This window comes from Mycobacterium hackensackense, from assembly GCF_025822555.1.
In the GTDB taxonomy this organism is placed as follows: Bacteria; Actinomycetota; Actinomycetes; order Mycobacteriales; family Mycobacteriaceae; genus Mycobacterium; species Mycobacterium fluoranthenivorans.
In genome coordinates, this window is sequence record NZ_JACKUC010000022.1 from 1 (window position 1) to 51,138 (window position 51,138).

Annotated in this window: 49 protein-coding genes and 3 pseudogenes; 21 read left to right on the forward strand and 31 right to left on the reverse strand. The window is 67.8% G+C overall.

Going from position 1 to position 51,138, the window contains the following annotated elements; translation table 11 throughout:
• The 12 genes and pseudogenes from H7J86_RS01140 to H7J86_RS01195 form a co-directional block, all read right to left on the reverse strand.
• Positions 1-341, reverse strand: a pseudogene (locus H7J86_RS01140) (mannosyltransferase); the annotation flags it as partial.
• Between the two features lie 69 nt (positions 342-410).
• Positions 411-995: a pyridoxal 5'-phosphate synthase glutaminase subunit PdxT gene (gene pdxT / locus H7J86_RS01145; protein ID WP_167159064.1), complete on the reverse strand. Its 585-nt coding sequence runs from the start codon at positions 993-995 to the stop codon at positions 411-413.
• Positions 992-1,837, reverse strand: coding sequence for an acyl-CoA thioesterase II (gene tesB, locus H7J86_RS01150; RefSeq protein WP_090364575.1), 846 nt, complete (start codon positions 1,835-1,837; stop codon positions 992-994). The genes pdxT and tesB overlap by 4 nt, the downstream gene beginning before the upstream one ends.
• A gap of 9 nt (positions 1,838-1,846) precedes the next feature.
• Positions 1,847-2,749 (reverse strand): pyridoxal 5'-phosphate synthase lyase subunit PdxS, encoded by a 903-nt coding sequence (pdxS, locus tag H7J86_RS01155; protein WP_090364573.1) that lies wholly within the window; start codon positions 2,747-2,749, stop codon positions 1,847-1,849.
• A gap of 67 nt (positions 2,750-2,816) precedes the next feature.
• The gene (locus H7J86_RS01160) at positions 2,817-3,851 is read right to left on the reverse strand and encodes an NUDIX hydrolase (RefSeq protein WP_090364571.1); all 1,035 of its coding nucleotides are present in this window, start codon (positions 3,849-3,851) and stop codon (positions 2,817-2,819) included.
• On the reverse strand, positions 3,851-4,975 hold the full coding sequence (locus H7J86_RS01165; RefSeq protein ID WP_267288904.1) for a glycosyltransferase family 4 protein: 1,125 nt from the start codon (positions 4,973-4,975) through the stop codon (positions 3,851-3,853). Before H7J86_RS01165 ends, H7J86_RS01160 begins: the two co-directional genes overlap by 1 nt.
• Entirely contained in the window at positions 4,975-5,886 is a 912-nt protein-coding gene (locus tag H7J86_RS01170; RefSeq protein ID WP_372517203.1) for a phosphatidylinositol mannoside acyltransferase, read from the reverse strand. Before H7J86_RS01170 ends, H7J86_RS01165 begins: the two co-directional genes overlap by 1 nt.
• A gap of 104 nt (positions 5,887-5,990) precedes the next feature.
• Positions 5,991-6,653 (reverse strand): phosphatidylinositol phosphate synthase, encoded by a 663-nt coding sequence (gene pgsA / locus H7J86_RS01175; protein ID WP_267288838.1) that lies wholly within the window; start codon positions 6,651-6,653, stop codon positions 5,991-5,993.
• Positions 6,650-7,258, reverse strand: a complete 609-nt coding sequence (locus H7J86_RS01180; RefSeq protein ID WP_267288840.1) for an ATP adenylyltransferase — start codon at positions 7,256-7,258, stop codon at positions 6,650-6,652. Before H7J86_RS01180 ends, pgsA begins: the two co-directional genes overlap by 4 nt.
• On the reverse strand, positions 7,255-9,303 hold the full coding sequence (gene thrS / locus H7J86_RS01185; RefSeq protein WP_267288842.1) for a threonine--tRNA ligase: 2,049 nt from the start codon (positions 9,301-9,303) through the stop codon (positions 7,255-7,257). Before thrS ends, H7J86_RS01180 begins: the two co-directional genes overlap by 4 nt.
• Positions 9,304-9,358: 55 nt before the next feature.
• Positions 9,359-9,778 carry a TIGR02611 family protein gene (locus H7J86_RS01190; RefSeq protein WP_187095286.1) on the reverse strand — a complete coding sequence of 140 codons (420 nt, stop codon included), beginning with the start codon at positions 9,776-9,778 and terminating at the stop codon, positions 9,359-9,361.
• Complete coding sequence (locus H7J86_RS01195) at positions 9,775-10,395, reverse strand: PaaI family thioesterase (RefSeq protein ID WP_372517201.1); 621 nt, start codon at positions 10,393-10,395, stop codon at positions 9,775-9,777. The genes H7J86_RS01190 and H7J86_RS01195 overlap by 4 nt, the downstream gene beginning before the upstream one ends.
• A gap of 265 nt (positions 10,396-10,660) precedes the next feature.
• On the opposite strand from H7J86_RS01195, the gene H7J86_RS01200 reads away from it, so the two are divergent.
• From H7J86_RS01200 to H7J86_RS01215, 4 genes are read left to right on the forward strand one after another with little or no spacing between them, the layout of a single operon-like run.
• Positions 10,661-11,395, forward strand: coding sequence for a (Fe-S)-binding protein (locus H7J86_RS01200; protein ID WP_267288846.1), 735 nt, complete (start codon positions 10,661-10,663; stop codon positions 11,393-11,395).
• Positions 11,392-12,852 carry a LutB/LldF family L-lactate oxidation iron-sulfur protein gene (locus H7J86_RS01205; RefSeq protein ID WP_267288848.1) on the forward strand — a complete coding sequence of 487 codons (1,461 nt, stop codon included), beginning with the start codon at positions 11,392-11,394 and terminating at the stop codon, positions 12,850-12,852. The genes H7J86_RS01200 and H7J86_RS01205 overlap by 4 nt, the downstream gene beginning before the upstream one ends.
• Positions 12,849-13,463 carry a LutC/YkgG family protein gene (locus H7J86_RS01210; protein ID WP_267288850.1) on the forward strand — a complete coding sequence of 205 codons (615 nt, stop codon included), beginning with the start codon at positions 12,849-12,851 and terminating at the stop codon, positions 13,461-13,463. Before H7J86_RS01205 ends, H7J86_RS01210 begins: the two co-directional genes overlap by 4 nt.
• A 42-nt stretch (positions 13,464-13,505) precedes the next feature.
• Positions 13,506-13,895 carry a hypothetical protein gene (locus H7J86_RS01215; RefSeq protein ID WP_090364554.1) on the forward strand — a complete coding sequence of 130 codons (390 nt, stop codon included), beginning with the start codon at positions 13,506-13,508 and terminating at the stop codon, positions 13,893-13,895.
• A 4-nt stretch (positions 13,896-13,899) separates the two neighbouring features.
• Here the strand turns inward: H7J86_RS01215 and H7J86_RS01220 are convergent, their stop codons facing one another.
• The 7 genes and pseudogenes from H7J86_RS01220 to H7J86_RS01250 all read right to left on the reverse strand — a co-directional run bounded on the left by H7J86_RS01220 (position 13,900) and on the right by H7J86_RS01250 (position 21,933).
• The gene (locus H7J86_RS01220) at positions 13,900-14,892 is read right to left on the reverse strand and encodes a LacI family DNA-binding transcriptional regulator (protein WP_267288852.1); all 993 of its coding nucleotides are present in this window, start codon (positions 14,890-14,892) and stop codon (positions 13,900-13,902) included.
• Between the two features lie 16 nt (positions 14,893-14,908).
• A complete protein-coding gene (locus H7J86_RS01225; protein WP_267288854.1) occupies positions 14,909-16,324 on the reverse strand; it encodes a rhamnulokinase in 1,416 nt (471 codons plus the stop codon).
• Positions 16,321-18,357: a bifunctional aldolase/short-chain dehydrogenase gene (locus tag H7J86_RS01230; protein WP_267288856.1), complete on the reverse strand. Its 2,037-nt coding sequence runs from the start codon at positions 18,355-18,357 to the stop codon at positions 16,321-16,323. Before H7J86_RS01230 ends, H7J86_RS01225 begins: the two co-directional genes overlap by 4 nt.
• A 3-nt stretch (positions 18,358-18,360) precedes the next feature.
• Positions 18,361-19,539 carry an L-rhamnose isomerase gene (gene rhaI, locus H7J86_RS01235; protein ID WP_267288908.1) on the reverse strand — a complete coding sequence of 393 codons (1,179 nt, stop codon included), beginning with the start codon at positions 19,537-19,539 and terminating at the stop codon, positions 18,361-18,363.
• 2 nt (positions 19,540-19,541) lie between these two features.
• Positions 19,542-20,858: an MFS transporter gene (locus H7J86_RS01240; protein WP_090364544.1), complete on the reverse strand. Its 1,317-nt coding sequence runs from the start codon at positions 20,856-20,858 to the stop codon at positions 19,542-19,544.
• Between the two features lie 14 nt (positions 20,859-20,872).
• Positions 20,873-21,209, reverse strand: a pseudogene (locus H7J86_RS01245) (L-rhamnose mutarotase).
• A 76-nt stretch (positions 21,210-21,285) separates the two neighbouring features.
• On the reverse strand, positions 21,286-21,933 hold the full coding sequence (locus H7J86_RS01250; protein ID WP_090364540.1) for an HD domain-containing protein: 648 nt from the start codon (positions 21,931-21,933) through the stop codon (positions 21,286-21,288).
• A gap of 101 nt (positions 21,934-22,034) precedes the next feature.
• Here H7J86_RS01250 and H7J86_RS01255 point away from each other — a divergent pair, with 101 nt between their 5' ends.
• Together H7J86_RS01255 and H7J86_RS01260 are read left to right on the forward strand one after the other, a co-directional pair.
• On the forward strand, positions 22,035-23,027 hold the full coding sequence (locus H7J86_RS01255; protein WP_267288858.1) for a GlxA family transcriptional regulator: 993 nt from the start codon (positions 22,035-22,037) through the stop codon (positions 23,025-23,027).
• Between the two features lie 16 nt (positions 23,028-23,043).
• Positions 23,044-23,517: a DUF1990 domain-containing protein gene (locus H7J86_RS01260; RefSeq protein ID WP_267288860.1), complete on the forward strand. Its 474-nt coding sequence runs from the start codon at positions 23,044-23,046 to the stop codon at positions 23,515-23,517.
• Between the two features lie 3 nt (positions 23,518-23,520).
• Here the strand turns inward: H7J86_RS01260 and H7J86_RS01265 are convergent, their stop codons facing one another.
• The 5 genes from H7J86_RS01265 to H7J86_RS01285 form a co-directional block, all read right to left on the reverse strand.
• Complete coding sequence (locus H7J86_RS01265) at positions 23,521-23,844, reverse strand: hypothetical protein (RefSeq protein ID WP_167159036.1); 324 nt, start codon at positions 23,842-23,844, stop codon at positions 23,521-23,523.
• A gap of 35 nt (positions 23,845-23,879) precedes the next feature.
• Positions 23,880-24,644: an enoyl-CoA hydratase/isomerase family protein gene (locus H7J86_RS01270; RefSeq protein ID WP_267288862.1), complete on the reverse strand. Its 765-nt coding sequence runs from the start codon at positions 24,642-24,644 to the stop codon at positions 23,880-23,882.
• A 1-nt stretch (position 24,645) separates the two neighbouring features.
• Positions 24,646-25,728, reverse strand: coding sequence for an acyl-CoA dehydrogenase family protein (locus tag H7J86_RS01275; RefSeq protein ID WP_267288864.1), 1,083 nt, complete (start codon positions 25,726-25,728; stop codon positions 24,646-24,648).
• Positions 25,715-26,599, reverse strand: a complete 885-nt coding sequence (locus H7J86_RS01280; RefSeq protein WP_267288866.1) for an acyl-CoA dehydrogenase family protein — start codon at positions 26,597-26,599, stop codon at positions 25,715-25,717. The genes H7J86_RS01275 and H7J86_RS01280 overlap by 14 nt, the downstream gene beginning before the upstream one ends.
• A gap of 71 nt (positions 26,600-26,670) precedes the next feature.
• On the reverse strand, positions 26,671-27,723 hold the full coding sequence (locus H7J86_RS01285; RefSeq protein WP_267288868.1) for a phosphotransferase family protein: 1,053 nt from the start codon (positions 27,721-27,723) through the stop codon (positions 26,671-26,673).
• An 81-nt stretch (positions 27,724-27,804) separates the two neighbouring features.
• On the opposite strand from H7J86_RS01285, the gene H7J86_RS01290 reads away from it, so the two are divergent.
• The 4 genes from H7J86_RS01290 (at position 27,805) to H7J86_RS01305 (ending at position 33,416) form a co-directional block, all read left to right on the forward strand.
• Positions 27,805-30,291: a glycogen/starch/alpha-glucan phosphorylase gene (locus H7J86_RS01290; protein ID WP_267288870.1), complete on the forward strand. Its 2,487-nt coding sequence runs from the start codon at positions 27,805-27,807 to the stop codon at positions 30,289-30,291.
• A gap of 42 nt (positions 30,292-30,333) precedes the next feature.
• The gene (locus tag H7J86_RS01295) at positions 30,334-32,703 is read left to right on the forward strand and encodes a phosphoketolase family protein (protein ID WP_267288872.1); all 2,370 of its coding nucleotides are present in this window, start codon (positions 30,334-30,336) and stop codon (positions 32,701-32,703) included.
• Positions 32,704-32,795: 92 nt separating this feature from the next.
• On the forward strand, positions 32,796-33,059 hold the full coding sequence (locus tag H7J86_RS01300) for a DUF1942 domain-containing protein (RefSeq protein ID WP_267288874.1): 264 nt from the start codon (positions 32,796-32,798) through the stop codon (positions 33,057-33,059).
• A 24-nt stretch (positions 33,060-33,083) separates the two neighbouring features.
• Positions 33,084-33,416, forward strand: a complete 333-nt coding sequence (locus tag H7J86_RS01305) for a hypothetical protein (RefSeq protein ID WP_267288876.1) — start codon at positions 33,084-33,086, stop codon at positions 33,414-33,416.
• Positions 33,417-33,441: 25 nt separating this feature from the next.
• Here H7J86_RS01305 and H7J86_RS01310 read toward each other — a convergent pair whose 3' ends face one another.
• Positions 33,442-33,618, reverse strand: a complete 177-nt coding sequence (locus H7J86_RS01310) for a hypothetical protein (RefSeq protein ID WP_267288878.1) — start codon at positions 33,616-33,618, stop codon at positions 33,442-33,444.
• A gap of 1 nt (position 33,619) precedes the next feature.
• Positions 33,620-34,429 carry an endonuclease/exonuclease/phosphatase family protein gene (locus H7J86_RS01315; protein WP_267288880.1) on the reverse strand — a complete coding sequence of 270 codons (810 nt, stop codon included), beginning with the start codon at positions 34,427-34,429 and terminating at the stop codon, positions 33,620-33,622.
• Positions 34,430-34,620: 191 nt separating this feature from the next.
• Between H7J86_RS01315 and H7J86_RS01320 the strand changes: the two genes are divergently transcribed.
• The 8 genes from H7J86_RS01320 (at position 34,621) to aceA (ending at position 44,403) form a co-directional block, all read left to right on the forward strand.
• Positions 34,621-35,331: an Abi-alpha family protein gene (locus tag H7J86_RS01320; protein ID WP_267288882.1), complete on the forward strand. Its 711-nt coding sequence runs from the start codon at positions 34,621-34,623 to the stop codon at positions 35,329-35,331.
• Positions 35,328-36,563 carry a DUF445 domain-containing protein gene (locus H7J86_RS01325; protein WP_267288884.1) on the forward strand — a complete coding sequence of 412 codons (1,236 nt, stop codon included), beginning with the start codon at positions 35,328-35,330 and terminating at the stop codon, positions 36,561-36,563. Before H7J86_RS01320 ends, H7J86_RS01325 begins: the two co-directional genes overlap by 4 nt.
• Before the next feature lie 207 nt (positions 36,564-36,770).
• Positions 36,771-37,937 (forward strand): LLM class flavin-dependent oxidoreductase, encoded by a 1,167-nt coding sequence (locus tag H7J86_RS01330; RefSeq protein WP_267288886.1) that lies wholly within the window; start codon positions 36,771-36,773, stop codon positions 37,935-37,937.
• Positions 37,938-39,302: an NtaA/DmoA family FMN-dependent monooxygenase gene (locus H7J86_RS01335; RefSeq protein ID WP_267288888.1), complete on the forward strand. Its 1,365-nt coding sequence runs from the start codon at positions 37,938-37,940 to the stop codon at positions 39,300-39,302. It begins immediately after the preceding gene.
• 20 nt (positions 39,303-39,322) lie between these two features.
• Positions 39,323-40,159, forward strand: a complete 837-nt coding sequence (locus tag H7J86_RS01340; protein WP_090364505.1) for an alpha/beta fold hydrolase — start codon at positions 39,323-39,325, stop codon at positions 40,157-40,159.
• Entirely contained in the window at positions 40,159-41,004 is an 846-nt protein-coding gene (locus H7J86_RS01345) for an SDR family oxidoreductase (protein ID WP_267288910.1), read from the forward strand. The genes H7J86_RS01340 and H7J86_RS01345 overlap by 1 nt, the downstream gene beginning before the upstream one ends.
• Positions 40,997-42,025, forward strand: a complete 1,029-nt coding sequence (locus tag H7J86_RS01350) for a zinc-binding alcohol dehydrogenase family protein (protein ID WP_372517202.1) — start codon at positions 40,997-40,999, stop codon at positions 42,023-42,025. The genes H7J86_RS01345 and H7J86_RS01350 overlap by 8 nt, the downstream gene beginning before the upstream one ends.
• Before the next feature lie 86 nt (positions 42,026-42,111).
• The gene (gene aceA / locus H7J86_RS01355) at positions 42,112-44,403 is read left to right on the forward strand and encodes an isocitrate lyase ICL2 (RefSeq protein WP_267288892.1); all 2,292 of its coding nucleotides are present in this window, start codon (positions 42,112-42,114) and stop codon (positions 44,401-44,403) included.
• Between the two features lie 15 nt (positions 44,404-44,418).
• Here the strand turns inward: aceA and H7J86_RS01360 are convergent, their stop codons facing one another.
• Together H7J86_RS01360 and H7J86_RS01365 are read right to left on the reverse strand one after the other, a co-directional pair.
• Positions 44,419-45,315 carry an alpha/beta fold hydrolase gene (locus tag H7J86_RS01360; protein ID WP_267288894.1) on the reverse strand — a complete coding sequence of 299 codons (897 nt, stop codon included), beginning with the start codon at positions 45,313-45,315 and terminating at the stop codon, positions 44,419-44,421.
• Positions 45,316-45,357: 42 nt separating this feature from the next.
• Entirely contained in the window at positions 45,358-46,554 is a 1,197-nt protein-coding gene (locus H7J86_RS01365; protein WP_267288896.1) for an MFS transporter, read from the reverse strand.
• A gap of 61 nt (positions 46,555-46,615) precedes the next feature.
• Here H7J86_RS01365 and H7J86_RS01370 point away from each other — a divergent pair, with 61 nt between their 5' ends.
• On the forward strand, positions 46,616-47,152 hold the full coding sequence (locus tag H7J86_RS01370) for a TetR/AcrR family transcriptional regulator (protein ID WP_090364496.1): 537 nt from the start codon (positions 46,616-46,618) through the stop codon (positions 47,150-47,152).
• Here H7J86_RS01370 and H7J86_RS01375 read toward each other — a convergent pair.
• Positions 47,145-47,900, reverse strand: coding sequence for a class I SAM-dependent methyltransferase (locus H7J86_RS01375; protein ID WP_267288898.1), 756 nt, complete (start codon positions 47,898-47,900; stop codon positions 47,145-47,147). The genes H7J86_RS01370 and H7J86_RS01375 overlap by 8 nt on opposite strands.
• 466 nt (positions 47,901-48,366) lie before the next feature.
• Between H7J86_RS01375 and H7J86_RS01380 the strand changes: the two genes are divergently transcribed.
• Positions 48,367-48,777 carry a transglycosylase family protein gene (locus H7J86_RS01380; protein ID WP_276064891.1) on the forward strand — a complete coding sequence of 137 codons (411 nt, stop codon included), beginning with the start codon at positions 48,367-48,369 and terminating at the stop codon, positions 48,775-48,777.
• A gap of 23 nt (positions 48,778-48,800) precedes the next feature.
• Here the strand turns inward: H7J86_RS01380 and H7J86_RS01385 are convergent, their stop codons facing one another.
• A complete protein-coding gene (locus tag H7J86_RS01385; protein WP_267288900.1) occupies positions 48,801-49,478 on the reverse strand; it encodes a hypothetical protein in 678 nt (225 codons plus the stop codon).
• An 83-nt stretch (positions 49,479-49,561) separates the two neighbouring features.
• A complete protein-coding gene (locus H7J86_RS01390) occupies positions 49,562-49,897 on the reverse strand; it encodes a hypothetical protein (protein ID WP_267288902.1) in 336 nt (111 codons plus the stop codon).
• Positions 49,898-50,384: 487 nt separating this feature from the next.
• Between H7J86_RS01390 and H7J86_RS01395 the strand changes: the two are divergent.
• Positions 50,385-51,138: pseudogene (locus tag H7J86_RS01395) on the forward strand (HNH endonuclease); the annotation flags it as partial.

A 51,138-nucleotide genomic window follows, 5' to 3' on the forward strand; every position in this document is an offset into this window, starting at 1 on the left:
TGACCCGACAGACCCATCACCCACTGCGACACCGGCGGCTTGTCCACCGTGATGAAATTGCGCGGATCCAACGACCCGAACAACAACGCCTCCCAGTTCACCGACCCGGCCTGCGCCGCCGCAGCATAGAACTGATTGCCCATCCCGTTGACGGTGATATTCCACAGATAGAGCACGGCGGTGCCGATCAGCAGCAGCGGCAGCGCCCAGCGTTGCAGATCGCCCGGCTGCGGCAGCTGCGGTCCGGTGTGGGTCGGCGGTACGAAGAACGTCGCCGTCTTGTGGGTCGTCGCCGTCTCATGGGTCGTCGCTGTCACATAGCCATTGAGGACGCGTGACATGTGAACAAGCTGTGCGTGCCACCGGGCTCCGCTGTGACAGCAAACTCCATGCCGGCGTTGGGCGAACGTTCACCCAAGCGAGTCGACGAAGAGCTTGTGCACCCGACGGTCACCGGTCACCTCGGGGTGAAACGCCGTCGCCAGCATCCGGCCCTGCCGTACCGCCACCGGATGCCCGCCGGCGCGTGCCAGCACCTCGACACCGGGGCCCACTCGCTCCACCCACGGCGCCCGGATGAACACCGCGTGCACGCCGGTATCCAGACCCTCGAATGCGATGTCCTCCTCGAAGGAGTCCACTTGACGTCCGAAAGCATTGCGCCGCACCGACATATCGATGCCTCGTAGCGGCTCGGCCCGCCGCCCCTCGACGCCGGCATCCAGGATCTCGGTGGCCAGCAGGATCATTCCGGCGCACGACCCGTACGCGGGCATCCCGTCAGCCAGCCGCGAGCGCAACGGCTCCAGCAGGTCGAATTCGCGCAGCAGATGGCTGATCGCGGTGGACTCACCACCCGGGATCACCAGCGCGTCCACGGATTCCAGCTCCGCCAGCCGACGCACCGTCAGCGCTTCGGCACCCGCTTCGCGCAGCGCGCCCAGATGCTCACGGGTGTCGCCCTGCAGGGCGAGCACCCCGACCCGGACACTCACTTCGCGGGCGGGGTGAAGTCCCGCTGGTAGCGGGTCAGCCCCTCTTGCATGACGGCGGCGACCATCTCCCCGTACTGGTTGAACAGCTTGCCCTGGGTCAGCGCCCGGCCACCGCACGCCGACGGCGAGGACTGGTCGTAGAGCAACCATTCGTCGGCGCGGAACGGCCGCATGAACCACATCGCGTGATCCAGTGACGCGATGTTCAGGTGCTTACGCTCGTCCGGGTGGTTCACCTGCGCCGAACCGAGCAGCGTCAGGTCGCTCAGATAGGCCAGCGCGCAGATGTGCAGCACCGAGTCGTCGGGCAACGGATCGCGGTGGCGGAACCACACCTGCTGCTGGGAGGCCTTGCCCGGCACCTTCACCACCTGCGAGCGCGGCACGATGCGCACATCCCACTCGGCGAACTGGGCGAACCCCGCGTCGTCGAAGGCTCCCCCGGACCGGAATCCGGGCAGGTCCTCGGGACCGGGTGCGGCGGGCATCTCATCCTGATGCTCGATACCGCTCTGGTCGGCCTGGAACGACGCGGACATGCTGAAGATGGTCTGACCGTGCTGGATGGCGCTCACCCGCCGGGTGCAGAACGATCCGCCGTCGCGCAACCGCTCCACCAGGTACACCGACGGCGCGCGGGCGTCACCGGGCCGCAGAAAATACCCGTGCAGCGAGTGCACCTGGAATTTCGGATCCACGGTGCGGACGGCGGACACCAGCGACTGGCCGGCGACATGCCCCCCGAACGTGCGCTGCAGGAAGCCCGACTCCGGACTGAACACCCCACCGCGATAGATGTTGACCTCGAGCTGTTCCAGGTCGAGGATCTCTTCAATCGCCACAGGTTGTGTTTACCAGCCGCGTTCGGCGAGCCGGTGCGGCACCGGGATGTCGTCGACGTTGATGCCGACCATCGCCTCGCCGAGCCCACGGGAGACCTTGGCCAGCACATCGGGATCGTCGTAGAAGGTGGTGGCCTTCACGATGGCCGCGGCGCGGGCGGCAGGGTCGCCGGACTTGAAGATGCCCGAGCCCACGAACACACCCTCGGCACCGAGCTGCATCATCATCGCAGCATCGGCCGGGGTGGCGATACCGCCGGCGGTGAACATCGTCACCGGCAGCTTGCCGGCCCGGGCCACCTCGACCACCAGGTCATACGGCGCCTGCAGTTCCTTTGCCGCGACGAACAACTCGTCCTCGCTCAGCGAGGTCAACCGGCGGATCTCGCCACCGATGGTGCGCATGTGCGTGGTGGCATTCGACACGTCACCGGTGCCGGCTTCGCCCTTGGAGCGGATCATCGCCGCGCCTTCGGTGATCCGGCGCAGGGCCTCGCCCAGATTGGTGGCGCCACACACGAAGGGCACGGTGAAGCGCCACTTGTCGATGTGGTTCGCGTAGTCGGCGGGGGTGAGCACCTCGGACTCGTCGATGTAGTCCACCCCGAGGGCCTGCAGGATCTGGGCCTCCACGAAATGCCCGATCCGCGCCTTGGCCATCACCGGGATGGTGACCGCATCGATGATGCCCTCGATCATGTCGGGATCGCTCATCCGCGACACCCCGCCCTGGGCGCGGATATCGGCCGGGACGCGCTCCAGCGCCATCACCGCGACCGCACCGGCCGCCTCGGCGATCCGGGCCTGCTCAGGGGTGACCACGTCCATGATGACGCCACCCTTGAGCATCTCGGCCATACCGCGCTTCACCCGGGCTGTGCCGGTCTGGTTGCCATTCGCTGCGGTATTCATCGCTATCTCCTCCAGTTCACTACTGATTCAGTCTAAAGGTGGTGCCAAATCAATTGGATCCGCAGGCTCAACGAATCTGTTGAGGCTGCGTACCCGGTCCCGCGCCGCGCACATCCGCGAGCTCACCGGCCTGGGCCAGAAGCTCACCGAGCTGCAGCGGATACACGGACTCCCCCTCGGCGACCAGCTCGGCGATCATTGTCTCATCGCACCAGGAGTGCCCGTGAATGTAGCGCCGTTCCAGCGGTGTGCGACCGCTCGCGCCCGGTTCGAAGCGGCGGGTCCGGTGCAGGAAGTACAGCTCTTCGCTGCGCACCACGGCCCCGTTGAAGTCGATGATGGCGTCGCGGCGCCACACCGGGCCGACCAGCTCGGCGGCGGTCACCTGCAGACCGGTCTCCTCGGCCAGCTCGCGCACCGCCGTCTCGGCGAGCTCTTCGCCGGGCTCCACCGCACCACCGATGGTGAACCACCAGAACCGCACATCCTCGCCGTCACGGGCCGGGTCCGATCCGCGGAACAGCAGCACCCGGCCGGCCTCGTCGAGCAGCACGACACGGGCCGAGATCCGCCGGCTGACCAGCCCGACATCGCGCGCCGCCGGCCCTGCGCGCTCGGCGATCTCGAAGTAGCTGGGCAGCGCCGCCGTCCCACCCAGGTGAAGCAAGCGCACCATCGGGCGATCCCGCAGCGCCAGGGTGTCGCGGACGGCGTCGTTGTGGAACCGGCGGGCGAGCAATACGCGCGCCTCGGCATCGGCGAGCTCGGCGACCAGCGCCACCGGCAGCGCCGACGGAGCGACAGCCTCCAACGCCGCCGACAGTTCGTTCTCGGCGGCCTCGCGCGACGTGCGGGGCGCGCGTTCGGCGGCATCGGCCAACGCGGCGAGCCGCTGCCCCTCGGGCGCCCGTCCGTACGCGTCCACGGCGACAGCTCTGGCCACGACCGCGCGGCGGGCCAGCGCGGCGTCGAGCGCCTGCCAGGACAGGTCGTACCGCACGTGCAGGCGGTCCAGTCGGTTGGCGGTCAGGTAGGCCCACGACCCGGTCAACAGGACGGCGGCGCCGATCAGCACCCCGAGGACGATCAACAGGGCAAGCACTAGTCGGTCACCCGGACCTTGACCCCCGCCATCGCCACGGTCTCGTAGACCCTCATGATGTCGGCGGCCACCACCGACCAGTCGTACCGCTGCACCGCGACGGTGGCGGTGTCCACGTAACGCCGGCGCAGCGCGTCATCCCCGAGCACCTCGACCAGCGCATCGCCCAGCGCGGCGGGGTCGTCGACGGCCACCAGCCGCCCGGCCGCGCCGTTGTCGAGCACCCGGCGGAACGCATCCAGATCGCTGGCGACCACCGCCGTTCCCGCGGCCATCGCCTCCACCAGCACGATCCCGAAGCTCTCGCCGCCGGTGTTGGGTGCGCAGTACACGTCGGCGCTGCGCAGCGCCGAGGCTTTGGTGGCATCGTCGGCCTGGCCCAGGAATCGCAGATGAGAGGCCAGTTCGCCGGCTTCGGCGGCCAGTGCCTGCTCGTCGCCGCGGCCCACCACCAGCACCTCGACATCGGGAAAGGCCGCCGCCAGCCGGGGCAGCGCCGCCAGCAGCACCGCCATACCCTTACGCGGTTCGTCGAAGCGGCCGAGGAACAGCACACACCGGCCCGGCCGCGGGTAACCCTCCAGCAGCGGTGCGTCCGAGAACGCCGACACCGTCACCCCGTTCGGGATTTCGACGGCATCCGAACCGAGCGCCTCCATCTGCCAGCGGCGGGCCAGATCCGACACGGCGATGCGGCCGACGATCTTCTCGTGCCACGGCCGCAGAAGTCCCTGAAACACACTGAGCGTCAACGATTTCGTCGTCGAGGTGTGGAACGTCGCGACGATCGGCCCCTCGGCGATCATCAGCGCCAGCATCGACAGGCTGGGCGCGTTGGGCTCGTGCAGATGCAGCACGTCGAAATCACCCTGACCGAGCCATTTCTTGACGGTGCGGTGGGTGGCCGGCCCGAACCGCAGCCGGGCCACCGAGCCGTTGTACGGGATCGGCACGGCCTTGCCGCCCGACACCACGTAGTCCGGCACCGCGACGTGTGGGCTTGACGGCGCCAGCACACTCACGTGATGGCCCTGCGCCTGGTACACCTCGGCCAGTTGCAGGACATGGGCCTGCACCCCGCCGGGTACGTCGAAGGAGTAGGGGCACACCATCCCGATGCGCATCATTGCCCCACGTCTGGCCCCGGGTCGCTGCGCTCCAGCCCGCCGAGCTCAGACCCCGGGTCGCTGCGCTCCAGCCCGCCGAGCCGCGCGCGACGCTCGTCCGACAGGTCGGCCAGCCACTGCGGCTGCAGCATGTGCCAGTCTGCGGGATGGGTGGCGATATCGACGGTGAACTGGTCGGCCAGGGCCTGGGTGATCACCTGCACGTCACCGGAGGACGTGTCCAGGGGTGGATGGATACGGATGGCCGCGCTGTCGCCTTCGTACCAGCAGTAGGTGGGCAGCAACGCCGCACCGGTCTCCAGCGCCAGTCGCGCCGGACCGCCGGGCAGCCGGGTGGGCTCACCGAACAGATCGACCTGCACCCCGGAGCGGGTCAGATCTCGATCCGACATCAGACACACCAGACCGTTGCCGCGCAGCCGGTCGGCGAGCACCTCCGAAGGCGGGCGGGCCCCGCCGGTCAGGGGCAGCACCTCGAAGCCGAGGCTCTCGCGGTAGTCGACGAACCGCTGGTACAACGACTCCGGCTTGAGTCGTTCGGCCACGGTGGCGAACTTGCCGTGGGTGTTGGTCAGCCACACCCCCGCCATATCCCAGTTGCCGCTGTGCGGCAGCGCCAGGATCGCACCGCGGCCGGCGGCCAGCGCGTCGACGACGTTCTCTTCGCCGAAGGCCAAGGCCCGCAACCGGTCCGCGAGCTTCTCGTGGTCCATCGACGGTAGCCGGAAGGCCTCCCGCCAGTACCGCGCGTAGGACGCCAGCGACGCCCGGACCAGGTCGGCGGGCACCGCCGCAGGCGGCACGCCCACGACCCGGGCCAGGTTCTTGCGCAACTGCTCGGGTCCGCCACCGCGGGCGGCGTACCGCGCGCCCGCGTCGAACATGTTGCGGGCGGCGAACTCCGGCATCGCGCGCACCAGCCGCCAGCCCGCCGCGTAGCCCAGATCGGTCAGCTCGCCGCCCAGTGGCACGCGCAATCCGCGGACCCGCGGCAGACCTGCCGACGGTGTGCTCACTGCTCATCTCCCACCGGCGGCGCGGTCTCGGCGGCCGGCATGGCGTCCATGGCCCCCGGCGAGGTCCGCACCGCGTGCAGCCGCTGGGCGACGGTCACCACGCTGGCCACCGCCAGCCCCCACATCGCGACGTCCAGGATCAGCGGGAGGCCGAACAGCCCCGACAGGCCGGCGCCGGCCAGCACGATGACCAGCCGCTCGGGCCGTTCGATGATGCCGCCGTCGCCCCGCAGGCCACTGGCTTCGGCGCGGGCCTTGATGTACGAGATGACCTGCGAGGTGACCAGGCAGACCAGCGTGGCCACCAACAGCTGAGCGTTGTGCATCCCGAACGCGATCCACCAGGCCAGGCCGCAGAACACCGCGCCGTCGGCGATCCGGTCACACGTGGCATCGAGCACCGCGCCGAACCGGGTACCGCCACCGCGCTCCCTGGCCATGGCGCCGTCGAGCATATCGGCCAGCACGAAGAAGAAGACCGCCACCGAGCCCCACCACAGCTGGCCGACCGGGTACAGGATCAACGCCGCCAGCACCGATCCGGCGGTGCCGAGAACGGTGATGCTGTCCGGGGTGAAGCCGACGCGCAGCGCCGCCCTGGCGACCGGTTGGGACAGCTTGGTGTAAGCCGCCCGGGTCATCAGGTAGAAGTCGCTCATGTGCCCGGCTGCCCCGTCGTCGCCCCGGCCTGATCCCCCGTCGCTTCGCTCGCCCCGTCCTGCGCCGCCCATTCCGCGGCCAGCAACTGGCGCGTGTCGCGCAGCAACTGCGGGATCACCTTGGAGTCGCCGATGATCGTGATGAAGTTGGCATCACCACCCCACCGCGGCACGACGTGCATATGCAGATGCTCGGCGAGCGATCCGCCCGCCGATGTCCCGAGGTTGAGTCCCACGTTGAACCCGTGCGGGCGGGAGACCGCCTTGATGACCCGAATCGCGTTCTGCGTGAACGCCATCAGCTCGGCGCTCTCCTCCGCGGTGAGGTCCTCCAGTTCGGACACCCGCCGGTAGGGCACCACCATGAGGTGGCCGGGGTTGTACGGGTACAGGTTGAGCACGGCGTACACCAGCTTGCCGCGCGCGACCATCAGGCCGTCCTCGTCGGACATCTGCGGGATATCGGTGAACGGTTCCGTCGACAGCGCCGAACCGGCCCCCTTCTTCAACGGGGATTCGGCGATGTAGCTCATCCGGTGCGGGGTCCACAGCCGCTGCAGATGGTCGGGATCGCCGACACCCCGGTCGACGATGCCGTCGGTCACGAGTCCACCTTGAACAGATCGGCGTCGGGAGTCGCGTTCTCCCGCCGGGCGATCCAGTCCACGATCGCCGCCACGGCCGCCTCCCGGGGTACCCCGTTGAGCTGGCTGCGGTCGCCGAACCTGAAGGACACCGCGTCCGCCTCCACATCGGTGTCCCCGGCCAGCAGCATGAACGGCACCCGCTGGTTGGTGTGGTTGACGATCTTCTTGGCCATCCGGTCGTCACTGGCATCCACCTCGACCCGGACGCCGTGCGATTTGAGTTCTGCCGCAAGCGCTTCCAGGTACGGGATGTGCTTGTCCGCGACGGGCACCCCGACCGCCTGTACCGGCGCGAGCCAGACCGGGAACGCGCCCGCGTAGTGCTCGGTGAGCACCCCGAAGAACCGCTCGATCGACCCGAACAGGGCCCGGTGGATCAGCACCGGCCGCTGCCGGCTGCCGTCCGCGGAGGTGTACTCCAACTCGAAGCGGTCGGGCATGTTGAAGTCGAGCTGGATGGTCGACATCTGCCAGTGCCGGCCCAGCGCGTCCTTGACCTGCACCGAGATCTTCGGGCCGTAGAACGCGGCGCCACCGGGATCGGGCACCAGATCCAGCCCGGACGCCTCGGCCACCTCACGCAGCGTGGCGGTCGCCTCCTCCCAGAGCTCGTCGGAGCCGACGGACTTCTCCGGGTCGCGGGTGGACAGCTCCAGATAGAAATCGTCGAGGCCGTAGTCCGACAGCAGGTCGAGCACGAAACCGAGCAGCGAGGTCAGTTCATCGCGCATCTGCTCGCGGGTGGTGTAGATGTGCGCGTCGTCCTGCGTCATACCGCGCACCCGGGTCAGGCCGTGGATGACACCGGACTTCTCGTACCGGTACACCGAGCCGAATTCGAAGAGCCGCAAGGGCAATTCGCGATAGGACCGGCCACGCGAGCGGTAGATCAGGTGGTGCATCGGGCAGTTCATCGGCTTCAGGTAGTAGTCCTGGCCGGGCTTGCGCACGGTGCCGTCCTCGTTGAACTCGGCATCGATCTGCATCGGCGGGAACATGCCGTCGGCGTACCACTCCAGGTGACCCGACGTGATGTACAGGTTCTCCTTGGTGATGTGCGGGGTGTTGACGAATTGGTACCCGGCCTGCTCGTGCTTGCGCCGCGAGTAGTCCTCCAACTCCTTGCGGATGATCCCGCCCTTGGGGTGGAACACCGGCAACCCGGACCCGAGCTCGTCGGGGAAGCTGAACAGGTCGAGCTCCACCCCGAGCTTGCGGTGGTCGCGGCGCTGCGCCTCCTCGATCAGCTCGAGGTGCCGGTCGAGCGCCTCCTGCGACTCCCATGCGGTGCCGTACACGCGCTGCAGGCTGGCGTTGTTCTGGTTGCCGCGCCAGTAGGCGGCGCTGCTGCGGGTCAGCTTGAACGCCGGGATGTACTTCGTGGTGGGGATGTGCGGGCCGCGGCACAGGTCACCCCAGATGCGTTCCTTGGTGCGGGCGTTGAGATTGTCGTAGGCGGTCAGCTCGTCACCACCGACTTCCATCACATCCGGGTCACCGGATTTGTCGTCGACGAGTTCCAGCTTGTACGGCTCATTCGCGAGTTCCTCGCGGGCCTGGTCCTTGGACTCGTACACCCGGCGGGAGAACAGCTGACCGTCCTTGACGATCTTGGCCATCCGCTTCTCCAGCTTCGCCAGGTCCTCCGGGGTGAAGGGCTCGGCGACGTCGAAGTCGTAGTAGAAGCCGTCGGTGATCGGCGGGCCGATACCCAGCTTGGCCTGCGGGAAGAGCTCCTGGACGGCCTGGGCGAGCACATGCGCCGCCGAGTGCCGGATGACGCTGCGCCCGTCCTCGGTATCGGCGGCCACCGGCACCACCTCGACATCGGTGTCCGGCGTCCAGGACAGGTCGCGCAACCGGCCGTCGGCATCGCGGACGACCACGATGGCGTCGGAGGCGCCGCGTTCGGGAAGACCGGCGGCGCGGACGGCCGCCCCAGCGGTGGTCCCGGCAGCGACCCGGATCGGGGCTGCGGGGGCGGTGCTGGCGGCGGCAGTCATCGGGACTTCTCCTACTGGTCGAGTGCGGTCGCGACCATGCTATCGGGGCGGGTTCCTAGGATCCGATACCGATCGGGCTCTGCAGCCAGGCCGGTTCGAAGCCGATCAGACCGCCGGCCCAGTAAAGCGCGCCCAGACCCCACAGACTGGCCACCACCACCAGGCCGGTGAAGGCCGCGCTGAGAGCCTTCACGGCGATGTGCTGACGGGCGAACCACGCCATCACCGCCTCGTAACGCAACTTCACCCAGTGCAGCGCCACCTGCGCCGCCCGGAACTCGGTGGCCAGGATCGCCAGGCCGAGGAAGACGATCGCCCATCCCGGACCGGGGTACGGGATGGCGACGATCCCGACGGCCAGCACCACGGTCCCGACCACCGCGACCACGACCCGGTAGACGAAGTCGGCGACGGGACGTTCCCGCAGCCGGTCGCGCCCGCGTGCCCAGCGCCGCTTGATATCGGAGAAGCTCACGGCTGCCCCGGCTTGAGCCGGATGAACAGGGCCTCGCCCTCGGTGAGCACCTCGTCACCGTCGAGCAGCCGGCCGCTGACGAAGAGCTTGCGCCCGTCGATCCGGTCGATCCCGGCGTCCACCTGTAGTTCCCTCTCGATCGGCACGATCTTGCGGTAGTCGATGCCCAGGTGCGCGGTGCGCTGATACGGGCTCTTGGTGAGTTTGGCGGTGGTGAAGCCGAGCAGCGAGTCGAACAGCAGCCCGAGGACGCCGCCGTGCACGGCTCCGTTGCGGCCGAGGTGATAGCGCCGGAACCGGGCGGTGCCGCCGATCCGCCCCTCCTCGGTGACGACCAGGTCCACCGGCACCGACATGATGTTGCCCCGGTTGGGCAGATCTAGCCGCCGGCCGGAGGGCGAATTCCATTCGTCGGCCTCGTAGGGGGCCAGCAGCGCGGACACCTTCTCGACAAGGTCGGCGGCCTCGGCGATCACCTCGTCGGGAGCGTCGGCGGCGCGGGCGTGGTCCTGCAGCGTGCGCACTGCTTCGATGAACCGGCCATAGTCCGGCCCGCCCTTGTCGGTGGGTTCGGGCGGGTTGAAACCGCCGCCGGAGTGCGTTGCTGGGTTCGCCACACCGGCCACGTTATTGCACAGGCGGTTCCCAGGGTGCGCCGGTCGGATGCGCCGGTTGCTGCACGACGGTTGCTCTCGTCGGCCGGACACCATCCTCCGCCGGCAACCCATGCGGCCAAACGGGTTCCGGTGCACAGGCATTGGTTGCCAGACCCGCGCACGTTGACTTATGACTGGCGTCACACTACGGTCTATTGAAACGTTTCAATCATTGATGGCACGATCCCCGCCACAGCGGCAGCGCCGGCGGTAACGTGAGGAACCTATGCGAATCGCCCTGTTCGCGACCTGCTTGGCGGATGCCCTGTTCCCGCCCGCTGCGATCGCCACCGTCGCGCTGCTGGAGCGGCTCGGCCACGAAGTGGCGTTTCCTGCCGACCAGACCTGTTGCGGCCAAATGCATATCAACACCGGCTATCTCAAGGAAGCCACGGCCGTGGTGCGTCATCATGTCGAGGTGTTCGAGACGGCCGGCTGCGACGCCATCGTCGCCCCGTCGGGGTCATGCGTGGGCTCGGTGCGCCATCAGCACGCCATGGTGGCCCGCCGCGCCGGCGACGACGCCCTGGCCGCCCGCGCCGAGGCCGTCGCGGCCCGCACCTACGAGCTGTCCGAGTTCCTCGTCGACGTCCTCGGGGTGGATGACGTCGGCGCGTACTACCCCCACCACGTCACCTACCACCCGACGTGCCACTCCCTGCGCATGCTCGGCGTCGGGGACAAACCGTTGCGTCTGCTGCGCAATGTGCGTGGCCTCACCCTGGTGGAACTGCCCTCCGCCGACTCGTGTTGCGGTTTCGGCGGCACCTTCGCCCTGAAGAATTCCGACACCTCCACCGCGATGCTGGCCGACAAGATGACCAACATCCTCGACACCGGCGCCGAGGTGTGCAGCGCCGGAGATTCGTCGTGTCTCATGCACATCGGCGGCGGGCTGAGCCGGTTGCGGATCGGTGTGCGCACCGTGCACCTGGCCGAGATCCTGGCGGCTCAGGGATGACCTTCCTCGGCACGCCCGGGGTGGGCAACCTGCGCGGCGAGGTGTCGTTCCCGCATGCCGCCCGCGAGGCCCTGGGCAACGCCCAGCTGCGCCGCAACATCGGCCACGCGACACACACCATCCGCGCCAAACGCCTTGCCGCAGTCGCCGAATGCGAAGACTGGGAGCAGTTGCGCGCCGCAGGCAGCGCCCTCAAGCAGGACGTCATGGCCCGCTTTCCCGAGCTGCTGGAACAGTTGGAGCGCAACGTCACCGAACGCGGTGGAGTGGTGCACTGGGCGCGCGACGGTGACGAGGCCAACCGGATCGTCACGGCACTGATCCGGGCTACCGGCTCCGATGAAGTGGTCAAGGTCAAATCGATGGCCACCCAGGAGATCGGACTCAACGAACACCTCGAGGCCGAGGGCATCGCCGCATTCGAGACTGACCTCGCCGAACTCATCGTCCAGCTCGGCCACGACAAGCCCAGCCACATCCTGGTACCCGCCATCCACCGCAACCGCGCCGAGATCCGCGAGATCTTCAGCCGGGAGATGCCCGACGCCGGCGAGCTGACCGACGAGCCTCGGGTGCTCGCGATGGCCGCCCGCTCACATCTGCGCCGCAAGTTCCTCACCGCCCGCGTGGCCGTCAGTGGCGCGAATTTCGGTGTGGCCGAGACGGGCACGCTTGCGGTGGTGGAATCCGAGGGCAACGGCCGGATGTGCCTGACCCTGCCCGAAACCCTGATCACCGTGATGGGGATCGAGAAGATCATCCCCACCTTCGCGGACCTGGAAGTGTTCATGCAACTGCTCCCCCGGTCGTCGACCGCGGAGCGGATGAACCCCTACACGTCCATGTGGACCGGCGTGCATCCCGGGGACGGCCCACAGCAATTCCATCTGGTGCTGCTGGACAACGGCCGCACCCGGGTACTCGCCGACGAGGTGGGACGTGCTGCGCTGCACTGCATCCGGTGTAGCGCCTGCCTCAATGTGTGCCCCGTCTACGAGCGCACCGGCGGGCACGCCTACGGATCGGTGTACCCCGGTCCGATCGGGGCCATCCTGTCCCCGCAGCTGACGGGGACCACCGGACACGACGACCCGAACGCCAGCCTGCCGTACGCGTCCTCACTGTGCGGCGCCTGCTTCGAGGCCTGCCCGGTGAAGATCGACATCCCGTCCATCCTGGTGCATCTGCGGGCCGAACAGGTGGATCAGGAAAGAGGGGGCCTACCCGGCGGGCAGGATCTGGCCATGAAGGCCGCGGGCTGGGCCATGTCCACGCCCGGCCGTTTCGCACTGGCCGAGAAGGCACTCGGGGTGGGCCGGCTGATCGCAGGCAAGGATCACCGCATCGGCGCGCTACCCTGGCCGGCGTCCAAGTGGACCGGAAGCCGGGATATCCCGGAGCCACCGAAGGAGACGTTCCGGCAGTGGTGGGCACGCACCCACGGGAGCGACACATGACAGACGCACGAGCTGCCGTGCTCGGCCGGATCCGGGCGGCGCTGGCCGCAGCCCCGCCGGATTCCGTTGTGGTACCGCGTGATTACGCGCGTGAACCGCTCACCGGTCCGGCCGATGTGCAGCGTTTCGCCGAGGCCGTGGCCGAATACCGGGCCCGGGTGCACGTGGTGTCCGATGTCTCCGAGATTTCTGCCACCGTGGCCGAACTCGTCGGGCCGGACGCCACGGTCGTGATCCCGGCCGATCTGCCCGCTGAATGGGTGGCGGGTGTGCGGACCGTCGGTGACGCACCTGCGCTCGATATCGACACCCTCGACCGCGCCGATGCGGTGCTGACCGGCTGCGCGGTGGGCATCGCCGCCACCGGCACCATCGTGCTGGACGCCGGGTTCGCCCAGGGCCGGCGCGCGCTGACACTGGTGCCCGACCACCACATCTGTGTGGTGCGAGCCGACCAGATCGTGGACACGGTGCCGCAGGGGTTCGCGGCGCTGGACCCCACCCGGCCGTTGACGTTCATCTCGGGACCGAGCGCCACCAGCGATATCGAGTTGCAGCGGGTCGAAGGTGTGCACGGACCACGCACGCTGGACGTGCTGATCGTGTCCTGACGTTCCAAGACTTCGCCAAGTGGTCGGCCGCATGCTCGTGCCATGAACCTGATCCGGATTGCGACGACTGCTTTGATCGCCGGCGGCATGGCCGCGGCCGGACTGGGCCTGACCGCGGCTACCGCCGAGGCCCGGCCCGCTGCTCCGGTGCCACTGGACGCCTGGCCGGGCTGCCCGAACGACCATCCGGAGGGACCGTGCCACTGGTGCCCGGGCGATCCTGCGGTGCAGACCGGCAACCTCCGGGTGAACCCGGTGGTCTGGGACGCCAACATCTGCCACACCTACTGGTACGTGTACCACGGGCAGGGCAATGTGGCGCAGAACATCTTCGAGGGCGATACGCCACCGCCGCCGCCACCACCGCCCCCGCCGGGTCTGATCACCCGCGAGAACTGCGCGCAGATTCTCGGGCCGTTCTGCCCGCGGTGACTCCCTAAGCCGTAGAGGCCCGAATCACCAACTCCGGTTGGAACACCACATGTTTGGGCTCCCGACTGGTACTCCCCTCGGATGCGGCGACCAACAGGTCCACCGCCGTGGCGCCGATCTCGGCGGTGGGCTGCCGAACGGAGCTCAGCGGCACCACCGCCGAGGCGGCGAAGTCGATGTCGTCGTAGCCGACGAGGGCGATGTCGTCGGGCACCCGGAGATCGCCCATCAGGGTGAGCGCCTGCAGCACACCGATGGCCACCAGATCGTTGGCACAGAACACCGCATCGGGACGCCGGGCGGCCGGCCGTTCCCGCAGCTGCTCCCCCACCGCCCGCCCGGCCAGCACACTCAGGGCCGGAGTGTCGATGCTCTCCAGTTGCGCCCCAGGGGTTTCCGCCACCGCCTTGGCCGCGCCCAGCCGACGGTCGCGGATCTGGCGCAGCGTGGCCGGGCCCCCCACGAAGGCGATCCGGCGCCGGCCCGTCGCGCACAGGTGGGCCACCGCCAGCGCAGCGCCGGCCACATCGTCGACCGCGACCGAATCGAACGGCGTTCCGCTGCCGTCTCGGTCGACGAGCACCACCGGGGTGCCCCGCTCGTGCAGCGCGGTCACGCGGCGCAGATCCTCACCGACCGGCGACACCAGCAGTCCGTACACCCGCTGTTCGTCGAAGGCATCGATATAGGCGCGTTCCCGGCCGTCATCGTCGTCGGAGGTGCCCAGGAGCACTGTGAGATTGTGTTCACCCGCGCGGCGCTCAGCCGCTCTGGCGATATCGGTGAAGAACGGGTTGCCGATGTCGAGCACCACCAACCCGATGCTGCGGGACCGGCCGGCCTTGAGTTGTCGCGCCGCGTCGTTGCGCACGAATCCGAGGTAGTCGATCGCCGCCTGCACGCGCGCCACGGTCGCGGGGGCCACCTTGTCCGGGGCATTGAGCACGTTGGAGACCGTGCCGACCGACACCGAGGCCGCGGCAGCGACTTCCCGCATGCTCACCACCAGGACATCACACCATCACGGCGGCCAGATCGGTGCGCGGGACATACCGGCGCGGCGGAAGCCACTCCGCGACCCGCCGCCTCAACTCGTCGAGATCGCCGCTGACCAGCCCCTGCGACCGTGCGGTGAGCAGAATGTTCCCGAGTGCGGTCGCCTCGACCGGACCGGCCAGCAGCGGCAGGCCCAACCGGTCGGCGGTGAGCTGGCACAGCAGGTCGTTCTGCGACCCGCCACCGACGATATGCACGGTGCGCACGTCGACGCCGGCCAGTTGCCCTGCCGCGCGCACCGCGGAAGCGAAGGCAGCCGCCAGGCTTTCGAGAATCGCGCGCACCGTGCCGGCGGGGCCGTCCGGCACCCGCAGACCCCGCTCGCGGTACCAGTCGGCGATGCGGGCCGGCATATCGCCCGGCGGCAGGAACCGCGGATCGTTGGTGTCGAACACCTGCGTGGGCGCCGGGGCCTGCGCGGCGGCGGCCAACAGCGTCGCCAGGTCGGCACCCTGACCGTCGCGTCCGTACTGTCGCACCGTCTCGGTCAGCAGCCACAGTCCCATCACGTTGTGCAGGAACCGGTTCCTGCCGTCCGCACCCGCCTCGTTGGTGAAGTTGGCGGCGCGGCCGGCCTCGGTGACCACGGGCTCTGACAGCTCCAGCCCGACCAGACCCCAGGTGCCACAGGAGATGTACGCGGACTCTGATGCATCCATCGGGATCGCGGCGACCGCCGACGCGGTGTCATGGGAGGCCACCGACACCACGTCGGCATCGAAACCGAGTCCCGGTAGCACTCGGCCGCGGGATGACCCCGCATCGACCACGTCAGGAAACAGGCTGGGCGACAACCCGAGCCGCGTCATCAGCCCGGTGTCCCAGCCGCCGTCGAGGCCCAGCAGCCCGGTGGTCGACGCGTTGGTGCGTTCGGCCACCCGGTGCCCGGTGAGCCAGTAGGTCACCAGGTCGGGGATCAGCAGCACGGTGTCGGCCTGGTCCAGCAGCGACTCCACCGCCAGCTGGTACACCGTGTTGAAGGGCAGGAACTGTAAACCGTTGCGGGCGTACAACTCCGAACGCTCGATCTGCGCATGTACCAGCGCGACACCCCGCTCCGTGCGGGTATCGCGGTAGTGGTGCGGTACTGACAGCAGTCGGCCGTCGCGCAGCAGTCCGTAGTCCACCGCCCACGAGTCCACCCCGATGCCGGCCAGCCGGTCGGATTCGTGCCCAGCGCGGGCCAAACCGTCCAGCACGTGACCATAGAGTCCGGGTAGATCCCAGTGCAAGGCGTGGCGCTCGCCGTTCCAGATGGTCACCGGGTCGTTGGCGAACCGGGCCACCGTGCGCATCTGAAGCCGGTCCAGGTCCGCAACGATCACCCGGCCGCTGGTGGCGCCGAGATCGACCGCCGCGACCTGCACACTCATCGCAGAAACGCCGCGGCCACACCGGCGTCGACGGGCACATGCAGGCCGGTGGTGTGCGAGAAGTCCGATGTGCACAGCGCGAACGCCGCATTGGCGATGTTCTCCGGCAACACTTCCCGCTTGAGCAGGGTGCGCTGGGCGTAGTAAGCACCCAGCTCCTCTTCCGGAACCCCATACACCGCGGCGCGTTTGGCACCCCAGCCCCCGGCGAAGATGCCCGACCCGCGCACCACACCGTCGGGGTTGATGCCGTTGACCTTGACGCCGTGCTCGCCGAGTTCGGCGGCCAGCAGGCGCACCTGGTGTGCCTGGTCGGCCTTGGTCGCCGAGTACGCGATGTTGTTGGGCCCGGCGAACACCGAGTTCTTCGACGAGATGTAGATGATGTCACCGCCGAGCTTCTGCTCGATCAGGGCGCGCGCCGCGGCGCGCGACACCAGGAACGACCCGCGGGCCATGACGTTGTGCTGCAGATCCCAGTCGGCGACGGTGGTGTCCAACAGCGATTTGGACAGCGACAGCCCGGCATTGTTGACGACGAGGTCGATACCGCCGAACGCCAGTACCGTGGCGTCGACGGCCGCCTGCACGGCGGCCTCGTCGGTGACATCGGCCGCGATCCCGATCGCCACGTCGGCACCACCGAGCTCCGCCGCGGCGGCCTCGGCCTTGTCCGCATCCAGATCGGCGATCACCACGCAGGCCCCCTCGGCTGCGAGCCGGGTGGCGATGGCCTTGCCGATACCCGAGGCCGCTCCGGTGACCAGCGCGATGCGGGTGGCCAGCGGCTTGGGCCGGGGCATCCGGGCCAGCTTGGCCTCCTCCAGCGCCCAGTATTCGATGCGGAACTTCTCCGACTCGTCGATGGGCGCGTAGCTGGAGATCGCCTCGGCGCCGCGCATCACGTTGATTGCGTTGAGATAGAACTCGCCGGCCACTCGGGCGGTCTGCTTGTCCTTGCCGTAGCTGAACATGCCCACCCCGGGGATCAGCACGATGGCCGGATCGGCACCGCGCATCGCGGGGCTGTCCGGGCCGGCGTGCCGCTCGTAGTAGGCCCGGTACTCGGCGCGATAGGTTTCGTGCAACTCGGCCAGCCGGGCCTTGCAATCCTGCAGGGGCGTATCGGTGGGCAGGTCCAGCACCAGGGGTTTGACCTTGGTGCGCAGGAAGTGGTCCGGACAGCTGGTGCCCAGAGCGGCCAGTCGCGGATGTTCTTCACCGGCAAGGAATTCAAGCACCCGCGGGTCATCGGTGAAGTGCCCGACCTGGGCTCGATCGGTGGACGCCAGCCGGCGCAGGAACGGGGCCAAGGCGACCGCCCTGGCCCGACGCTCGTCGCTGGGCAGGGCACCGAAGCCCGGCAACTCCGGGCCGAACGGCGCGGACCGGCCGTTCTCGGCGATGTAACGTTCGGCGGTCTCGATGATCTCCAGCGAATGCGCCTGCGCCTGCGCCGATGTCGCACCCCAGGCGGTGATGCCGTGCCCGCCCAGGATGGTGCCGATGGCCTGCGGGTTGCGCTTCTTGATCTCGGCGATGTCCAGCCCGAGCTGGAACCCGGGACGGCGCCACGGCACCCACACCACCCGGTCACCGAAGATCTGCTTGGTCAGGGCCTCCCCTTCGGCGGCGGTGGCCAGGGCGATCCCGGAGTCGGGGTGCAGGTGGTCGACGTGGTCGGCCTCGACGAGGCCATGCATGGCGGTGTCGATGGACGGGGCTGCCCCGCCACGCCCGTGCAGGCAGTAGTCGAACGCCGCGACCATCTCGTCCTCGCGGTCGACACCGGGATAGACGTCCACCAGCGCCCGCATCCGGTCCAACCGCAGCACGGCCAACCCGTTCTCGGTGAGGGTGCCGAGGTCGCCGCCGGAACCCTTGACCCACAACAGTTCCACCGGGGCTCCGGTGACAGGGTCGATAGCGGTGCCCTTGGCCGAGGTGTTACCGCCGGCGTAGTTGGTGTTCTTCGGGTCTGATCCCAGCCGGTTGGAACGGGCGATCAGCTCGGCAACGGTCGTGTCCGTCATATCTCATGCTCCCCACGAGGATTGGGTTCCGCCGACGCGAGCGGCATTGATGGTGTCCTGGTAGCCCGAGGCGGCGAAGGCGGCCATCGGGTCGCCGGGCAGCCCGCGGTCGACACGCCACTGTGCCAGCGCGGGACGCACATCGGTGTAGAAGGCGTCCATCACGATCGCGTTGGCGCCCAGTACATCGCCGTCCTCCTGAGCCACGGTGAGCGCCTCGGTGTCGACCAGCAGGGCCCGGGCCGTCATCTCCTGCACATTGAGTACCGACCGGAGCTGGCCTGGGATCTTGGCCTCCACGTTGTGGCACTGGTCGAGCATGAACGCCACCGGCGACACACCATTTTCCCCCGTCGCGCCGCTCGCCCCGGCATCGAGCCCGCCACCGCGGATCACCTCGAACATGATGCGGAACAACTGGAACGGGTCGGCCGCGCCGACGATCAGGTCGTCATCGGCATAGAAGCGGGAGTTGAAATCGAAGGAGCCGAGCTTGCCCAGCCGCAGCAGCTGGGCGACGATGAACTCGATATTGGTGCCCGGGGCGTGGTGGCCGGTGTCCAGGCAGACCATCGCCCGCTCCCCCAGTGCGCTCACCTGGGCGTAGGAAGTACCCCAGTCCGGCACGTCGGTCATGTACATGGCCGGCTCGAAGAACTTGTACTCCAACACCATTCGCTGGCTTTCGCCGATATGCTGATAGATCGCCGCCAGCGATTCGGCCAACCGGTCCTGCCTGCCACGGATATCGCCCTGGCCCGGGTAGTTGGTGCCGTCGGCCAGCCAGATCTTCAGATCGCGCGACCCGGTGGCGTTCATGATCTCGATACATGCCAGGTGGTGGTCGATAGCCTTCTGCCGCAACGTCTTGTCGGTGTGGGTGAGGCTGCCGAACTTGTAGTCGTCGTCCTGGAAGGTGTTGGAGTTGACGGTTCCCAGCCCCACGCCGAGCCCGGCGGCATAGGCACCCAGCGCGGCGTAGTCGTCGACGGTGTCCCACGGAATGTGCAGCGCCACCGCGGGTGCCAGGCCGGTGAGCCGGTGCACGGTGGCGGCGTCGGCGATCTTCTCTTCGATGGTGCGCGGGGTGCCCGGGGTGCCGAACACCTTGAAGCGGGTGCCGGAATTGCCGAATGCCCAGGACGGCAGTTCGATGGCCAGGTTGTCCAGCAGCGGGTGCATCCTCATGCCGCAGTCCTCTCGACAGGGGCGGACGGGGAGACGCAAGCGCCGTAACGCTCGACCTCGATCTCCTGCAACGTCTTTCCGCGGGTGGCGGGTGCCCAGACGGCGCCGATCACCAGGGCGACGGTGAGCAGGGCGACCAGCAGGATGCCGACGGTGGTCAGACCGGTGGCGGCCAGCAGGGTCGGGAAGAAGTAGCTCAGCAGCCCGGTGGCGGTTCGCACCACGAAGAACATCACGCCCTGGGCGCTGGCCCGGTACGGGGTGGCGAACAGTTCACTGGCCCACAAGCTGTAGAAGGCCTGCGCACCGATACCGGCCGAGACACCCCACAGCACGGCGAACACGAGCATCGTCGGCACGCCGCCATCGGTGAACGCCACCAGCACGATCCAGCCGATGATGCCCAGGGCTGCGCCGATCACGTACAGCAGCCGCTGGCTCATCCGGTCGGCGTAGCGCATGAAACCGAAGTAGGTCGCGGCGACGGTGCAGCCCCAGACCAGCACCTGCAGCAGGTTCTGCGCGACCGGGCTGTGCAGGCCGGCGGTGTCGTAGACGCGGGGCATGAAGATACCGGCCTGGCCGGCCACGGTGTTCCAGAACAGGTAGATGCCACCGAGGAACAGCAGTGCGGCGATGTTGACCTTGCGCGAGAACAAACCGCGCAGCCCACGGCTGCCCACAGATGTTGCCAGCGAGGCGGATTCGTTGCGGCCCTCGTCCTTCCAGATCTGCGATTCGGCCAGGCCCTGGCGCACCCACCACACCACGGCGGCGACGACGAACAGATGCACGAAGATCAGCCGCGAACCGAGCAGCCCCATCGGTGCGAGGGCTGCCGCCAGCGCGAAGCCGATGAGCGGACCCACTGACCACGCGAGCTGCGCGGTACCGACGTGTTTGGCGCGGTCGGCCGACGGCGCCTGTTCGGCGATATAGGTCCACGACGCCGGCACACCGGCGCCCACCGCGATACCGGTGACGATGAAGGCGGTCAGCAGCATCGCGAAGTTCACCGCGAAGGCGGCCAGCAGCACACCGGCCATGTACACCAGCAGGTCATAGGTGTAGATCGCCTTGCGACCGAATCGGTCGCACAGCGGTCCGCCCAGGATGGCGCCGATGGCCGCGCCGAAAGCGTTGGCGCTCAACGCCGCCAGCAGGCCGACGGCGAAATTGCTGATTCCGAAGGCGGTCTGCCAGAAGCCCAGACTCGTCGCGATGGCGATGATCGACCCGGCCTCGATGTAGTTGGACATGGCGACCGCGATGGTCGCCCGCCAGCCGGTGGTGGACCGTGCTCCGATTTTCATGCAGTGCTCCTGGGTCAGACGAGATGGAAGTAGTGCGTGAGCGGGCGAATACCGGCGTCAGGTGCGCCGGCCTCGAAGTACTCGGCCATGCCGGCCTGCCAGCGTGCGTTGATATCGGTGCGGGCCATCCGTTCCTGGGCCGCGTCGAAGTCATCGGTCTCGAGGTATCCGACCACCAGGCCGTCCTCGGGCCGGACGAACAGCGAGTAGTTGCGCCACCCCGCCGCGCTGAGCGCTGCCAGCATCTCGGGCCACACCATGGACGTCCAGATAGTCGGTCACCCGGTCTTGACGCAGTTTCAGCAGGAAGCACACCCGCTGCGAAACCTGAGCCGCCTCGCTTGTCGTCATCGCCCGTCCATTTTGAAACGTTTCAATTTGTGATGGCGGCAACAGTACGTCTGTGGCCGCCCTCACGTCAAGAGCCCTATTCGGGCCAGCTGTTGTTGCGGATGATCTCCACGAAATCGGCCCGAACGTAGGACGGGTCGTAGTGCGCCAGCACGTCGGCGTTCATGTTGCCGAATGTGCTCGCCGGCCGATGCAGGTTGCCGTCGGCGAAGGCCTGCAAGATCCTGTTCTTGAAATCGGGCCGCGGATGGGCCGCCGTCACCGCCGCGATCTGCTCGGCGGACAGCAGGTCGACGCCGATACCGACCACATCGGTCTCGACACCCGCGATGACACCGGCGACCTCCGGCTCCAGGAACTCGGGCACCCCGGGGGTGGTGTGCAGCGCGATGCCCAGCCACACCAGCTTGGCCGAGGCCTCGTCGATCCCCCGCTGCAGCAGGAAGTCCCGGGCCGCGTTCGCACCGTCCACCTCGAACCGCAGCTGCGACTCCCGGTAGCCGTCGGTCAGCCCGATGTCGTGGAACATGGCGCCGGTGTAAAGCAGTTCCGGGTCGGGCCGCAGCCCACGCCGGCGGGCCTGCAACGAGCCGAACAGGAACACCCGGCGCGAGTGGTGGAACAGCAGATCGTCTTCGGTGTCGCGGATGTAGGCGGTGACATCGCGCACCAGCGCGGTGTCCGGGATGACGATGTCGGCGATGGTCTCGGCGGTCGATGTCATGACGAAACTCCTTGGTCGGTAAGCCCTTTTGGCTCGCTGATACCAGTCTCGATCCGGATGCCGGGCGCCGGGCATGGCGCAACGGCCGTCTTTCCCACAGAATGCGACACAATGGTGCGGTGGCAGCGCGCGAGATGGTCATCGTCGTCTTCGACGGCGTGAAGCTGCTCGACGTCGCGGGCCCGGCCGAGGTCTTCGCCGAAGCCAACCGGTTCGGGGCACAGTATCGGCTCCGGTTCGCCTCGCCCAGCGGGCATGACGTCGCCACCTCGATCGGAACCCCGTTCGCCGTCACCGACCGGCTCGCGGACATCGAATCCGCCGACACCGTCCTGGTCGCCGGCGGCGACAACCTCACCGCCCACGCGATCGATCCCGCGCTCGTCGACGCGGTGCGCGAGGTGCCGCCGCGCACCGGCCGGCTGGCATCCATCTGCACCGGCGCTTTCATCCTGGCCACCGCGGGACTGCTGGACGGCCGGCGGGCCACCACACACTGGCGCCACGTCACCCTGCTCGCCCACGCGTTCCCGCAGATCGGCGTGGAACCGGATGCGATCTTCGTACGCGACGGGGACGTCTACACGTCGGCGGGTGTCACGGCGGGTATCGATCTGGCGCTGGCGCTTGTCGAGCAGGACCACGGTGCCGAGCTGGTGCGTTCGGTGGCGCGCTCCCTGGTGGTGTACCTGAAACGCGCGGGCGGCCAGTCACAGTTCTCCGCACTGGTGGAGGCCGACCCACCGCAGGAATCGGCGCTGCGGGCGGTCACCGCCGCCATCGCCGCCAATCCGGGTGCCGACCACAGCGTGAAACGCCTTGCCGCGGTGGCGGCGTTGAGCACCCGCCAGCTGACCCGGCTGTTTCACACCGAGCTGGGCACCACCCCGGCCCGGTACGTGGAGAAGGTCCGCATCGACACCGCGCGGGGCGCGCTCGACGCGGGGCACAGCGTGGCCGACGCGGCGCAGATCGCCGGCTTCGGCAGCGCCGAAACCCTGCGCCGGGTGTTCGTCACCCAGCTGGGGTTGTCCCCGAAGGCATATCGCGACAGATTCCACACGGCTCAGGTTTCCCCCGACCAGCTGTCCTGACTGCGATAGTGAACCGGTGGACCTGACCTATCCCGAAGTCGGCGCGACCAACGGCCCGCTGCCCGCCGGGTATCACCATGTGCACGCGGTGGCGCCGATCGGGAACGGACGCGCGCGCTTCGAGGCCGCCGCCGATGCCGTCATGCACTGGGGTATGCAGCGTGGCGCCGGGGTGCTGGTGCGCGCCGACGGCGATATCGCGGTGGTGGGCAGCGAGGTGGTGGTCGGATTCGGCCCGCTGCGTGCACCGTGCCGGGTGGTGTACGTGCTGGCCGAAGACCACCGCCGCGGGTTCGCCTACGGCACACTGCCCGGGCATCCGGAATCCGGCGAGGAACTGTTCACGGTGCGCTACGACCCGGCGACCGACACCGTGTACGCGGAGGTCATCGCGTTCTCCCGGCACGGCACCTGGTGGAGCAAGCTGGGCGGTCCCATCACCGCTGTGGCGCAACGGATCATCACCAACCGGTACCTGTCCGCGGTGTGAGCGCTAGGTACAGCCGCTCACGCTGACCCGTCCGCGGGGCCCACCGACATTGCCGCACACGCTGACGTTCGACCCGATCGGAGGCGGCGGGGGCGGAGGCGGCGGGGCCGTCTCGAAATCCTCGGGCAGCGGCGCATACATGGACGGTGGCGGCGCCCAGTCCGCGATGGCGCCGGCGATATCGGTGCAGCCGCCGACGCTGACGTGTCCGCGCCGGCCACCGACGCTGCCGCAGACGTCGGCGTGCGCCGGTATCGCCACCATCATCGGAGCGACGGTCAACCCCACGACACCGGCGGCGACCGCCAGCCACGCCCTGATGCTCATCGCGTGAGTATAGGGCTCGCGAAAGCCGTGATCTGCTACTTGCTTTGCAGCAGGCGCTCGATGTTCGCCTTGAGCTCTGGGGTGCCGAAGGTCAGTTCCTCGGCCGTGGTCGCATAGTCCAAGGTGATCTGGACCTGATGCTCCAGCTGCATGTTCAGGATGCGCTTGGTGCTCTCGACGGCTTTCTGCGGCAATTCCAGGATGCGCTTGGCCGCACCCAGGGCCTCGGCCAGCGGATCGGCGACCACATGGTTGGCCAGCCCGAGTTCGACCGCCTTCTGCGCCGGGATCCGGGCACCGGTCAGCGCGTACTCCTTGGCCTGCAGAATGCTCATCTGCATCGGCCACACGAGCGGACCGCCGTCAGCGGCCACCAGACCCACCTGCACGTGCGGGTCGGCCAGGAACGCCTTCTCCCCCATGTAGACGATGTCGCTCAACGCCACCACACTGCAGCCAAGGCCGACGGCCGGGCCGTTGACGGCGGCGATCACCGGGATGCGGCAGCGCACCATGCCCATCACGATCTCGCGGCCGTCGATGATGGTCTTGGTGCGCAGCTCGACATCCTCGCTGAGCTCTTTGATGTAGGCGAAGTCGCCACCGGCGGAGAACGCCTTGCCCGCGCCGGTGATCACGGCGACTCGAGCGGTGGGGTCCAGACTCAGCCGATTCCAGATCCGCGCCAGGCCGACGTGCAGATCGTCGTTGACGGCGTTGAGCTCCTCGGGCCGGTTCAGCGTGATGATGCGCAGTGGGCCGTCGGCCTCGACCTGGATCTCGTCGGGCATGTCGTACATGTCAAACCGCCATTCTCAGGATTCGGCCAGCGATGATGTTCTTCTGGATCTGCGAGGTGCCGCCCATGACGCTCTGCGACCGGCTGTAGAGGTAGGTGCTGAACAGGTCGGGGTCGGCGGTGCCGGTCTGGGCCAGCACCGCGTGCCCGACGGACTGCTCGACCCATGTCATCAACAGTTTGTCGATGGACCCTTCGGGGCCGTGCGAGATGCCGTCGAGCTGCTCGGACAGTCGCCGGCGCACGTGCTGCCGCAGCACCTGTACCTGCACTGTGGCCCAAGCCAATTCGTCACTCGGCGCGCCGCGGCGGGCCAGCTGGTTCACCGTCTTCTCGTAGCGCGCAGCGTAACCCAGCGTGGACGGCTCACGTTCGTGGCCGACGACGGTCATCGCCAGTGCCCAACCGTCACCCGGGTTGCCGACCATCTGACTGGCCGGCACCCGCGCACCGTCGAACAGCACCTGCCCGAATTCATTGCTGACCCCGTTGATCATCTTCAACGGCCGTTGCTCGATACCGGGTTGGTGCATGGAGACCAGGAACGCCGAGATGCCTTTGTGCCGCGGCACGGACTTGTCGGTGCGGGCCAGCAGCAGGCACCAGTCGGCGACGTCGGAGTAGCTGGTCCAGATCTTGTGCCCGTTGATGACGTACTCATCGCCGTCCAGGGTGGCCGTGGTGGTCAGCGAGGCGAGGTCGGAACCGGCGCCGGGCTCGGAGAAGCCCTGGCACCAACGCTGCGTGCCGTCGATCATGCCGGGCAGGAAACGCTGCTGCACTTCCTTGCTCGCATGCCGGCCCAACCCGGTCACCAGGTAGCCGAGACTGGGCCGGGGCGGGGCCCCCGCGCGGGCCAGTTCTTCGTCCACGATGACGTCGTACACCGGGGGCAGTTCCAGGCCGCCGAACTCCTTGGGCCAAGTTGCCCCGAAAAACCCTGCGGCGTGCAGGGATTGGTGCCACTCCCCCTGCCGGGCCCAGTACTCCTCGGTTGTTTTGGGGAAGGTCGGGGCCTGTTCGGCGAGCCAGGCCCGCAGACGCCCACGGAAGGCGGCTTCGGATTCGGAGTCACGAAAGTCCAACGGAGATCTCCTTCAACGACACCGGCCACAGACCGGTGGACACCAGCACCCGGCGCAGGTACACGTGCGCCAGGCATTCCCAGGTGTTGCCGATACCGCCGTGGACCTGGATGGCGGTTTCGCACACGGTGTGTGCGGATTTCGCGCAGTACACCTTGGCCACCAGGGCGGCCTGCAGCGCGACGTCCGGATCCTCCTCGTCGACCGCCCAGGCCGCGTAGCGCAGGATGCTGGTCGAGCCCTCGATGAGGACCAGGCTTTCGGCGAGCAGGTGCGCGACGGCCTGATAGGAGCCGATCGCCTTGCCGTACTGCTCGCGCACCTTGGCGTAGTCGCAGGCCAGGTCGAAGGCCCCGCGCGCCGCGCCGAGGATGTCCGCCGCGGTCACCACCAGCGCCAGCGCCTGGGCGCGCTGCGCCGACGCGGTATCGAGGGCACCGGCCGGGGTGACCTCGCCGGCCGGCGCCTGCCAACGGGTCAGGTCCACCCCGGGGGCGGGTTCGCCCAGCGTGACGGCACCGACCGCGACACCGTCGAGCACCGCACCGCGGTTCAAGCCGCGCGCATCGGGCGCATGTGCACCGAAGACGATCGTCGCCGCGTCCTGCCCGAGATCGTCGGCGAGCACCGGCCCGAGAAAAGGCACGTCGACCAGCCGGCGGCCGAACTCCTCGGCGACCAGCGCGACCTCCACACCCGAGGCGCCGTCGGAGCGCAGCGAGCGCCAGCCGGTGGCGGCGACGGTCTTCTCCAACCGCGCCACCCGCTCGGTGTCATCCAACTCGCCGACCGCACCCGGACCGAGATCGTCGGCGAGTTTGGCGGCCGCATCCCGGAGCTGTTGCTGCTCACTGGTGAGCCGAACATCCATGAGAGGACCCTATCCGTTTTGAAGAATGCAATTCTCATCCGGCCAGAACTTTACTACCGGACGGGCCGATTTCACAGTCCGCCGGCCAGCGCCCACGCTCGTCGGGCCAGGCCCCGATACCGGTCCCGAAACAGGTCGGTACCGGCCCGGGAGTCGGACGCGTTACCGTCCAGCCCGCGTCTCCACACGCCGGCCACGATCGACGCCAGCCGGAACATCGAGAAGACGACATAGCTGTCCAGGTCCGCGGGCACCTCCACACCGGCGTGCCGGCAGTAGCTCGCCACGAACTCGTCCTGGGTGGGGATACCGGTCTCGGCGAGATCCTCGCCGGCCACCCCCATCAACGGATCGGCGTCACCGGGCAGGTGGTAGGTCATGGCGGCATAGCCCAGATCGGCCAGCGGGTCGCCGATGGTGGCCAGCTCCCAGTCCAGCACCGCCACGATGCGCGGCTCGCTCGGATGGATCAGCACATTGCCCAGCCGGTAATCCCCGTGCGCGATGGTGGCCCGGCCGTCGGCCGGCAGATGCTCGGGCAGCCAGGCCGCCAGCCGCTCCATGTCCCGGCATTCCTCGACCTTGACCGCCGCCCACGATCGCGTCCACAGCGCCACCTGACGCGCCAGGTAGCCGTCGGGCCTGCCGAAGTCCCCCAGTCCGGCCCCACGCCAGTCCACGCTGTGCAACCGGGCCAGCACGCGGGCCAGATCCTCGTACACCGCGGCCCGGTCGGCCGGAGTGCCGTCGCGCAACACCCGGTCCGGGAACACCCGGCCGGGCACGTGGTCCATCACGAAGAACGGCGTGCCGATGACCTCGGCGTCCTCACACATCAGCCGCATCACCGGTACCGGCACGCCGGAACCGGCCAGTGCCGCCATCACCCGGTGCTCACGGCCGACGTCGTGGGCACGCGGCAACAGCACCCCCGGCGGCTTCTTACGTAGCACGAATTCTCCTGCGCCCGTGCGCAAATGGAAGGTGGGATTGCTCTGGCCGCCCTGGAACTGGCGGATTTCCAGCGGCCCGTCGATCCCGTGTCCACGCAGGTACCGGCCCAGTGCGGCCTCATCGATGCGGTGCTGTGGCAGCACGTCGACCAGCTCGGGTACACCGGACATGCCCGCAGCGTCTCATATCCGTTCACCCGTCCGACGCTCATTGCGCGCGCGATGTGCACGCACCCCTGCCAGACTTTCCCCATGACCGATCTCGATGTGCCTTCCCCGAACGCCGAGCGTGCCCGCACCGGCCTGTCCTCCGACGCCCTGCGCCGCGCCATCATCGACCACGTGCGGTACTCGATCGGTCGTCCCGCCGCCGCCCTGCGCCCCGAGCACTACTACCGGGCGCTGGCGCTGGCCGTCCGGGACCGCATGCAGGACAACCGCGTCGCTTCCACCCAGACGTCACTGGATCTGGGCAGCAAGCTCACCTGCTACCTGTCCGCGGAATTCCTGATGGGACCGCAGCTGGGCGCCAACCTGCTCAACCTCGGCATCGAGCAGGCCGCCCGCGCCGCGCTGGCCGAACTCGGCCAGGACCTCGACGAGGTGCTGGCGTGCGAGGAGGAACCCGGCCTGGGCAACGGCGGCCTCGGCCGACTGGCGGCCTGCTATCTGGACTCGTTGGCGACGCTGGCGCGCCCCGCGATCGGATACGGCATCCGCTATGAGTTCGGCATCTTCGACCAGGAGATCCAGGACGGCTGGCAGGTCGAGAAGACCGACAACTGGCTGGACAACGGAAATCCCTGGGAGATCGCCAAGCCCGATGTGAACTACCTGGTCAACTGGGAAGGCCACACCGAGCACTACACCGATGACGCCGGCGTGTCCCGGATCCGCTGGGTGCCCGCCCGCGTGATCAAGGGTGTCGCCTACGACACCCCGATCCAGGGCTACGGGGTCAAGACGTGCAATGTGCTCACCCTGTGGAGCGCGCGGGCGGTGCACGAGTTCGCGCTGGAGGCGTTCAACACCGGCGACTACTACAAGGCCGTCGAGGAGGAGGTCACCTCCGAGACCGTCACCAAGGTGCTCTACCCGAACGACGAACCCGAGGCGGGCAAGCGACTGCGGCTGCTGCAGCAGTACTTCTTCGTGTCCTGCTCACTGCAGCACGTTCTGCACATCGTCGACGATCTGGCTGATCTGTCGATTTTGGAGCTGCCCGAGCGTTTTGCCATCCAGCTCAACGACACTCACCCCTCGATCGGTGTCGCCGAGCTCATGCGCCTACTGGTCGACGAACGCCGGCTGGACTGGAACACGGCCTGGGACATCACCGTGGCCACCTTCGGCTACACCAACCACACCCTGCTGCCGGAGGCCCTGGAGAAGTGGTCGCTGGAGATCTTCGGCGAGAGCCTGCCCCGGCACCTGGAGATCATCTACGAGATCAACAGCCGGTTCCTGGACGAGGTGCGCGCCAAGTTCCCCGGTGACGAGGACCGGGTGCGCCGGATGTCGCTGATCGGCGAAGAGGGTGGCAAGACCGTGCGGATGGCCTACCTGGCCACCGTCGGCAGCCACGCGATCAACGGTGTCGCCGCGCTGCACTCCGAACTGCTCAAGGAAAGCGTCCTCAAGGACTTCTACGAGCTGTGGCCGGAACGCTTCTCGAACAAGACCAACGGTGTGACACCACGTCGTTTCGTGGCGCTGTCCAACCCAGGACTGCGCCAGCTGCTGGATCGCACCATCGGTGACGGGTGGCTGACCCACCTGGACCGGTTGCGCGGGCTGGAACCGTTCATCGAGGACGACGGGTTCCGGGCGGAATGGCGAGATGTGAAGCGGGCCAACAAGTCACGGCTCGCGGAGCTGGTGCTCGCCGAAACGGGCGTCGAACTGGACCCGTCCTGGCTGTTCGACATCCAGGTCAAGCGCATCCATGAGTACAAGCGTCAGCACCTCAACGTGCTGAACATCGTCACCCAGTACCTGCGGATCAAGAAGAACCCCGGCATCCAGATGGCGCCCCGGGCCTACATCTTCGGCGGCAAGGCCGCCCCCGGCTACTTCCTGGCCAAGCGCATCATCAAGCTGATCACCGCCGTCGGCGACATGGTCAACTTCGATCCCGAGGTCAACCGCTTCATGAAAGTGGTGTTCCTGCCCAACTTCAACGTGCAGAACGCCCACCTGATCTACCCGGCCGCCAACCTGTCCGAGCAGATCTCGACCGCAGGTAAGGAAGCCTCAGGCACCGGCAACATGAAGTTCATGATGAACGGGGCGCTGACCATCGGCACTCTCGACGGTGCCAACGTCGAGATCCGCGAAGAGGCTGGTGCCGAGAACTTCTTCCTGTTCGGGCTCACCGTGGACGAGGTCGAGGCGCTCAAGCGCGACGGCTACCGGCCGTCGGATTATGTCGCGGCCAACCCCGAACTGGCGACCGTCCTCGATCTCATTGCCGGCGGCCACTTCTCGCACGGTGACACCGAGGTATTCCGCCCACTGATCGACAACCTGCGCTACGACGATCCCTTCCTCGTGCTCGCGGACTACGCCTCCTATGTCGAGTGCCAGGACCGCGTGAGCGCCGCGTGGCAGGACCGCGATGCGTGGTCGCGCATGTCGATCCTGAACACGGCCCGCAGCGGCAAGTTCTCCTCCGATCGGGCGATCGAGGAGTACTGCGACGACATCTGGGGGGTCGGTCCGGTCAACATCGGGACCTAATCCCCTGTCGAGCACTCGTAGCCAACTGGTAAGCCGGTAGTTATGACCCCCACCACCGCACCACTCTCTGATGCCGAGCTCACCCAGCTGGATGCGTACTGGCGTGCCGCCAACTATCTGTCGGTGGGTCAGATCTACCTGCTGGACAATCCGCTGCTGCGCGAACCACTGCAGCCCGAGCACGTCAAACCTCGGCTGCTGGGGCACTGGGGCACCACCCCCGGGCTCAACCTGCTCTACGCGCACCTGAACCGGGTGATCCGGCACCGCGACTCCGATGTGGTGTTCGTCACCGGTCCCGGGCACGGCGGCCCGGGGCTGGTGGCCAACACCTACCTCGAGGGCACCTACAGCGAGGTGTATACCGGCATCGGCCAGGACGCCGAGGGGTTGCGGAAACTGTTCCGGCAGTTCTCGTTTCCCGGTGGCATCCCCAGTCACGTCGCGGCAGAGACACCCGGATCCATTCACGAGGGCGGCGAGCTCGGCTATGCGCTCGTACATGCCTTCGGCGCCGCTTTCGACAATCCCGATCTGGTGGTGGCGGCCGTCGTGGGCGACGGCGAGGCCGAGACCGGACCGCTCGCGGCGAGTTGGCACTCCAACAAGTTCCTCGACCCGGTCCGCGATGGCGCGGTGCTGCCGATCCTCCATCTCAACGGCTACAAGATCGCCAATCCCACAGTGCTGTCGCGGATTCCGCAGCAAGAGCTGGAATCGCTGTTCACCGGCTACGGCTACATCCCGATCACCGTGGCCGGTGATGATCCCGCTGACGTGCACCAGCAGCTGGCGGCGGCGCTGGACGAGGCCTTCGACCAGATCGGCGCCATCCAGCGGGCGTCGCGTGAAGACGGTGAGGTGGGCCGGCCGCTGTGGCCGATGATCATCCTGCGGACACCGAAGGGCTGGACCGGCCCGGCCGAGGTCGACGGCGTGAAGGTGGAGGGCACCTGGCGGTCCCATCAGGTGCCGCTGGCCGAGACCCGCACCAATCCCGCTCACCGGGCGGCGCTGGAAACCTGGTTGCGCAGTTACCGTCCCGAAGAACTGTTCGACGACACCGGTGCGCTGCTGCCCGAACTGCGGGCGCTGGCGCCGGTGGGCACCCGCCGGATGGGGGCCAACCCGCATGCCAACGGCGGTGTGCTGCTGCGCGATCTCGACCTGCCGCCGATGCGCGACTACGCGGTCGAGGTGAGCTCGCCCGCCACCGAGTCGGCGGAGGCCACCCGGGTACTGGGCACCTTCCTGCGCGATGTGATCGCGCGTAACCCGGACAACTTCCGCCTGATGGGACCCGACGAGACCGCGTCCAACCGGTTGTCGGCGGTGTTCGAGACCACCGACAAGGTCTGGCTGGCGGATATCTCCGACGACGACGAGCATCTCGCGTCGAGCGGACGGGTGATGGAGGTGCTGTCCGAACACCTGTGTCAGGGCTGGCTGGAGGGCTACCTGCTCACCGGGCGGCACGGATTGTTCAACTGCTACGAGGCTTTCGTCCACATCGTCGATTCCATGGTCAACCAGCACGCCAAATGGCTGACCAGCAGTGCCCATCTGGACTGGCGGCGCCCGGTGGCATCGCTGAACTATCTTCTGACATCGCATGTCTGGCGCCAGGACCACAACGGCGCCTCACACCAGGATCCCGGTTTCATCGACCATGTCGCCAACAAGCGACCCGAGGTGGTCCGGGTATACCTGCCGCCGGACGCGAACACCCTGCTCGCGGTCGGGGACCACTGCCTGCGCAGCCGCCAGTATGTGAACGTCATCGTGGCCGGCAAACAGCCCGCCTTGACCTACCTGACGATGGACGAGGCTGTCGCACATTGCACCCGCGGCGCGGGAATCTGGGAGTGGGCGAGTACAGCCAAAACGGGTGAACCCGACGTGGTGCTGGCCTGCGCGGGTGACGTCCCCACTCTGGAGATACTGGCGGCGGCCGACATCCTGCGCCGCCGGCTGCCCGACCTCAAAGTGCGGGTGGTCAATGTCGTCGACATCATGCGGCTGCAACCCGAATCCGAGCATCCGCACGGGCTGCCCGATCACGAATTCGACGCGTTGTTCACCACCGACAAACCGATCATCTTCGCCTACCACGGCTATCCGTGGCTGATTCACCGGCTGACCTACCGTCACACCAATCATGCTCAGCTGCATGTGCGCGGATTCAAGGAGCGCGGTACCACCACGACGCCGTTCGACATGGTGATGCTCAACGACCTCGACCGGTTCCATCTCGTGATGGATGTCATCGACCGGGTACCCGGATTGGGCAGCGCGGCGGCCGGTCTGCGCCAGGAGATGGTCGACGCACGTCTGGCCGCCAAGCACTACACCCGCGAGCACGGCGAGGACGACCCCGCGATCACCGGCTGGACCTGGCAGCGCGATATCTGACGTTTCCCTCTCCACGGACCCGGGTAGTCCTCGGGAGTCCGACCCCCCAAGGAGAGGAAAAGTTATGCCTGCCAAAACGATCGCCGGTGCCGGTGAGCGGAACCCTGTATGAGGCCACCGCGACCGTGCAGGCCGTCGAGGGCACCGCGACACCCGTGGTGACCGACTTCAACGCACGCACCGCCACCGGTGCCAGCTACCACGCCGTGCCCGCGCCGACGGCAACGGGTATCAGCCCGGCTCCGCTGCAGGCCGGTGCCAGCAACACCGGCAAGATCTACTTCGACGTCACCGGTCCGGCGCCAGAGAGCGTGGTCTACAGCAATGGTGGCCAGGACCTGTTGATCTGGAAGTAATTTCGGGCTATCACGGGAGGAATCATGGCGTCACCCAGTTCATCGGCGAAGTCGACAGATAGGTCACCTGTGCTCAACTGGGTGCTCGCCCTGGCAACTATCCCCGCTGCGGCCGCGGTGGTCGGGTTCGCCTACATGCAGGTACTCGGCACCGCGGGCTGCAGTGAGCCCGACTGCACGCGGCTGAACACCCTCGGGTTCAGCCTCATTCAGTACGGGGTACCGGCCGTCGCCGGACTGGCCGTGGTGGCGTCGTTCGTCACCGCGCGCCGGCGCGGCGGCGTGCTGGTACCGCTGGCGGCCTGGATTGTCATCGTGGTCGCCGTCATCGTGTTGGTCTTCACCTTCCCGCACTGACCGCTGCGATGAATTGCGTTGGCACTCAGTCTGATTGCGCGCTGCGCGCCTCGGCTCCCGACTCCCCGGCGTCGAGCGCGTCCTCGGGCGTCGTGCGGCCCACGTAGGCGCCGTCGCCGTCCTCGTTCGCCCTATTCGATGCCACCTGCGGATCGGCGGTCACATCTTCTTCGGATTTCGCGTCCGCCCGGTGCTTTGCCATCTCATTCTCCTTCGTTTACCAGCGCGTGACTCTGCGCCGGCACGTTTTCCGCGAGCTCCAGTTCGAGCACCATCGGCCGGTGATCGGAGATCGGCAATTCCGGTGTGCTGCAACGCCGCGCTCGCAGCCGCGGATGGTCGGTCAGCAGATGATCGAGCTGGCGGGTGGGCCGATGCGCCGGGAAGGTACGAGCGGCGGCCAGTGACCGCATACCGGACCATCGGGCGGCCGCCGCCACGGGCTGGTTCAGATCGCCGAGCAGCAGGCGCGGGCCCGGTAACGCGGACAGCTCACGGCACAGCCGGCGCAGCTGAAAGCGATTCCAGCCCGGGACGAAACTGAGATGGGTACTGGCCGCGGTGACCTCCCCCAGCGGGGTGTCGAAGCATCCGGCGATGGCGACCCGCGGCTCCTCATCCATCAGCATCACCCGGCGTGCGCCCGGGAGGTAGGCCGGAAAGCGGAACGGGATCCGGGGCGGGTGCACGACATGCCAGTCGCGCACCGGGTAGCGCGACAGCAGGGCGACGCCGTAGGCGGTCGCGCCGGGTTGCTCCGCCCCGGTCGCCGCCGCCCACACCGCCCCGGGAGTACCGGAGATCGTGGCCGCGAACCGATGCGCCACCGCCCCCATCGCGTCGGCGGCCACCGCCGTCAGATCGGCCCGGCCCGAGCGGGGCTGGTCGACGTCGACCTCTTGCAGCGCCAGCAGGTCGACATCCAGGGCTCGGATGCAATCGGCAAAGGTATCCACGTCCACCCCGCCGCCGGGTCTTCGCCCGTGCAGGATGTTGAAAGTACCTACCCGCATCGGTAACCCATACCCAATCCAAGCACGCGCACACCTTGAGCCGCTGACCTGCGGCTGAGCACAGTGCTTACTGCGCGTATTCGCCCGCTCGGGCACCTGCGGCCAATTAGGCTTTCGCGCGTGGCTGCTGGCAAAGTTGCGCCCACGCGGGCCGGGCGCGAGGCGCGGCAAACGTGGGAGGGGTGCGCAGCATGAGCCTGGGAGGCCTGTTCGCGGGCGGCCGACAGCTCGTCGGCGACGGGCTGCAGTTCATCGGCGGCGGCCTGCAGCTCGTCGGACGCACCGTGAACCAGGTGCCGCGGGCGAACGAGGTGTTACCGCTGCTCGCGGACGTCGAGCGGTCGGTGGTGCGGGCGGTCCGTCAGCATCTGGAGGAACTCGATCCGCCCGCTGCCGCCCTCACCGAGCAGGCCGAGGACGAGGCACCCACCACACCCACGCTGCTGCTGCGCTCGTTGCTCGACCGGTCCATGTACACCAGCCCCGACAGCAGCCGAGACGTGCTGTATCTGAATTTGCTGCAGGCGCTGGTTCCGGACGAGGCGCGCATACTCGCCGCGTTGTCGGACGGCTCCGCCTACCCGGTGATCCACATCGCCGAACCCGGGGTCGGCAACACCCCGTCGTTCGTGTTGAAGAACGCGTCGACCGTCGGCCGGCAGTCAGGTGTGTCGCTGCCCATGCACACCCCGCTGTATCTGACCCGGATGCTCGCCCTCGGGCTGGTGCGCCTGGGCCCGGAGGCGTCATCGATGTATGACGAGTACGAGATGCTGCAGACCGACCACACGGTGATCACGGCGCTGGGTCGGGCCCGTCGCGGGATGCGGGCCGCCCGGGTGATCCGCAGAACCGTATCGATCAGCGATCTGGGCCAGGAACTCTGGGAGGCAGCCAAATGAGTGACTGGTTCGAGCATGCCTTCACCTACCCGTGGTGGGTGTACGTCACCATTCCGCTCGGGGCCGCCTTCGTCGGCTGGGTCACCAAGATCCTGGCGCTGAAGATGATGTTCTATCCGGTCGAGTTCGTCGGCATCAAGCCGTATTTCGGCTGGCAGGGCCAGATTCCCAAGCGTGCACCGAAAATGGCTGCCGTGGCGGTGGATTCGCTCACCTCGGGCATCCTCAAACCCGAGGAACTGTTCGACAAGATCGATCCCGACGAACTGGTCGCCGAGTTGGGCGAGCCATTGCGCGACGCCGCGAGGGCACTCGTCGACACCATGATGATGTCGTTCCAGCCGCAGGTGTGGCGCGCGATGCCCGACCAGGTCAAAGACATCATCGTCAAGAACGTGGAGGGTCGCATCCCGTCAGCGGCCCGCGGCATGTTCGGCGAGTTCCGCGGTCAGGTCGACCAGATCTTCGATATCAAGCACATGGTCATCACCAACCTGGTGCGGGACAAGGCCACGCTCAACAACGTCTTCCAGGACATCGGCAAGCCGGCGTTCAAGTTCCTGATCAAGTCGGGGCTGTACTTCGGGTTCATCATCGGCCTGGTGCAGATGCTGGTGTTCGGTGTCACCGGCTGGCACCTGGCGCTGCCGCTGTTCGGTCTGCTCACCGGTGGCCTCACCGACTACGTCGCGTTGCAGATGATCTTCCGGCCGCTGGAGCGCAAGACCGTGTTCCCCGGGATCAAGTGGCAGGGCGTGTTTCAGGCCGAACGCGAACAGGTCATCCACGGCTATGCGGCGCTGATGGCCCGCGAGATCTTCACCCCGAAGGCCATCATGGAAAGCCTCCTCACCGGCCCGATGTCGGACAAGTTCTTCGACATCATCCAAACCGAGATCGGCCGCACCATCGACAGCCAGATGGGCTTCGCCGGCCGGGTGATCAGCGCCGTGGGCGGTCGCCAGTATCAGGACATGAAGCTGCAGATCGCCGGCTCCATCATCGACAAGCTCCCCGAAACCTCCTCGTATATCGAGCAATACGCGGCCGAACGACTCGACCTGGAGAACGTCATGGTCGAGAAGATGATGGTGCTGGACTCCCAGTCGTATGAGAACCTGCTGCGCCCGGCGTTCAAGGACGACGAGTGGATCATCGTCGTCCTGGGCGCTGCGCTCGGCTTCATCTGCGGTGAGATCCAGTCTCAGCTGATCCTGCTGCTGGCGCACTGACGTCGCGCAGGCGGTGCGCGGCATCGCATCGCTCGCGGCACCGTCCGGCCGGCTCAGCGCCATCTCCGGGCCATTGGCATCAGCGTGCGCCGATCCCTTGAACCCACAGGACAGCACCGGAGACTGGACGGGCTGACCACAGCGGCGTGGAATGGCCTTCCCGGTGTGCGCGTTGTCGGTGAGAACCGGATAGGAAAGCGAGACACTGTGCCCGATCCAGACCTCATCCATCTCGCCGTCGCCCTGGACGGCACGGGATGGCATCCGGCGGCCTGGCGTGAGCCCGACGCCCGCCCCCATGACCTGCTCACCGCCGGGTACTGGGCCGATCTGGTCGGCACTGCCGAACGGGGGCTGCTGGACCTGGTCACCTTCGAGGACGGTCTGGCCCTGCAGTCCGACCATCCCTGGCGCTCCGACGAACGCACCGACCGGGTGCGCGGCCGACTCGACGCGGTCCTGATCGCCTCCCGGGTGGCCCCCACCACCCGGCACATCGGCCTGATCCCCACCGCGATCACCACCCACACCGAGCCGTTCCACCTGTCCAAGGCCATCGCCACGCTGGACTATGTGAGTTCCGGCCGGGCCGGGGTCCGGGTGCAGATCTCGGCGAGCCCCGAGGCCGCCGGGCATTTCGGACGGCGCGTGATAGGTGAACGCTCCCCCGCCCTGACCGACGATCTGATCGGCGAGGCCGCCGACTACATCGAGGTGCTACGCCGGCTTTGGGACAGCTGGGAGGACGACGCCGAGATCCGCGATGTCCGCACCGGACGGTTCATCGACCGGAACAAGCTGCACTACATCGATTTCGAAGGCGCGCACTTCTCGGTCAAGGGGCCGTCCATCACCCCCCGCCCGCCGCAGGGCCAACCGATCGTGGCCGCGCTGGGGCATGTCGACCCCGTGTATCAGTTGATCGCCGGCGGAACCGATCTGGGGTTCGTCACCCCGCACAGCACCGACGAGACCGCCGCCCTGGTGGATACCATTGCCGCGCGGCGGCCCGCGGGGCTGGCCCCGGTCCGCGTGTTCGCGGATCTGGTGGTGTTCCTCGCCGACACCTCCGCGGTGGCCCACGCCCGCAAAGCGCGCCTCGACGAGCGGCTCGGTGCCGAATACCGCAGTGACGCCGAGATATTCGTCGGCACTGCAGCCGAATTGGCAGATCTGCTGCAGCAGTGGCATGCCGCCGGCGCGGCCGGATTCCGGCTGCGGCCGGCCACCCTCCCGCACGACCTGACGCAGATCACCGACACTCTGGTCCCAGAACTGCGCCGCCGTGGCGTGTTCCGAGACCACTACCAGGGATCCACGCTGCGCGACCTGCTCGGCTTGTCCCGCCCCGCCAACCGGTACGCAGGAGTCTAGATGAGTAAGCCCGTCAAGCAGATTCACCTGGCCGCCCACTTCCCCGGTGTGAACAACACCACCGTCTGGAGCGACCCCGCCTCCGGCAGCCACATCGAGTTCAGCTCATTCGTGCATTTCGCCCAGACCGCCGAGCGCGGCAAGTTCGACTTCCTGTTCCTGGCCGAGGGGCTGCGGCTGCGCGAACAGAACGGGCTGATCTACGACCTCGACGTGGTGGGCCGGCCGGACACCTTCACGGTGCTGGCCGCGCTCGCCGCGGTGACCGACCGGCTCGGCCTGACCGGCACCATCAACTCGACGTTCAACGAACCCTACGAGGTGGCACGGCAATTCGCGTCGTTGGACCACCTGTCCGACGGCCGCGCCGCCTGGAACGTCGTGACATCCTGGGACGCCTTCACCGGGGAGAACTTCCGCCGCGGCGGCTACCTCGCCGAGGATCAGCGGTACTCCCGGGCCGAGAGCTTCCTGCGCGCGACGCACAGCCTGTTCGACTCCTGGCACGGCGGCGAGGTGGTCGCCGACAAGGAGCGCGGGGTGTTCCTCGCCGATCCGCAGGCCGGCGCATTCTCCTACGCCGACCAGCATTTCGATATCAGCGGCCGGTTCAACGTGCCACGCAGCCCGCAGGGCAGGCCGGTCATCTTCCAGGCGGGCGACTCCGATCACGGCCGCGAGTTCGCCGCGTCGTCGGCCGACGCCATCTTCTCGCGCCACGGCACCTTGGAAGACGGCCAGGCGTTCTACACCGATGTGAAGGACCGGCTGGCCAAATACGGTCGCAGCCACGAACAGCTGCTCATCCTGCCCGCGGCGACGTTCATCCTCGGCGATACCGATGCCGAGGCCGCCGAGATCGCCCACGAGGTGCGGCTGGCCCAGGTCAGCCCCGCCACGGCCATCAAATTCCTTGAGCAGCTGTGGAATCGCGATCTGTCCGACCACGACCCGGACGGCCCGCTGCCCTCGGTGGACCCGCTCGTCGGCGAGAACACCATCGCCAAGGGCCGGGCCAGTGTGCGGATGAACCGGGACCCCGTCGCCGTCGCCGACGAATGGCGCGCCAAGGCCGAAGCCGAGAACCTCACCACCCGTGAGCTCATCGTCGAGGTGACCGGGCGACAGAGCTTCATCGGATCGCCTGCCACCGTCGCCGAGTCGATCAACCACCTGGTGCAGGCCGACGCGAGCGACGGGTTCATCCTCGTCCCGCACGTGACCCCGGGCGGACTCGACCCGTTCGTCGACACGGTGGTGCCGTTGCTTCAGGAGCGCGGCGTGTTCCGCGCCGACTACACGGGCACCACGCTGCGCGATCACCTGGGTCTGGCCGAGCCCGCCCGGCAGTCCCGGGCCAGCTAGCCACCTCCTATGTTGGGGGTATGACCGAGCTACGGGAGATTCAGACACCGCAGGGTGTGCTGCGCTATTACGACAGCGGCAGCGGTCCGGTGCTGCTGTTTCTGCACGGTTCCGGCCCGGGTGTCACCGGTTGGCGCAACTTTCGGGGGATCCTGCCGGCGTTCGCGGCGCACCACCGTTGCCTGATCCTGGAGTTTCCCGGCTTCGGTGTGAGCCCCGACGTGGGCGGGCACCCGATGGTGACGGCGCAGGCGGCGGTGGCCCCGTTCCTCGACGCGCTCGGGGTGGATCGGGCCGACATCATCGGCAACTCGATGGGCGGCGGCGTCGGCATCAACTTCGCCATCCACCACCCGGAGCGGGTCGGCAAGTTGGTGACCATCGGTGGTATCGGCACCAATATCTTCTCCCCCGGCCCCAGCGAGGGTATCCGTCTGCTACAAGAGTTCACCGAGGATCCGACCCGCCAGCGGCTGGTCGATTGGCTGCGCTCGATGGTGTACGACGAGCGGCTGGTGACCGAGGAGTTGATCGAGGAGCGCTGGCACTTGGCCACCGATCCCGACACCCTTGCCGCGGCACGGCGGATGTACGGCAAGGCCGCCTTCGCCGGGATGATGAAGGCGATGCGGGCCGCCGACGCGCCGATGCCGTGGGCACAGATGCACAAAGTGGCCGCGCCGACCTTGCTGACCTGGGGCCGTGACGACCGGGTCAGCCCCCTGGACATGGCCCTGATCCCCATGCGCACCATCCCGCATGCCGAACTACACGTCTTCCCGCACTGCGGGCACTGGGCGATGATCGAAGCCAAGGCCGCATTCGAGAGCACCGTGCTGGCGTTCCTGGCCCGGTGATGGGTACCTACGCGATCACCGGGTCGGCATCCGGGATGGGTTATCACACCGCCCAGAAGCTCAGGGCCCGCGGGCACACCGTGATCGGCGTCGATCTACACGACGCCGAGGTGATCGCCGACCTGTCCACACCGCGAGGCCGGCAAACCGCGGCCGACGAGGTGCTGGCCGCGGCCGGTGGCGTGTTGGACGGTGCCGTGTTGGCGGCCGGACTGGGCCCGGGCGCCGGCAACCGGCTGATCGCCGAGGTGAACTTCCTGGGTGTCGTCGAGCCGCTCACCGCCTGGCGTCCGGCGTTGGCCGCGGCGGACCGCGCCAAAGTCGTGGTGCTGGCCAGCAACTCGACCACCACGGTGCCCGCGGTGCCCCGTCGCACCGTCGATGCACTGCTCGCGCACGACACCGACAGAGCGGTGCGCAGCATCCGGCTGCTCGGCAGCAACGGTTCGGCGCTGATGTACTCGGCCAGCAAGACCGCCGTCAGCCGGTGGGTGCGCCGGCAGGCGATGACACCGGCATGGGCCGGTGCGGGGATTCGGCTCAACGCGCTGGCGCCGGGGGCGATCATGACCCCGCTGTTGGAAACGCAGCTCGCCTCGCCCAGGGAAGGTGCGGCGGTGCGCAGGTTCCCGATTCCCGTCGGTGGCTTCGGCGACCCCGGCCAGCTGGCCGACTGGATCTGCTTCATGCTGTCGGATTCCGCCGATTTCCTCTGCGGCAGCATCATTTTCGTCGACGGTGGCACGGATGCCTTCTTCCGCACCGACGATTGGCCGCGGACACTGCCGCTGCGCCGGCTGCCGGGCTACCTGTGGCGCTTCGCCCGCGGTCCGGGGCATGCTTGACACCATGGCTGTACAGACCATGCAGGCATGGCGGGTCCGTAAGCCCGGGCCGCTGAGCACCCGACCTCTGGAATTCGTCACAACCCCCGTCACCGAGCCGGCGGGTGATGAGGTCCTGATCGCCGTGCGCACCTGCGGCGTGTGCCGCACCGACCTGCACGTCACCGAGGGTGACCTGCCGGTGCACCGGCCCCGGGTCACCCCCGGGCACGAGGTGGTGGGCGAGGTGGTGGCCACCGGACCTGCGGTCACCGACCTCGGCGTCGGCGACCGGGTGGGCGTGGCCTGGCTGCGGCACACCTGCGGTTCCTGCCGGTACTGCCTGGCAGACCGGGAGAACCTGTGCCCGCAGTCCCGCTACACCGGCTGGGATGCCGACGGCGGGTACGCCGAATTCGTCACCGCACCAGCGCCATATGTGCACCACTTGCCATCGGGCTATACCGACGCCGAGCTCGCCCCGCTGCTGTGCGCGGGCATCATCGGCTACCGGTCGCTGCTGCGCGCCGACCTGCCGCCGGGCGGGCGGCTGGGTATCTATGGGTTCGGCGGCAGCGCGCACATCACCGCCCAGGTGGCCCTGGCCCAGGGCGCCGAGGTGCATGTGATGACCCGGGGTGACCAAGCCCAGGAACTCGCGATGGCACTGGGTGCCGCGTCGGCCCAAGGCCCCGCCGACCGCCCACCCGTACCCCTCGATTCGGCGATTCTCTTTGCGCCGGTGGGTGAATTGGTATTGCCGGCGCTGGAGGCGCTCGACCGGGGCGGCACGCTGTCCATCGCCGGAATCCACCTCACCGACATCCCGGTGTTGAACTACGAGCGGCATCTTTTCCAGGAACGCCAGGTACGTTCGGTGACGTCGAACACCCGCACCGACGCACGCGAGTTCCTGGCGTTCGCCGGCCGGCACCGCATCGAGGTGAGCGGTCCGGAATATCCGCTGGACCGGGCCGATGCCGCACTGGACGATCTGAGTGCGGGGCGGATCGCCGGTGCGGCGGTGTTGCGTGTCGGATGAGGAGATGAATTCAGCGAACTGGGTCCGACGGCCCGCGCGGGCGGCAATGATGGATCCAGACCCGAGCTCGACGAGGAGCGCTTGATATGACCGCGATCGAAAACAACGTGACTTCCACCTCGGCATTCGACGATGACGTCGCAGCCACCCAGGCCTATTTCGACAGCGAGCGCTTCGAGGGCATCACCCGGCTCTACTCGGCGCGCCAAGTCGTCGAGCAACGCGGCACCATCCCGTCGGACTACCCGGTCGCGCGGGAGGCCGCCACGGCCTTCTTCCCGTACCTGCGTGAACTGTTCGGCCAGAAGAAGAGCATCACCACCTTCGGCCCCTACTCGCCCGGCCAGGCCGTGGTGATGAAACGGATGGGCATCAAGGGCATCTACCTCGGCGGCTGGGCCACCTCGGCAAAGGGGTCGATCAGCGAGGACCCGGGACCCGACCTCGCCAGCTATCCCCTCAGCCAGGTGCCCGACGAAGCCGCCGGACTGGTGCGCGCCCTGCTGACCGCCGACCGCAACCAGCATTACCTGCGGCTGCAGATGACCCCCGAACAGCTTGCGGCAGCGCCGCCGCCGGTGGACTACCGTCCGTTCATCATCGCCGACGCGGACACCGGCCACGGCGGTGATCCCCACGTGCGCAACCTCATTCGCCGCTTCGTCGAATCGGGCGTACCGGGCTACCACATCGAGGACCAGCGTCCCGGCACCAAGAAGTGCGGCCATCAGGGCGGCAAGGTGCTGGTGCCGTCGGACGAGCAGATCAAGCGACTCAACACCGCCCGCTTCCAGCTCGACATCATGCGGGTGCCCGGCATCATCGTGGCCCGCACCGACGCCGAGGCGGCCAACCTCATCGACGGCCGCTCTGATGAGCGTGATCAGCCGTTCCTGCTGGGCGTCACCAACGTCAAGATCCCGTCGTACAAGTCCTGCTTCCTGGCGCTGACGCGGCGCTTCTACGACCTCGGTGTCACCGAGATCAACGGGCACAAGCTGTATGCGCTGCCCGACGGTGAGTACGCCACCGCCGAGGCCTGGCTGGACCAGCGGGGCATCCTGCGCCTGGTCGCCGACGCTGCCGCGTCGTGGAAGGACAACTCGCGCCAATCCCTGGACAAGCTGTTCGACAAGGTCGAGTCCGCGTTCGTCGATGCCTGGCAGGACGATGCCGGGCTGCAGACCTACGGCGACGCGGTGGCCGACCTGCTGGAGTTCCGGGAGCGCGAGGGCGATCAGCCCGCCATGAGCGCCAAGGAATGGCGCAAGTTCGCCAAGACCGCTCCGCTGTATGTGGCCAAGGAGAAGGCCAAGGAACTGGGCGCCGATGTGGCGTGGGATCCGGAGCGGGTGAAGACGCCGGAGGGCTACTACCAGATCCGTGGCGGCATCCCGTACGCGATCGCCAAGTCGCTGGCCGCCGCGCCGTTCGCCGACATCCTGTGGATGGAGACCAAGACCGCCGACCTGGCCGATGCCCGTGAGTTCGCCACCGCCGTCCACGCGGTGTATCCGGACAAGATGCTGGCCTACAACCTGTCGCCGTCGTTCAACTGGGACACCACCGGGATGAGCGATGACGAAATGCGGGCCTTCCCCGAGGAGATCGGCAAGCTCGGGTTCGTCTTCAACTTCATGACCTACGGCGGTCACCAGATCGACGGCGTGGCTGCCGAGGAGTTCGCGACGGCATTGCGCCAGGACGGCATGCTGGCGCTGGCCCGGCTGCAACGCAAGATGCGTTTGGTCGAATCTCCTTACCGCACACCGCAAACCCTGGTCGGCGGGCCGCGCAGCGATGCCGCGCTGGCCGCGTCGTCGGGGCGTACCGCCACCACCAAGTCCATGGGCAAGGGCTCCACCCAGCATCAGCATCTGGTGCAGACCGAGGTGCCCAAGAAGCTGCTGGAGGACTGGCTGGCGGTGTGGAGCGAGCACTACCAGCTCGGCGAGAAACTCCGCGTGCAGCTGCGCCCGCGCCGCGCCGGTTCGGATGTGCTGGAGCTCGGCATCTACGGCGACGGTGAGGAGAAGCTGGCCGATGTCGTCGTCGATCCGATCAAGGACCGGCACGGCCGCAACATCCTGACCGTGCGGGACCAGAACACCTACGCCGAGAAGCTGCGCAAGAAGCGCCTGATGGATGTCATCCACCTGTGGCTCATCCACCGGTTCAAGCCGGAGATCGTCTACTACGTGACGCCCACCGAGGACAACATCTATCAGACCGAGAAGATGAAGAAGCACGGCATCTTCAGCAACGTCTATCAGGAGGTCGGCGAGATCATCGTCGCCGATGTCAATCAGTCCCGCATCGATGAACTGCTGAGCTCCGACGGGGTGGCGCTGGGCAGGTTGATCCGCAAGGAGGACTGAGTCTCACCCCAGCCCTCACCCCTCGGTGAGGAACTCGACTGCGGCGTTCAGCGCGGGGCGGTGCCGCAGGATCCGGTAATGCGCCAGGCGTCCGAGTCCCCGCGTGGTGATCAGGTTCGCCGACGGCCATACCGCGGCGATGCCGCGGCTCGTCTCGTACGGGCTGTCGCGGTCGTCCGGGTCGTGCACCAGGAGCAGCGGCGGGTTGTCCGCCCGGGCCGCCATCGCCGAGATGTCGGTGTCGAACAGCGGCATGCCGAGACGGCGGTCCAGGCGGCGGTGCAGCCGGCTGCGGATGCGTGGGCCGAAGCCGTGCCGGTCGGCGAACAGGTCGAGGTAGAGCGAGAAGTCACCCATCGGCGCCAGGAAGACCAGGCGTTCGGCCGATGTCCCCCGGGCTACGGCCAGTGCGGCGGCCTTGGCACCCAGGGAGTGGGCGACGATCGCGCGGGCGGCACCGTGCTCGCGCACCACGGCGCCGACTGCCTCGGCGCACTCCAGGATGGTGGTCCGCCCCGCTGCGAGCGCTCCGGGTTCGGAGTCGTTGTGGCTGGGCAGGTCGAAGGCGATAACGCGATATCCGGCCGCGACAAGCGGTTTGACGAAGACGCCCATATGCGCCCGGCAGCCGCCCCAGCCGTGCACCAGGTACACCGGCGGACCGTCACCCCACGCCTCCCCGGCGATCCGGTGGCCGTCCCACTCGGCTTCGATCGGCTGACTCGGCGGCACTCCGGGGGGCATGCGCTGGCTCAGATCGACCTCCGGCGGAGTGCACCACAGCTCGATCGCCCAGCGGGCGCCCCAGCCCGGTGCGAACCGTTCCAGCAGCCCGAATGCCCGGCGCACTCTCGGCTCGACGGGCGGTTCGACGCCCGAGCGTGCCTCATCCGGGTCGAGCTCTGTGTTCACCAGTCCCCCAGCCTGTGGGCCGCTACCGGCGGCTCGCGGCGATCATATCGAGGACTGCACGAGGTCGGCCGCGGGCTCATCGCCCAACCCCACCAACGGGCCACCCGCGCGGGCGATCACCGGACTGAGTGCGGCCAGCGCCGCCAGTGCCACCGACACCACGATGGCCCCGACGAAACCATGCGCATCCGTGGCCAGCCCCGCGCTGGCCGTACCGACCGCGCCGCCGATCAGCGTTCCGCTGTTGAGCCACCCGAAGGCCTCCGTCGTGGCGTGCTCAACGACCCCGCGCGACACCATGAGATAGAGCGCCGAGAGCGCGGGCGCGAATCCGAGACCCGACGCGAACAGCACCGCGAGTGCGAGCCCGTGCTGCTCGATGACCCCGAACAGTGCGGTCCCGACGGCGACCGTGGTGAGTGCCGCGGACAGGCCGCGTAGGCCGATTGTGCGGTGCCCCAACGTGATACCACCCACCAGCGAGCCGAAGCTGGCCACCGCGATCGCCGCGCCGGTCATGGGGCTCCCGACGCCGTAGCGGGCGACGACACCCACTTCGAGGGCGGTGAACGACGCGATCAACGGCAGGCTGGCGGCGATGGCGAGCACGACTGCCCGGTTTCGCAGGATCGCGCCGAAGCGCGTGCCACCACCTCCGGCAACCGATCGCACCCGGCGGGCGCTGAACAGAAACCACACCGTCCCGACCACCGTGATGACCGCCGCCACGACCAGCGGCAGCGCGGTCGAGAGCGTCGAGGCCAGGACCGTCACGGCAAGCGGCCCGACGACCCAACACACTTCCTGGGCGGTGGTGTCCAGTGCGAACAATGCGCGCAGGCCGGGCCCGGACACCATGTATGGGTACAGCGACCGGACGACCGGCGCCAGCGGGGGTACCGACGCGCCGATCAGCATCCCCAGCACCACGAGCGCCACCGGTGACGTCCCCGCCACCGCGAGGGCCACCAGCGAGACACCGTTCACCGCGGCCGCAATCATCAAGGTCGCCGTTCTGCTCGCCTTGCCGGCGAGTCGCGCGATCACAGGCATGGCGATCGCCTCGGTGACACTCACGGTGGCCACCACGGCTCCGGCCAGGGCATACGACCCGGTCTTCGCCTGAATGTGCAGCAGCACCGCCAGCGACAGCATGCCCATCGGCAACCGCGCGAACGTCTGCGATGCCACCACGGCCAGCACGGCCGGCGTCCGTAACAGACCTGCATACACCTTCACCTGCGGAACTGTACCGTCCAGACGGTACAGTACGGAATCGATTTACCGTTAGGCTCTGGCGATGAGTTCGGCACGTGACCGCATCCTCGACGCGTATGAGGAGTTACTGGCACTCGAGGGTGAGCGGTACGCGACGCTCGATGCCGTCGCGGCCAAGGCGAACGTGTCCAAAGGCGGCCTGCTCTACCACTTTCCGGCGAAGGACGAACTCAGCAACGCATTGTGCGAACGGCTGGTCGCGCTGGCCGCCGAGGATCTCGATGAGATGCGCAGCGCGGCCGAGGGTCCGGCGCGCTACTACGTGCGCACCTCACGCTATGAGGGAACCGCCCTGGATCGGGTGCTCGTCGCCGTCTCGCGACTACAGCAGGCAGGCAATCCGCGTGCCCGCGCCGCCATCGAAGAGGCATCGAACAATTGGCTGGCCCTGCTGCACGCCACCCTGGGCGATCTCGCCATGGCCCGGGCCGTCAAACTGATCGGCGACGGCCTGTACTACAACGCGCTGTACCGCTCGGTCGACGGGCGTCCGGACCCGTCCGCCGGCGACGACGAACTCCTTGCCGTCATCGACCGGATCACCGGAATCGCTACCTGAGACCGAGCGGTGTCGCGACGATCGCCAGCGAATCACCGACAACGGTCAGTTCGCGCGAGCCGATCCGCTCGGCCAGCCGGCGACGCAGTTCCATGCCCGCTTCCTCGTCGAGGGTCAGGAAGCTCGAGTAGGTGAACAGCAGCTCGATCCACTGTTCACCGACGAACTGCAGGGTGCGCGGATACTCCGTGAGCGCGACGCCGAAGCCGGCCGCCTTGAGTGCGTCGGTGACACCGTCGGTGTCGTTCGTGCGGGAGTAGGCGGCGACCTCCAGGTGGTCCCGGTAGATATCGTCCATCTCGATGCCGATGGGGCGCTCGGCGCGCAGCCGGTTCCACAGCAGTGCCAATCTGCCTCGCTCGCTGAGGATCTCGGTCACCTTCGGCAGGGCGACGGCCGGGTCCACCCAGTGAAACGACGCCGCGAAGGTGACCAGATCGAATCGTCGGCCGGCCGGATCCCAGGTCTCGAAGGTCGCGATCTCGGTCTCGATTCCCTTGGCCCGGGCGAATTCGGCCATCCGCTCGTCGGGTTCGACGGCGAGGACCTGCACCCCCTTGTCGGCCAGTTGGCGCGCGACCCTGCCGGTGCCGGCACCGACGTCGAGTGCGGTCTTCGCGCCGGTGGCGAGTAGATCGTCGATCAACGGTGCGGGGTAGCCAGGCCGGTGCGCGTCGTAACGCTGCGCGGCCCCGCCGAACGAATTGGCTCGTCGACGATCGGTGAACAGGCGGGTGGACGGCGGCATGTGGCCGACGGTACCGAGCAGCCCTGTGACGACGCTGGGGCCGTGCTGCATTCGCGATCGTGATCGGTGAGTTGCCGAACCGAAATCAGCCCAAACCACAGTGGCCACATTGGTCACACAGGCACAATTAATCACACGAACCTCATTCATCACAATTTCGCCGAAGCAGCCAATCATGAGGAAACGAATTCTGCGCGCGGACCGTCTCGGCGGAACGAAGAGGTGTCACCGTGTGGGTGATCACGCACCTGAACTGGGCTGATCGCGGCGCGCAGGCGCGATTAGCCGACCCCGAGCTCCATACTCACCAGCCCCACAAGAAGTAATACAACCCATAGAGCACACTAAGTATCAGCCGCCAGTCTGTTTATCTTTCGCCTCATCCGTAAACTCCACACACGCCAGCAGTAATGAATATTTCTCGACCACACCGTTATCGATCAGAAGGTCTAAGGGGAAGACTCGGATGAGCGTGCGAACGGCCCTCATGGCGGGCGCAGTGGGTGGTGCGATCGGTGTCATTCCGTTGAACGTGGCGGTACCGGTCGCCGATGCAGAACCCAATTGGGATGCCATGGCGCAGTGCGAATCGGGCGGAAACTGGGCCGCCAACACCGGAAACGGCTTCTACGGCGGTCTGCAGTTCACGCCGTCCACGTGGGCGTCCAATGGCGGTGTCGGCTCGCCGTCTGCGGCAAGCCGGGGCGAACAGATCAGAGTGGCCCGAAATGTGCTGCAAACCCAAGGCATCGGGGCATGGCCGGTGTGCGGTGGGCCAGTGGCGCAGGCAGTCAGCACATGTCGGCTTCTGGTGTCCTGGATCCCGGTCGGTCGGTTGCCGCACCTGTGCTCAGAGGTCCTCAAACCCTTTACCTGACAGCGTGTCTCACGACTGATCGGTCAGCACAGGTGTGTGAGGCGGCAGAACGGGGAATTGTGGCGCGGGTGGGGGCCGGTCCTGGGCGCGTTGCCCGGGTCGGTGGCGGCAGGCTCGGGCGCAACCGGCTCAGGCGCCGGTGCCGGGCTCGGTAACGTGGCCGGCATGGTCCAGATGCCGATCGGCTGTCCAGACGGACCGTAGTAACTGGCCGCCGCGGCCGCCATCAACCGCAGCTGCGTCGGCTGCGCGTCGGGCTTGACGTGAAAGAACACCCAACCGTCAGCGTCACCGCTGACCGGGGATGGCAACGGTGGCATCGTCAGCACGGCCGGCGGCACAGGGCGCAGTTCCTCGCCGTTGCCGGTGTCCAGACGCAGGCCGGCGTTGAAACCGGTGGTCTCCAGCGGTGCGGTGGCACCGCTGATCGAGATCTCGATGCCGAGTTCCAGTTGGTCACTCTGACTTTGGTGGGTCAGCACGAGATTGTCCGCTCGCGGCGTCACTGTCATCCCCCGCGCGGATTCGGCGGTACCCAGAGGTGCGGCCACCGGCGCCGCAGCCGTCGGTGTGGGCTTGGCGCTCGAACTCGGATTGGCGAGCACGTCCATGATGGACGCGTGATGAGCAGGCTCTGCTGAACAGCCGACCGTGACGAGCACGGCGACGATTGCGGCTCCGCGTCGAATCAACATGTCCATTGAACGGGTACTTTCGCACACCGGTCGGCCACCGCGACAGCCCAGGTGGCGCCTGGCGCCAGACCGCACGAAGTCCTCGATGGTCAACGCGGCAAGCTGACAGGACGATGTTCCGATCCAGGTGTGACGGCCAGCAGCGCGGCGCCGACAGTTCCGGCGCCGACGGCAAGCGCCAGGCCCAATGCCCTTTCGACGGGCGGTAGCTGACGCCACGCGATGATGATCGCCGCTACGTCACCGCCATCAGTGATCAGGCCCGCAAGCAGGTTCGGTCTGATCGATGAACGATTACGCTCGGCACCAAGCACACTCAGCCCGATACCGACTTCGCGGGCGCCCATTCCACGCACAAACACGCCGGCCGCCGGGGTTGCGCCGCCGAGGCCCGTCATCGATTTCCCGACGATTGCCGGCGCCACGAGGCCTTTTGTCTGCCTACACCCCCCGGGTAGGCACCTAACGATCTCCCCCGATCGGGGACGGCGCGGGGGCCGCCGAGTCCCCCCGTTTGGCGGACGCGCGCCGGCTTGCGCAACCCCACATGTTTGTCACCGCACGTGCACGCGTGGTGCGCCCGGTCGCGGTGGATGGTCGGGTGTGTGGCGGGTCGGTGTGCGCCGATGACGGTGGCATCAGATGTTGCTCGTTGTCGTGGCATGGCTGGTGATTGATATTTCAGTCCGATATATGTAACTGCGTGTACTTTTCGCCCGGTCCAGTGGTTTTCGGTGGAAATGATGAAAGTCGCGCAGGCGGGTTCCCGTCCTGGGTTGCGCTCTTCCTGAGCGTTGCTGTGAGCGAGGTCACGGTTGGTGGGGCGTTCGGTTTCGAGCCTGGTTCCCGACTACACCTTGCAGAGACCCGTCGTAGCTGACGGGCCGGGGATCTGATGTGGGGGGAATGGTCGTGGGGGATTTTCTGCCGGGTGACCGGTCGGGGTGGAGTGTCGGTCGGTGGTGGCAGGTCAGCTTCGCGTTGATCGTCACGGTGGCGCTCACCGTGGGCGGGGTGCACTGGCTTTCTGACCGTGACCGGCCCGGTGCGGGGTCAGTGTCGCTGGCTCAAGGATTCGCCGATGCCGCGTTGGCCGCATTCAGTGGATCCAGCACCGTCACCGTGACCGATTCGGCGTTGACGGCGGGGCAGCGTGCGGCGGGCTTGCCGACCGACCCTGTTGCCGGGTTGACCTCCAACACTGCGGCCGGGCCGGTGCAGGTGGTGCTGCCCGCAGGTTTGGGTGCTGCCCAGCACACCTCCGGTGGGCAGGTGGTCTACCCCGATACCGGGGCCGGGTTCGACATGCTGGCCGAGAACACCGCCACCGGGACCCGCACGGTGGCCCGCATCAACACTCCTGCTGGGGTGCGGATGGTCACCACCTTCGTGCGCACCCCGGCCGATACGGTGATGCTGGCCCACACCAACGGCTACCTGACCATCAACCGGGCCACCCCGACCGCCGAGACCGTGGGCATGTTCGCCCCGGCCGAAACCCGCGACGCCACAGGGCGACTCGTCCCGTCGTCGTACGTGGTCAAGAAGGTCGCCCCGCAGCTGTATGCGTTGGCCGAGGTGATCGATCCCCGCCCCGACACCGCATGGCCGGTCTATGTGGACCCGCCCCTGCATGTCGGCGGCCTGAGTGGGGCACCGCTGCCGA

Coding starts and splice junctions, on each gene's coding strand:
- H7J86_RS01240 (WP_090364544.1), bottom strand. CDS start 20,858: ATGAAAATCGGAGCACGGTCCACCACCGGCTGGCGGGCGACCATCGCG.
- H7J86_RS01225 (WP_267288854.1), bottom strand. CDS start 16,324: ATGAGTGTGCAGGTCGCGGCGGTCGATCTCGGCGCCACCAGCGGCCGG.
- H7J86_RS01295 (WP_267288872.1), top strand. CDS start 30,334: ATGACCCCCACCACCGCACCACTCTCTGATGCCGAGCTCACCCAGCTG.
- H7J86_RS01205 (WP_267288848.1), top strand. CDS start 11,392: ATGACCTTCCTCGGCACGCCCGGGGTGGGCAACCTGCGCGGCGAGGTG.
- H7J86_RS01340 (WP_090364505.1), top strand. CDS start 39,323: ATGACCGAGCTACGGGAGATTCAGACACCGCAGGGTGTGCTGCGCTAT.
- H7J86_RS01350 (WP_372517202.1), top strand. CDS start 40,997: ATGCTTGACACCATGGCTGTACAGACCATGCAGGCATGGCGGGTCCGT.
- H7J86_RS01380 (WP_276064891.1), top strand. CDS start 48,367: ATGAGCGTGCGAACGGCCCTCATGGCGGGCGCAGTGGGTGGTGCGATC.
- H7J86_RS01345 (WP_267288910.1), top strand. CDS start 40,159: ATGGGTACCTACGCGATCACCGGGTCGGCATCCGGGATGGGTTATCAC.
- H7J86_RS01165 (WP_267288904.1), bottom strand. CDS start 4,975: ATGCGCATCGGGATGGTGTGCCCCTACTCCTTCGACGTACCCGGCGGG.
- H7J86_RS01335 (WP_267288888.1), top strand. CDS start 37,938: ATGAGTAAGCCCGTCAAGCAGATTCACCTGGCCGCCCACTTCCCCGGT.
- rhaI (WP_267288908.1), bottom strand. CDS start 19,539: ATGCACCCGCTGCTGGACAACCTGGCCATCGAACTGCCGTCCTGGGCA.
- H7J86_RS01280 (WP_267288866.1), bottom strand. CDS start 26,599: ATGGATGTTCGGCTCACCAGTGAGCAGCAACAGCTCCGGGATGCGGCC.
- H7J86_RS01375 (WP_267288898.1), bottom strand. CDS start 47,900: ATGCCGCCGTCCACCCGCCTGTTCACCGATCGTCGACGAGCCAATTCG.
- H7J86_RS01230 (WP_267288856.1), bottom strand. CDS start 18,357: ATGACGGACACGACCGTTGCCGAGCTGATCGCCCGTTCCAACCGGCTG.
- H7J86_RS01210 (WP_267288850.1), top strand. CDS start 12,849: ATGACAGACGCACGAGCTGCCGTGCTCGGCCGGATCCGGGCGGCGCTG.
- H7J86_RS01370 (WP_090364496.1), top strand. CDS start 46,616: ATGAGTTCGGCACGTGACCGCATCCTCGACGCGTATGAGGAGTTACTG.
- H7J86_RS01310 (WP_267288878.1), bottom strand. CDS start 33,618: ATGGCAAAGCACCGGGCGGACGCGAAATCCGAAGAAGATGTGACCGCC.
- pdxS (WP_090364573.1), bottom strand. CDS start 2,749: ATGAATACCGCAGCGAATGGCAACCAGACCGGCACAGCCCGGGTGAAG.
- aceA (WP_267288892.1), top strand. CDS start 42,112: ATGACCGCGATCGAAAACAACGTGACTTCCACCTCGGCATTCGACGAT.
- H7J86_RS01220 (WP_267288852.1), bottom strand. CDS start 14,892: ATGCGGGAAGTCGCTGCCGCGGCCTCGGTGTCGGTCGGCACGGTCTCC.
- H7J86_RS01200 (WP_267288846.1), top strand. CDS start 10,661: ATGCGAATCGCCCTGTTCGCGACCTGCTTGGCGGATGCCCTGTTCCCG.
- H7J86_RS01170 (WP_372517203.1), bottom strand. CDS start 5,886: ATGCCGGAGTTCGCCGCCCGCAACATGTTCGACGCGGGCGCGCGGTAC.
- H7J86_RS01305 (WP_267288876.1), top strand. CDS start 33,084: ATGGCGTCACCCAGTTCATCGGCGAAGTCGACAGATAGGTCACCTGTG.
- H7J86_RS01265 (WP_167159036.1), bottom strand. CDS start 23,844: ATGAGCATCAGGGCGTGGCTGGCGGTCGCCGCCGGTGTCGTGGGGTTG.
- H7J86_RS01270 (WP_267288862.1), bottom strand. CDS start 24,644: ATGTACGACATGCCCGACGAGATCCAGGTCGAGGCCGACGGCCCACTG.
- H7J86_RS01255 (WP_267288858.1), top strand. CDS start 22,035: ATGCGACACAATGGTGCGGTGGCAGCGCGCGAGATGGTCATCGTCGTC.
- H7J86_RS01285 (WP_267288868.1), bottom strand. CDS start 27,723: ATGTCCGGTGTACCCGAGCTGGTCGACGTGCTGCCACAGCACCGCATC.
- H7J86_RS01315 (WP_267288880.1), bottom strand. CDS start 34,429: ATGCGGGTAGGTACTTTCAACATCCTGCACGGGCGAAGACCCGGCGGC.
- pgsA (WP_267288838.1), bottom strand. CDS start 6,653: ATGAGCGACTTCTACCTGATGACCCGGGCGGCTTACACCAAGCTGTCC.
- H7J86_RS01325 (WP_267288884.1), top strand. CDS start 35,328: ATGAGTGACTGGTTCGAGCATGCCTTCACCTACCCGTGGTGGGTGTAC.
- H7J86_RS01290 (WP_267288870.1), top strand. CDS start 27,805: ATGACCGATCTCGATGTGCCTTCCCCGAACGCCGAGCGTGCCCGCACC.
- H7J86_RS01320 (WP_267288882.1), top strand. CDS start 34,621: ATGAGCCTGGGAGGCCTGTTCGCGGGCGGCCGACAGCTCGTCGGCGAC.
- H7J86_RS01215 (WP_090364554.1), top strand. CDS start 13,506: ATGAACCTGATCCGGATTGCGACGACTGCTTTGATCGCCGGCGGCATG.
- thrS (WP_267288842.1), bottom strand. CDS start 9,303: ATGACTGCCGCCGCCAGCACCGCCCCCGCAGCCCCGATCCGGGTCGCT.
- H7J86_RS01250 (WP_090364540.1), bottom strand. CDS start 21,933: ATGACATCGACCGCCGAGACCATCGCCGACATCGTCATCCCGGACACC.
- H7J86_RS01385 (WP_267288900.1), bottom strand. CDS start 49,478: ATGGACATGTTGATTCGACGCGGAGCCGCAATCGTCGCCGTGCTCGTC.